This is a genomic window from Kitasatospora sp. NEAU-CNBT7, from assembly GCF_057220535.1.
Map to the genome: position 1 here is coordinate 1 of NZ_JBXQQB010000006.1, position 56640 is coordinate 56640.

Below are 56640 nucleotides of genomic sequence, written 5' to 3' on the forward strand. Positions count from 1 at the left end.
ACGCCGACCGCGTCGTCTTCCTCGCCGACGGCCGCACCGTCGACGAACTCCACCACCCCACCGCCGACACCGTCCTGGACCGGATGCGCCGCTTCGACGCCAAGGGCCGCACCAGCTGACCCCCGGCTGACCACCGGCACCCGTCCATCCCCATCCACCGACCCCAGGACACGGCAACCACCATGTACCGCACCGCACTGCGCAACGTGCTGGCCCACAAGGGCCGACTGCTGATGACCGCCCTCGCCATCATGCTCGGCACCGCCTTCGTCGCCGGCACCATGGTCTTCTCCGACACGCTCGGGCAGGCCATGAAGAACAGCTACGCCAAGAGCTACTCCGACGTGTCGGTGCTGGTGACCGACCGGACCACGGGCGGCCCGGTCCGCGGTGAGCGTGCCGCGGCGCCGCTCACCGACGCGACGGTGCAGGAGCTCGGCGCCCTGCCGGGCGTCGGGCAGGCCCGCGGCGTGGTGTCCGGGTTCACCGGGGTCGCGGACCGCAAGGGCGACCTGATCGGTCAGGCATGGTCGGCCCAGGGCGCCAACTTCGTGCCCGGCCCCTCGGGTCAGGACTCCCGCTACCCGATGGCCGAGGGCCGCGGACCGAAGGCGGCCGGGGAGATCGCGCTGGACCGGGGCACGGCCGAGGGGGCCGGCTTCAAGGTGGGCGACCGGGTCCGGATCGCCGGCAACGGCCCGGCCTCCACCGCCACCCTGACCGGGATCTTCACCACCGACGACCCGACGGTCACCTCCGGCGGCACGCTGACCCTGATGGACACCGCCACCGCCCGGCAACTGCTGGCGATGCCCGGCCGCTACAGCAGCGTGGTGCTGACCGCGCGCACCGGCACCGCGGAGTCCGTGCTGGCCGCCGCCGTCCGGGCGAAGCTGCCCCAGGAGGGCGGGTACGCGGTGGAGACCGGGCGGGAGCTGACCGACCGCCAGACCGAGACGATCGCCGAGTCGACCTCCGCGATGAAGAGCATGCTGCTGGTCTTCGCCGCCATCTCGCTCTTCGTCGGAATCTTCATCATCGCCAACACCTTCAGCATGCTGATCGCCCAGCGGGTCAAGGAGCTGGCGCTGCTGCGCGCGGTCGGCGCCGCCCGCGGCCAGGTCACCGGCTCGGTCCTGGCCGAGGCGCTGCTGATCGGCGCCGCCGCCTCGGCGGCCGGCCTGCTGGCGGGCATCGGCATCGGCGCCGGGATGCAGGCGCTGATCTCCTCGTTCAGCCCGGGCATGCCCACCGGTCCGCTGGTGATCGCGCCGGCCACGGTGGTGACCGCCCTGACGGTCGGGGTGCTGGTCACCGTGGTCTCCGCGGTGCTGCCCGCGATCCGGGCCTCGCGGATCCCGCCGGTCGCCGCGATGAGCAGCGGTGAGCTGCCCACCACCCAGAAGGGCCTGATCGTCCGCAACACGATCGGCTCGCTGGTGACCGCGGGCGGCCTGGCCCTGATCCTGGCCGGTGCGAACGCGTCCGGGTCCTCGGGCCGCGCCATGATCGAGGCCGGCGCGCCGGTGACGCTGATCGGCGTCTTCGTCCTGCTGCCGCTGCTGTCCCGCCCGGTGATCGCGGCGGCCGGTCCGCTGCTGGCCCGGCTGGCCGGCACCCCCGGCCGGCTGGCCCGGCGCAACGCGGTCCGCAACCCGCGCCGTACCGCCGCCACCGCCGCGGCCCTCACCATCGGCCTCACCCTGGTCAGCACCATGACCGTGCTCGGCGCCTCGGTGACCGACGCGGTCGCCAGGACCGTCACCGGCACCATGAAGGCCGACTTCAGCGTGGCCATGGCGGCCGGCGGCAACCTCTCCCCCGAGACCGTGGCGGCGGTCGCCGCGGCCCCCGGGGTGACGGCCGTCAGCCCGGTCACCGACGCCTTCTGGTCCGTCGGCGGCGAGGACCGACCGGTCAACGGCCTCGACCCCGCCACCTTCGGCAAGCTGGTCGCGCCGGAGCTGGTGAGCGGCTCGGCGGACGCCCTGGCGCAGGGCCGGATCCTGATCGACAGCAAGGTGGCCGCGAGCACCGGCGCGACGGTCGGCTCGACCCTCGCGGTCGGCTACGGGGACGGCGCGAGCGGCACCGTGACGGTCGGCGGGGTGTTCCGCCCCAGCGAGGTGCTGGCGCCGGTGGTGGTGGCCGGCACCGCGGTCGCCGAGCACTCCGGGCAGCCGTACATCCGGGAGATCCTGGTCAAGGGCGCGGACGGTCCGACCGCCGCGCTGCGGCAGTCGGTCAAGGACGCCACCGGCAGCAACCCGGTGATCGAGGTCCGCAGCAAGCAGGACATGCAGGACGAGTTCAGCCGGATCATCACCTTCGCGCTGAACATGATGTACGGCCTGCTGGCGATGTCGGTGCTGGTCGCGGTGCTGGGCGTGGTCAACACCCTGGCGATGTCGGTGTTCGAGCGCAAGCGGGAGATCGGCATGCTGCGGGCGATCGGGCTGGACCGGCGCGGGATCAAGCGGATGGTCCGGCTGGAGTCGATGGTGATCTCGCTGTTCGGTGCGGTGATCGGGGTGCTGCTCGGCTGCTTCCTGGCCTGGGCCACCAACCGCACCCTGGCCGTCGACCTGCCCGGGCTGGTCACGGTGGTCCCGTACGGCACGCTGCTGCTGTTCCTGGCACTGGCCGGGCTGGTCGGCATGGTGGCCGCGATCTGGCCGGCCCGCCGGGCGGCGAAGCTGGACATCCTCGCCAGCATCAAGACCGACTGACCGACGCACAGCAGAAGGCCCCTGCCGGAGGGTTCGGCAGGGGCCTTTCACGCTGCTGACTGCTGTACTTCTGTACTCCGCCCGGTCGCACTGCCGGCTGAGCACCACGGAGGTCGTGGTCCGGCGACACTGCCGGGCGGAGAGCCTCCGACTCGTACCCGGGCATCCAGCGCCCGGATCTGGTCGCTTACTTGCTGGCCGCGAGCTCCTTCTCGGCCGGGGCGGCCTGGGCCACGACCTTGGGGGCCGGCGCGGTGGCCTCCTGGAACGCCACGAACGGCTTCTCCATCTCGGCCAGGCCGACGGTCTCCCGCTTGAGGAACATCGCCAGCGTCCAGTCGGTGAAGACCCGGATCTTGCGGTTCATGGTCGGCACCCGGCTGCCGTGGTACAGGCGGTGGAACCACCAGGCCGGACGGCCCTTCAGCTTGTACTTGCCGAAGAGGATCGCCACGCCCTTGTGCAGGCCGAGACCGGCGACCGCACCGAGGTTCTTGTGCTTGTACTCGGCCTGCGGGAAGCCGCGCATGCCCGAGATGACGTTGTCACCGAGCACGATGGCCTGCCGGACGGCGTGCTGGGCGTTCGGCGGGCACCAGGCGCCCTCGCCGACGGCGAGGTCCGGCACCTGGGCGTTGTCGCCGGCCGACCAGACGTAGTCGAAGCCCTTGACCTGGAGGGTCGGGGCGGTGTCGACGTGGCCGCGCGGGCCCAGCGGCAGGCCGAAGTTGGCCAGCACCGGGTTCGGCTTCACGCCGGCCGTCCACACGATGGTGGAGGCGTCCGCCTCGACGCCGTTCTTCAGCACCACGTGCTGGTCGACGCAGGAGTCCATCGAGGTCTCGATGTAGATCTCGATGTTGCGCTCTTCGAGCTTCTCCTTGGTCCACAGACCGAGGTCCGGGCCCATCTCGGGGAGGATCCGGTTGGCCGCCTCGACGAGGATGAAACGCATGTCCTCGCGGCTGACGGTCTTGTAGATCTTCGCCGCGTCGCGCGCCATGTCCTCGACCTCGGCGATGGTCTCGACGCCGGCGAAGCCACCGCCGATCACCACGAAGGTCAGGGCCTTGCGGCGGACCGCCTCGTCCGTGGTGGACTCGGCCTTGTCCAGCTGCGCCATGACGTGGTTGCGGAGGCTGATCGCCTCCTCGACCGTCTTCATGCCGATGCCGTGCTCGGCGAGCCCGGGGATCGGGAAGGTGCGCGAGACCGAGCCGGTCGCGACGACCAGGTACTCGAAGGGCAGCTCGTAGGAGTCGCCGGCCGCGGGCTGGATGGTGGCGACCTTGCGGGCGTGGTCCACACCGGTGACCGCACCGGTGAGCACCTCCGCCTTCTTCAGGGCGCTGCGCAGCGGGGCGACGAGGTTGCGAGGCGCGACGTTGCCGCCGGCCGCCTCGGGAAGGAAGGGCAGGTACGTCATGTACGGCCGCGGGTCGACGACCGTGACGGTCGCTTCGCCGTAACGCATCTTCTTGAGGATGCGCATCGCGGCATACAGGCCGACGTAACCACCGCCGACAATGAGGATGCGAGGACGCTCCGTGGTGCTCATATCCGAAAGTATCCACCCCCGCCCCGAGCGCCCTTCGTGAGGCCCGTCACAACCCTCTGGACACCCTCTGCTACACTGCGCGGCCACAATCCGGGGGTCGGACCGGGCGCCCGTCGGCCCCGGCGGCACCCCGCCCGGGCCCGGGCCGAGAGTGCCCCGCTGAGCAGCAACGATCCCGGTACGCCCGAGGTTCCCGGGCTTCATTTCGATTCCATCGGCGATCCCGAGGCCTCGCCTGGGATCCACGGGGAGATCCGGCCGGACGGCCTTCGGTCCCGCATATCGGACAGAGCGGACGGGCGGGTGCATCGAAAGGGCGGATCGCCATGTGAAGAAATTCACGAACTTTCTCGCGACGCGCCGCCCACGACCCGGCCCCGGGACGGTCGAGGCCGTTCCGGGGCCGGTCGGGTAAGGGGTACGGCAGGTCAGGAGGCCGTACGCGGAGGGCGGTGCTCAGGGAGCGATGCTCCAGGCGATGCCGTCCAGGATGTCGTGCTCGCTGACCACCAGCTCGGCGGCGCCGGTCCGCTCCATGACCTCCAGCAGCACCAGCGCACCGGCCGCGATCACGTCGACCCGGCCCGGGTGCATCACCGGGATCGCCGCGCGCTCGGCGTGGGTGGCGCCGAGCAGCCGGGCCGAGACCTCCCGGACCTGCTCCAGGCCCAGCCGGCTGTGGTGGATCCGCTCCGAGTCGTAGGCGGGCAGGCCCAGCACGATCCCGGCCACCGTGGTGACGGTGCCGGCCACCCCGACCAGGGTCGCGGCGGCGTCCAGCGGGACCGTCTCGGCGGCCAGGTCCAGCGCGGCCCTGATGTCGACCCGGGCCCGGTCGATCTGGTCCGGGGTCGGGATCTCGCTCCCGCCGAAGTGCCGCTCGGTCATCCGCACGCAGCCGATGTTCACCGAACGGGCCGCCTGGACCTCCGCGGCGCCGAGCACGAACTCGGTGGAGCCGCCGCCCAGGTCGAACACCAGGTAGGGGGTGGGCAGGTCGGTGCCGGTGAGCTCCTTGGTGGCACCGAGGAAGGACAGGTGGGCCTCCTCCTCGCCGGTGATCACCTCGGGTTCGACGCCGAGGATCTCCTTGACCCCCGCGGTGAAGTCCCCGGCGTTCGCGGCGTCCCGGGAGGCGCTGGTGGCGGTCAGCCGGATCCGCTCGGGGCCGACACCGTGCGCCGCGATCAGGCCGGCGTACTCGCGGCAGGCCGCGAAGGTCCGCTCCAGCGCCTCGGGCGCCAGCCGGCCGGTGCGGTCGACGTCCTGGCCGAGCCGGTTGATCACCATCCGGCGGTCCAGGTCGGTGATCTCCCCGGTGGCCGGGTCGAGGTCGGCGATCAGCAGCCGGATGGAGTTGGTGCCGCAGTCGATCGCGGCGACCCTGGTGACGGTCACTGGCCCTCTTCCTCCGCCTGCGCCCGCTTGGCGGCCCGCTCGGCGGTCTTCTGCTCCTTGGCGGCGATCACGGCCGCGTGGTCCTCGGCGGCGGCCCGCTGCTCGGCGACCCGGGCGGCGCTGGCCTCGACCTCGGCCGGGGAGACGCACGGGCCCTTGGCCCACCAGTCCTCCAGCATCCCGATCGCCTCGTCGCCCAGCGGGTTGACGCCCGGACCCGCCGCCAGCGCGTGGCCGACCAGCACGTGCAGGCACTTCACCCGGTCCGGCATGCCGCCCGCGCTCGGGAAGCCCTCCAGCACCTCGATCGCGTCCCGGCGGGCGATGTAGTCCTCGTGCGCCTTCTGGTAGGCGGCGGCCAGCTCCGGGTCCTCGGCCAGCCGGGCGCTCTGCTCCTTCATCACCCCGTCGGCCTCCAGGGTGCCGATCAGCGAGGCGGCCTTGGGGCAGGTCAGGTAGTACAGCGTGGGGAACGGCGTACCGTCCGGCAGCCGCGGCGCCGTCTCCACGACGTCCGGGTTGCCGCAGGGGCAGCGGTGGGCTACCCCGCGCAGGCCGCGCGGCACGCGGCCGAGCTGGGCGGCGATGGCGGCGACGTCGGAATCGGCAACGGGGGTGTGCTCAGTGGTCATCAGCGGTCTGTCTTCGTGAGGGGCGGGGGTTCGGGGGGTGTGCTTCGGTGCTCCGGGCCGGTGGCCGGGTCAGCGGCCGGGGGCCGGCCCGGGTGCGGCTCCCGGTCCGGGTGCGGCTTCGGCTCCGGTCCGGGGTGAGGCCGCGTCGGCCAGGTCGACCGACTCCCAGAATCCGGCGTACCACGGCTTGAGGGCCTTCGCCTGGGCGGCGGGCGCCGCACCGGCCTGCGCGGACTTGACCGCCGCCGAGGGCGACGGGTCCACCGACACGAACGGCGTCTCGCCGGGCACCGCGTAGTGCAGCCGCTCCCGGGCCTGGGCCTTCACGTACTCGGGGTCCTGCCAGCGGGCCCGGTCCCGGGTGAGCTGCTCGACCTGCTGTCTGACCTGTTCGGCCCGGGCCCGCTGCTCCGCGAGCTCGGACCGCTGCGCGATGAACTGGCGGGCCGGGTAGGCGAGTATCGCCACCAGCGAGCACAGGACGAGCACCAGGATCGTGGCCCGGCTGGTGAACCGCGGCCGCGCCGGGAGCCCCGGGATCCTCCACCTGGCCATCTGGTACCCCTCCCCGTGGTGTGCGGGGCCTGCGCGCCGGTGCCCCGGCCTCCACCCTACGGGGTGAGGACCGGGGCACCGGTACAGCGGGCGACCGTGTTCACGGCGGCTGTGCTCGTCACGCGTGACCCAGCACTCCGCGGAGCGGCTGAGCCTGCTACTCCGCGGAGCGGCTGTGCTTGCTACTCCGCGGAGCGGCTGAGCCTGCTACTCCGCGGAGCGGCTGTGCTTGCTACTCCGCGGAGCGGCTGTGCTGATTACTCCGCAGAGCGGAAGCGGGGGAACGCGCCGCGGCCCGCGTACTCGGCGGCGTCGTCGAGGATCTCCTCGATGCGCAGCAGCTGGTTGTACTTGGCGACGCGCTCGGAGCGGGCCGGGGCGCCGGTCTTGATCTGGCCGCAGTTGGTGGCGACGGCGAGGTCGGCGATGGTGACGTCCTCGGTCTCGCCGGAGCGGTGCGACATCATGCAGCGGTAGCCGTTGCGCTGGGCCAGCTCGACGGCGTCCAGGGTCTCGGTGAGCGAGCCGATCTGGTTGACCTTCACCAGCAGCGCGTTGGCGGTGCCGGTCTCGATGCCGCGGCGCAGGCGCTCCGGGTTGGTGACGAACAGGTCGTCACCGACCAGCTGGACCTTGTCGCCCAGCTTCTCGGTCATGGCCTTCCAGCCGTCCCAGTCCGACTCGTCCAGCGGGTCCTCGATGGAGACCAGCGGGTACGCGGCGACCAGCTCGGCGTAGTAGTCGATGAGCTCGGCGGAGGAGATCGCCTTGCCCTCGAAGGTGTACGCGCCGTCGTTGTGGAACTCGGAGGAGGCGACGTCCAGGGCGAGCGCGACGTCCTTGCCCGGGGTGTAGCCGGCCTTCTTGATGGCCTCGACGATGAGGTCGAGCGCCTCGCGGTTGGAGTCCAGGTTCGGCGCGAAGCCGCCCTCGTCGCCGAGGCCGGTGGACAGGCCGCGCTCCTTCAGCACGCCCTTGAGGGTGTGGTAGACCTCGACGCCCCAGCGGACGGCCTCGGAGAAGGACTCCGCGCCGATCGGGGCGATCATGAACTCCTGGATGTCGACGTTGGAGTCCGCGTGCGACCCGCCGTTGAGGATGTTCATCATCGGAACGGGCAGCACGTGCGCGTTCGGACCGCCGAGGTAGCGGAACAGCGGCAGGTCGGAGGCCTCGGAGGCGGCGTGCGCCACGGCGAGGGAGACGCCGAGGATCGCGTTGGCGCCGAGCGAGGACTTGTCCGGGGTGGCGTCCAGGTCGAGCATGGCCTGGTCGATCAGGCGCTGCTCGGTGGCGTCGTAGCCGACCAGCTCCGGGCCGATCTGCTCGATGACGGCCAGGACGGCCTTCTCGACGCCCTTGCCGAAGTAGCGGTTCTTGTCGCCGTCCCGCAGCTCCAGCGCCTCGAAGGCACCGGTGGAGGCGCCGGACGGAACGGCGGCGCGGCCCGTGCTCCCGTCGTCGAGCCCGACCTCGACCTCGACCGTGGGGTTGCCGCGCGAGTCGAGAATCTCACGGGCTACGACGACATCAATGGACGGCACGAGGCATCTCCTTGCGGAAGCGGGATGTGTTGTCGTTACGACCAGAGCCTAACCGCACCCGGAGCCGGGGCCGCGCAGACCTCCGCACCGTCTCACCGTGTGGCCCGGCTACTCGCCGGTAGTTCACCTGAATGCCCGCAAACCAGGCCGTACCTGCCGATCCGTCGCCGGGACGGCCTGGCCGCGCCGGGCCCGGATCAGCCCAGTCGCAGGACCTGGCCGGGCTCGATCAGGTCCGGGTCGGCGCCGATCACGGCCCGGTTGGCGTGGTACAGCTGCTCCCAGCCGCCTGCCAGCCGCTGGGCCTCGGCGATGGCGGACAGGGTGTCACCGGGGCCGACGGTGTACTCGCCGCCCTGGCCGTCGGAGGTCTCGGCGGCCGGCTCGAAGGCGCGCTCGACCGGCGGGGCGGCGGCGCTGCGGGACGAGGGGTCGGCGTCCGCCTGCTGGTGCGGGCCGCCCTTGGCCAGTCCGGCCCGGCGGGAGCAGACCGGCCAGGCGCCGGGGCCCTGGGCGGCCAGCACCCGTTCGGCGACGGCGATCTGCTGGCTCTTGGTGGCCTGGTGGGCCTGGGCGGCGTACTTCGCGCCGCCGAACGAGCGCCAGGTGTCGGAGGTGAACTGCAGTCCGCCGTAGAAGCCGTTGCCGGTGTTGATGCTCCAGTTGCCGCCGCTCTCGCACTGGGCGACCTTCTCCCAGGTGGAGACGGGGGCGGCGGTCGCGCCATGGGCGGCGAGCAGCGGCAGTGCCAGGCCGGCCCCGGCCACGCCTGCTGCGGCGATGGCCTTCTCGGCCCGGTTCCAACGACGGTGACGGCCCGTACCGGTGAAGAGCATGGGGATTCCCTCTCCGCACGCCTGCGAGGTGAGCTGTCGGGTTCGGACCGGGAGGTGGTGGCCCGGCCGTCTCGGCGGGGCGGGAGCGAGTGCTCCTGCCCGCGTCGGCGGCTTCACCCCTAGCCGTCGGGGAGCGACGGCGCAAACCTGGGTCCCCCGCCCCTGTCCTGGGTCTGGTCGGCTTCCCGGAGCGCGGGGACAGGATTCGGCGTTCCGCGTCCGGGGCCCGCGACTGCGAGCTTCCCGGAGGTTAGGCAGACGTATGTGCCAATCACAAGCTCATATCGCCACCATCACGGAGAAATTATGAACCGTCAAAGATCGTCCACCAACCGTCCCTATATGTCCGAGTTGATGGTCATTCGGATCGCGGGAAAATCACCGCCCGACACGCGGACCGACACACCGTCAGGGGTGCGCCGAGAACGTCACCGGCAGCTCGCGCAGCCCCCGCATGATGAGTCCGCCGCGCCAGCGCAGGCTCTCCGGTTCGGCCGCCAGGGTGAGGTCGGGGAGCCTGGTCAGCAGGGTGGCGATGGCCAGCTGTCCTTCCAGCCGGGCCAGCGGCGCCCCGATGCAGTAGTGGATGCCGTGGCCGAAGCCCAGGTGGGGGTTGTCCTTGCGGGCCAGGTCCAGGGTGTTCTCGGCGGCGAAGCGGGCCGGGTCCCGGTCGGCGGCGGCCAGCACCACCAGCACCGGGTCGCCGACCGGGATGTCCACCCCGCCGATGGCCAGCGGCCGGGTCGCGAACCGCCAGGTGGCCAGCTCCACCGGTCCGTCGTAGCGGAGCAGTTCCTCCACCCCGGTGGCCAGCAGCTCCCGCTCGCCGCGCGCCACCGAGTCCTGCAGCAGGGTGCGCTGGGCGGGGTTGCGCAGCAGCGCGTACAGGCCGTTGCCGATCAGGTTGGCGGTGGTCTCGAAGCCGGCGAAGAGCAGGATGAAGGCCATCGCCGCGGCCTCGTTCTCGGTCAGGTGCTCGCCGTGGTCACTGGCCCTGATCAGCCCGGAGATCAGGTCGTCGCCGAGGTCGGCGCGCTTGCGGTGGATCAGTTCCAGCAGGTACGAGCGCATCTTCTTGACCGCCCGGGCCACTCCGCCGCGCGGGCCGCGGCCGTGCCGGATCATCATCCCGGCCCAGTCCCGGAAGTCGTCCTGGTCCTCGGGCGGGACGCCGAGCAGGTCGCAGATGGCGTAGATGGGGAGCGGGAAGGCGAACTCGTGGATCAGGTCGGCCGAGCCGCGGGCCGCGAAGTCGTCGATCAGCCGGTCGGTGAGGTGCTGCACCCGGGGCTCGAACTCGGCGACCCGGCGCGGGGTGAAGGCCTTGGAGACCAGGCGGCGCAGCCGGGTGTGGTCCGGCGGGTCGATGTTCAGCAGGTGGGTCATCAGGTCGGCCTGGCGCTCGCCCGGGATGCCGACCCGGCCGCTGCGGTGCGCCTGCCCGCTGTGGTGCGCCGGGTTCTTGGAGAGCCGGCTGTCCGCGAGCGCCTGCCGGGCGTCCGCGTAGCGCGTGACCAGCCAGGCGTCCACGCCGCTGGGGAGGGTGGTGCGGTGCACGGGGGCGTGCTCGCGCAGCCAGGCGTACGCGGGGTAGGGGTCGGCGGCGAACTCCCACGTGAAGAGCTCCGGCTGGGTGGACTCGACTGGTTCCGGCATGGCACGACCGTAACCTTTGCCTGCGCGGGCGTGAGTCTGGTCACCTGGCGGGTAATCCCTGTTGCGGAGGGTCGCCGCGTGTCTACGATCCTCCGACAGCCATGTGTGGGCCGCGGTGCGGTGCGGCCCGCGGCGGTTTCGCTCAAGGAGGAGCAGGCCATGCGAGTAGCCGGGGCAGTGGTGGTCATCGCGGTGCTCGGCGGAGGTTCGGGGGCGGGTCTCGCCCGCCGGTTCGCCGCCGCGGGTTCGGCCGGGCTGCTGATCGCGGATCTCCACCCCGGTGTCGCCGAGGACCTCGCCGCCGAGCTGGACCGGCCGGGCTGCCCGGTGGTCGGGGTGAGTGCGGACGTCCACCAGCCCAGCGACGTCGCCGCGCTGGTGGAGACCGCCCGCAAGCACCTGGGTCCGATCGACCTGTTCGCGGTGGCCGGACCGGACGGCGAGCGGATCGTGGCGCTCGCCGACCTGCCCGACCACCTCGACCCGCTGGCCGAGCTGCTCGCGCTGGTCGGCGAGGCGATCAGCGAGGTCGTGCCGGCCCAGCGTCGGGCGCCGGCTCCGACCGGGACTGCCGTGGCAGCGCCGGGGCGCTGAGCGGCAGGTACCGTTCGGGCTGCCCGGCCGGGTTCTCGCCCGGCTCCGGCCACAGCCGGACCAGCAGCACGTACAGCAGTGCCGCGGCGCCGAAGGAGACCGGCAGGCTGAGGTCGACGCCCGCGGTCAGGTCGGCCAGCGGGCCGACGTACAGCGGGTTGTTGACCCAGAGCACACCGAGCACCGCGCCGGTGAGGAAGGCCGCCGCCGCCCGGGGGTTGAGCCCCCGGGTGTACCAGTAGCGGCCCGCCGGCGCGTCGGCCGGGGCGAGCTCGGCCGGCCGGTAGCGGCCCCGGCGCAGCAGGTAGCCGGCCGTCAGCACGGCCGCCCACGGTGCCACCGCGGTGAGCAGCAGCGAGACGAACGCGGACATCGAGTCCATCGCGTCGTACACCACCGCACCGAGGTACAGGGCCAGGATCGAGGGCACCGCCACGGCGAGCGTGGCGGCGGCCCGTGAGGTCCGCCAGAACAGCGAGTTGACGGACAGCCCGGCCGCGTACAGGCACAGGCCGCCCTGCGGGAGGGTGCCGACCAGGCCGAACACCACGATCACCGGGACGCTCCAGCCCGGTACGGCGTCGGTCAGGCCCTGCAGCCAGAGCGGGTCGGTGGGGAAGAAGGTCGTCACGTACGCGCCGACCAGCAGGGCGGCGACGCAGGTGAGGAACATGCTGCCGCCGGCCCACCACAGCACCGGCCGGTCGCCGCGGCGCCCGGACATGTAGCGGCTGTAGTCGCCCTGGAAGGTGGCGTACGAGAGCGGTGCGGCCGCCGAGGAGGTGGCCGCCAGCAGCCAGGTGGTGTCCTGGCTGCCGAGGATCAGGTCGCCGCCGCCGTAGCCCGGGTCGAACCCGGGTGCCAGCACGACGACCAGGAACAGCAGCATCAGGCCGCCGAGCACCGCGGTGGCCTTGTAGGTGCGGACCAGGGCGTTGTGCCCGAGGGCGGCGACCAGGACCACCGCCACCGCGGCCGCGGGCATCGCCAGCGCCAGCGGGCCGCGCCCGACCGGGGTGCCGAGCAGTTCGTGGGCGGCGACCATGACGGCGGTGCCGCCGGTCCAGACCGAGATGGCGAAGAAGCCGATCGCCACCGCGATGGTGATCACGTTGCCCAGCGCCCGGCCGCGGACGCCGAAGTGCGCGCCGCTGGCCATCGGGTCGTTGAGGCCGGTCCGCAGGCCGAACCGGACCAGCGGGAGCACCATCAGGGTGCCGACCGCGACCCCGGCCAGGATCGCGGTGCAGGCGGCCCACCAGCCCAGGCCGTAGCTGACCGGCAGCGCGCCGAGCACGACGGTGCCGAAGCAGAACTGGGCGGAGGACCAGATCCAGCCGAACTCGCCGGGCCCGGAGGTCCGTTCGGACTCGGGTATGGCGTCGATGCCGTGCTGCTCGACCTGGGGGCCGCGGGTGGCGGCCCCCAGGTCGGACAGTTCACGGCGGTCCGCCGTCACCTCGCCCCGCCGGCCAGCGCGGCGGCCTCGTCGGTGCCGTCCGAGCCGTCCGCGACCACCGCGACCACCCTGAGCGGGTCGCAGGCCGGTCCGGCGGTGCGCCGGCCCGAGTCGAGGTCGAAGGTCGAGCTGTGCAGCGGGCAGCGGATGCGCAGGTTGCGCTCGTCCACGTAGCCGAACAGCAGCCGGCCCTTGCGGTGCGGGCAGGAGGCCTGGACCAGGACCCGGCGGCCGGACAGCTCCACCAGGACCAGTTCCTCGGTGACCTGCCGGATCCGGGTGGGGGTGTCGGTGCTCATCGCACCGCCCCCGCCCGGGCCAGCGTGATCGCGGCCTCGTTGGCCTCGGCGACGATCGCGCTGGTGAGCGTGACGCCGGCCCAGACCTTGGCGAGGTCGGCACCGGCCTCCTCGTCGTAGGCCTTGATCGCGCCGCGCATCTGGCGGCTGTGGTACTGGTCGATGTACAGGTGCTCGGTGAAGTACTGGTGGTGCTCGATGCCGAGCCGCTTGGCCGCCTGGGCGAAGCCCTGGAAGCCGTACAGCACGCTGGCCTCGAAGTAGGCGTAGGCGCCGAGGAAGTACTCCGGCGACTCGGCCCGTGCGGCCAGCCAGTGGAAGAGGTTGACGTAGGCGAGGCCGGCGGCTCCGGTCCCGTCGATGTAGTCGTCCAGGTCCAGGGACATCCCGAGCTCGGTGAGCAGGTCCCGGTACAGCTGGGAGTGGGCCTGGTCCTCGTTGCCGCAGCCGAGTTCGTCGATCAGCACCCGGAAGACGGCCATCCCCGCGCGGTACGGCAGCCGGGGCACCACCGGCAGCAGCGGCTGGGACTCGATCAGGCCGTCGACCGCGAACTGCCCGACCACCGCCTTGAACTCCTCCAGGGTGGCGGACAGCGCCAGGTAGTCCTGGCTGGCCGGGATGTCCGCCTGCTCGGCCGCGTGCAGTTCGCCGAGCGCCTTGACCAGGTCCGCCAGTGACCCGAACTCCGGCGCCGCGGCGACGTGTTCGGCGGCCAGCCGGCCGATCCAGGCGTCCTCGGCGGCCCGCATCCAGCCGTACTCCTCGGCGCTGGGCAGCCGGCGGTTGAGCCGGAACAGCCTGCGCTGGTCCCGGAGTCCGGCGTCGGCCTCGGTCTCCAGGGCGGCGGTCACCGCTCCGCCACCACGTCCGGGAAGGCGATGACCTCGCGGCGGTGCAGCTCCTCCTTGACGTAGCGGTACCAGTCGTCGCGGAAGATGCCGTAGCGCTCGCAGGCCTCGTCGACCTTCTTCTGCACGTCCGGCGCGGGGTCGACCAGGACCGCGTTGCACAGCGCGGGGTCCAGGTTGGCCAGCGGGCCGACCATGCCGGCGATGCCGGGGACGTCGGAGAGCAGGTTCTCCCAGCCCTCGAAGACCGGGATGGAGAGCGCGGCGGCCGCCTGCCGGGTGTACTCGGCGGAGCCGCTGGACTCCTTGATCCCGACGATGCCCGGGAGTTCGCAGATCCGCAGCAGGGTGGCCAGCTCGATCTTGTTCCCGGAGACCGCCTCCTCGTTGTAGAGGAAGAGCGGGATGTCCACCGCCTCGCGGATCCGCCGGTAGTGGAGGTAGATCTCCTCCTGGGTGATGTCCGAGCGGAACGGGGTGGTCACCACCGCGGTGGCGGCCCCGAGGGCGAGGGCGACCTTCGCCCGCTCGATCACCGCGTCGGTGTCGGGCAGGTGGATGCCGGCCAGCACCGGCAGGCCGTCCGCGTACCGGACCGCGTAGCCGACCATGTCACGCCACTGGGTCTCGGTCAGCTTCCAGCCCTCGCCGGAGCTCAGGGCCGGCATCAGCCCGGTGACCTCCGCCCGGATCGAGGCGATCAGCCGGGCCACGCTCGCCTCGTGGACCCGGCCCTCCGCGTCCACCGGGGTGACCAGCGGTGCGATGGTTCCGGTGTACGTCATGACGTCTCCTGGGGTCCGAAGGACGCCACCCGCAGGGCGAGCGAGTCCTGGTAGAGCGGCTCCAGCAGGCCGGGGAAGACCGGCTCCACGGCCGGCAGGGGCAGGGCGGTGACGGGCAGCCCGGTCCGGGCGAGGAGCTCCGGATCGGCCGTGACCAGGGTGCCCCCGCGGTTGGCGACCTGGCCGACCAGCAGCCGCTTGGTGAGCGGCAGGCCGGTGAGTGCGGGGTCGGCCGCCGCGGCCGCGAGGTCCTCCTCCGAGTAGCCGATCCGGTCGATCCGCATGTCGGTGTGGAGGTTGTCCATGAACGGGTAGTAGGCGTCCTGGACCTGCCGGGAGTACTGCCAGACCAGGTTGTCGCACCAGCCGACCTGCTCCAGGTTCAGCACCACCCGGTCGCTGAGCCGGCCGGCGAAGAACGCCTTGAAGCTCCGGCGGACGGCCTCGTCGCTGCTGTGCATCGCCATGAAGGCGGTGCCGTCGATGAAGGTCTCAGCTCTGCTCATGACGCTTCAGCACCTCACGCAGCCGCTCCATCGCCGAGGCGAACACCTTGGGCTCCCGGGCCAGCGCCAGGCGGATGAAGCGCTCGCCGCGGCTGGGCTCGTTCCAGTAGAAGAAGGTGCCGGGCAGCACGTACACCTCGGAGTCGTACAGCTCGGCCTGCAGGGCCGAGGCGGTGAGGTGCTCGGGCTTGATCCGGAACCAGGCGACGCTGGTGTTGACCACCGGCGTCTGGTACTCCAGCACCGCGCCGTCCAGTGCCCACTCGGCGGCCCGGCGGTTCTGGGTGATGATCTCGCGGACCGACTCGAAGCCGTCCTCGATGGAGTCCTCGATGTACTGGGTCACCATGTTGAGGACGAACGGCGAGACGTTCAGCAGGACGCTGGTGTGCAGGTTGTAGACGTCCTCGTGGATGTTGCGGCTGGCGGTGATCATCGCGCACTTGGCGTCCTGGATCGGCCAGGTCTTGCCGGTGTCCTCGATCACCATGTAGGTGACGCCCGAGTCCTCCAGCAGCTGGTAGACGTCCACCCGCCCGATCTCCGGGTCGCACAGGGCGAACGAGGCGAAGCAGAAGTCGATCATCAGCAGCTTGTCGTGGTCGACGCAGTAGCGGATGACCTCGCGGAAGCCGTCCAGGCCCTGCGCGAGCAGGGTGAAGCCGGTCGGGTTGTTCGGGTCCACCAGGTAGATGGCATCGGTCTCGACATTGGCGACCAGGCCGTCGTAGATGCCGGCCGTCTCGGCCAGGGTCTGCTCGGGGAGCGGCTTCAACGGGACCTGCATGTTGCGCAGCAGGTCGGTGAGGTTGTCGAAGCAGGGCTCGATGAGCGAGACCGTCATCTCCCGGCGCTTCAGGTACATCGCCGCGACCATGGTCGCCACGCTGGCCGAGTAGGAGAGCAGGGTCCGGCCCATCGCACGGGCGGTGGGCTGGCGGTGCAGGCGGAAGAAGGCGTCGACGAACTGCGCCTCGAAGTAGGCCTGCTGGTTCTGCTCCGACTCGTACCAGAGCTCCGGCAGCCGGCCCACGATCTTGTCCTGGCTCGCCGACTGGCGCTGGTGGGTGTGCGCATCGGCCAGGTTGAACCTGGTCTTCAGCGCTTCGATCTCGTGCTGGGTCAGGTCCACGAAGGAGCTGACGTCGGAGGTGCTCGTATTCGACATAGCAATATCCCCCTTGCTGCTGATCGAAATGCGGATGGCGAAGATTCGATCACTCGAGCGAGCCTCGAATCTTCGAGCTTCACCCTAGAGGAGGTCCACCGGGGCTGTGGGTAACAGAACGATAACTTTGAATTTACATTCAGCCGTCGAGATCGATTCGTGATTGATCGCTTCGGGCAGCACGAATAGGCACCCCGAGGATCCCGGGATGCCTATTCCTGGCAGGCTATGAAAATGCGTTCCGAGCGGGCTCGGATCAGACCGCGGCGGCGCGCTGGAGCAGGTCGTCGAAGGCCTTCGGGTCATCGCTCTCGATGACCGGCCAGCCGATGCCGTAACCGCCCTCCCAGCGCACCTTGATGCCGGGGTTGGCGTGGTCGGTGCCGTCCGGCAGGAACAGGTGCGGACTGCAGTTGACCTGGTCCGTCGCCGAGAGCGCCGCCTGCGCGGACAGCTCGGCGCGGGCCCGGCCGTCGTTCAGCGCCGCCTCCAGCTGGGCCACGTCGACCACCTCGGCCTCGCGGGCGGCCTCCAGGATCACCTTGCGGTTGCTGATGCAGCGGGACTCGGCCCAGAACGCCCGGCGCAGCGCCAGGTCCAGCTGCTCCGCGGCCCGGAAGCTCTGCGCCTTGGCGGCCTGGACCGCCTCCAGCGCCGGCAGCGTGGTCGAGGGGTACAGCCAGTCCTTCGCCTGCCACAGCTGCCAGCCGGCGCCCGGCTCCAGGCTCGCGTTGCGGGCCACCTCGCTGTCGGTGCCCGGGCGCGGGCTCGGGGCGTTGTTCAGCAGCTCCAGCGGGAAGGCCCGGTGGTCGAACCAGACCTTGCCGTCCAGGCCGAGCCGGGTGCGGGCGGTGTGCAGGCGGTGGACGGCGATGTGCGCGAACGAACACCAGATGTCGGAGAAGACCGTGATGACGCCGGGCGGCGGGGTCAGGTCGGCTTCGGGCATGGGGTGGCTCCTGTCGGATGGTGCGGATGGTGCACGTGCGGGTGCGGGAACGGAGGTGGGTACGGGTGCCGCCGGGGCGGCGCCGGCCTGCTGGTCCGTCCGGGATGCGCCGGGACGGCGGTGCGGGCCGGGGCTCATGACCGGGCCGGGGACCCGGCCTCGTGCGCGGCCAGCGCCGCGTCGAGGTCGAGGTCCGCGTCGGCGAGCCAGGCGGGGAGCGAGGGGATCTCGGACATCGCGGCGAACAGGTCGTCCACCCGGCCCTCGACCGTCGGGCCGTGGGCGCTGAGCAGCCTGGCCGGCCGCAGGCCGGCGATCTTCTTCAGCGCCGCCCGGAACTTCTCCTCGTCGGCCAGCGCCGTCCACGGCGCGATGGCCCGGTTGAGTATGGAGAATCCCGAGAAGAACTCGTCCTCCGGTATTTCCGAGAGGTGCTCGGCAGGCTCCGACACCACCGTTCCGAAACTGTCCGAGCTGTACAGGGTGCCGTCCGAATGATCGAACAGCGCGACGGTCCCCGGCGAATCGTAGGTCGGTGGACGATGGAAGCTGATCGTCCGGTCCGGGAGTTTCCAGGTGCCCCCCGGATTAACCGTGACCACACGGTCACCAGGAATGTGGAATTCCTCGCCGAGCCGCGTCAGCGATATCGGGTTGGTGACCAGCCGGGCCTGCGGCGCCGCCTCCAGGACGGCGGCCAGGCTGCCGGTGTGGTCGCGGTCGTCGTGGGTGACCACCAGCCAGCGCAGGTCGGCCGGGTCGATCAGCTCCCAGAGCGCCTTCTGGAAACCCTCCCGGTCCACCGGCATCCCGGTGTCGACCAGGAACGGCTCGGCTCCGTGCACCAGGAACGCGTTGACCGCCTGCAGGCCGAGGCCCGGGATCGGCAGGTCCGACGGGATCACCTGGATGCCGGGGCCGGCCCGGTAACTGTCTCTCATGGATGGGACCTCCGAGCTGGACGTCGACGGGACGGGCCGTCAGGACAACACCGGGCGGTTCAGGACAGCTGGATCGCCAGCGAGCCGCCGATCAGGCAGACCAGGCCGATCAGACGGGTGGAGTTCAGCGCCCGCTTCGGCAGCCGGAACAGGCCGTTGTGGTCGATCACGGCGGAGGTGAGCTGCTGGCCGGTCACGGTGAGCGCGACCGTCACGGCGGCGCCGATGCTGGGGATGAGCATGAAGGTGCCGGTCACGTACGCGGCCGCGCAGGCCCCGCCCAACCAGCCCCACCAGGGCATCTTCTTCAGCGGCGCGACCTTGGGCGCGGGCGTGCGGTTGGTGGCGCGCAGCGCGATCAGCACCACGGCGATGGTGACGGTGGCGACCGTGAAGCTGATCGCGGCGACGGTGATCGGCGCGTTCAGGTCGGCCCGCAGCTTGGCGTTGATCGCGCCCTGGATCGGCAGGACGCCGCCGGCCACGATGCCCAGCGCCAGCCAGCCCACCCGGGCCGCGCCGCTCAGCTGGGCGGCGCCCGGCGCGGCGCCGGCGGCCGCCCGCAACTGGCCGCGGACGATCACCACGATCCCGACCAGGACGGCGAGCGCACCGAGCACGATGCCCACGCCGAGCGGCTTCTTCTCCAGGCCGAACAGGCCGAGCAGGTCGATCCCGAGCGAGGCGAACATCTGCCCGGTGACGAAGAGTCCGACGCTCACCAGTGCGCCGAGGCGCGGGAAGAGCAGGATGCCGCTGGTGATGTAGAGCGGGCTGGCCAGGCCGCCCAGCAGGTGCCAGCCGTCGACATCCGAGAGCTTGCCCAACGCGCCCAGGGTGCCGAAGACGGCGGCGATGATGATCAAGATGCCGGTGGCGACGCTGAGCTGCACGGTGGAGGCGCCGTAGGGCGTCCCGACCGCGGAGTTCAGCTGGAGGTTCACCGACGCCTGGACGGCCAACAAGCAGCCGACCAGCAGGGCCACGGCAAGCAGCGCGCTGTGCATGACCTCGTCCTCTCCCAGTTAAACGGACAGTGTGTCCATTTACAGTACACCTGAAAGGGCTAAGTGGACAGTCGGCTCAGTTTCTTCTGCGCCTGGTAGTAAGCTCGAAAACATGCACAGCGGGCAGCACCGACGCGATCTGGCCATGACAACAGGCCTGCCGGTCCCCACTCCCCCGGCGCAGGCGAAGCCCCGTGAACGGGCCGATGCCGCGCGCAACCGTGCCCAGATCCTGGCCGCGGCCGAGGAGCTGTTCGCCACCAGAGACCCGGCCACCATCACCATGGACCAGCTCGCCAAGGCCGCCGGCGTCGGCCGCGCCACCCTCTACCGGCGCTTCCCCGACCCGGCCGCCGTCGCGGTCGCGCTGCTCGACGAGCACGAGTACCGGCTCCAGGAACAACTCCTCAGCGGCCCGCCCCCCTTGGGGCCCGGGGCGCCGCCCGGGGAGCGGCTCGCCGCGTTCTACGTCGCCGCGATCGACCTGCTGGAACGTCACCTGCCGCTCGCGCTCGGCGCGGAGACCGGGGCGGCCCGCTTCACCTCCGGCGCGTACGGCTTCTGGCGGATCCACATCCGCACCCTGCTGGTCGACGCGGACGTCCCCGACCCCGACGCCCACATCGACCTGCTGCTCGCGCCGCTGGCGCCCGAGCTCTACGACTTCCAGCGCAACCGGATGGGGCTCAGCAGCGAACGGATCATCGCGTGCGTGGCGGGGATGGCGCGACGCTTCATGCGCTGAGCCTCCGGCGGCCCTCCTACCCGGAGCGCGGAGCGCCCCTCAGGGGCGCGAGGAACTGCGCGAAGCGGAAGGCATCCCGGCTCGACGACGGCAACGCGCCGCCGACCCACCCGTGCGACGCCGGGTCCACCCCGGCGTCCTACCGTCCCTCGCGCACCTTCTCCCCCAGCGCAGCCCCCTCCGGGGGCGGGGGTCAGGCCGGGAGGCCTTCTGCGGTGCGGACGGCGGTGCGGTACTGGCGGGCCGCCGCCCGGAGGGCCGCGTCGACGTCGATGCCCGCGTCGTAGCCGCGTTGGGCGACGGCCAGCAGGAGGGCGCCGGCGCTCTCGTCGGTGAGGTCGGCGGACGGCAGGGTCCACGGCTGGTCGGGGACGCCGGTGAAGCCCGCCCGGCGGACGCGGGAGACCAGCTTGGCCGCGTAGGCGAGCGAGGGCAGTCCGGCCGGTACGCCGTCCAGGACGGACTCGCGCTGCTTCTCGGCGGCCTTCAGCTGCTCCCAGTTGGCCTCGACCTGGGCGGTCCCGGTGGCGTCGACGTCCCCGAAGACGTGCGGGTGCCGGTACATCAGCTTGTCGACGATGTCACCGGCGACGTCGTCGATGGAGAACGGGTCCTCGGGGTGCTCCTCGGCGATCCGGGAGTGGAAGAAGACCTGCAGCAGCACGTCGCCGAGCTCCTCGCGGAGCGTCTCGCGGTCGCCCTCCTCGATCGCCTCGACCAGCTCGAACGCCTCCTCCACCAGGTACTTCACCAGGCTGGCGTGGGTCTGTTCGGCGTCCCACGGGCAGCCGCCCGGCGAGCGCAGCCGGTCCATCACCGAGGCCAGGTCGAGCAGCCGCGCGCCGGGCAGGTCGTACGAGCCGGGCAGCAGCTCGATCTCGGGCACCGCGCCGGCCTCCTCCACGGCGATCCGGGCCAGCGCGTCGGTCAGCCCGGGGTCGCCGTCGGGGCTGCCCAGCCAGAGCGCCGGGGCGGCCTCGACCAGGCGGCGGGCGAGTGCGGGCGCGGTGCCGCGTTCGATCAGCTCGACCTCGACCCCGGCCTGTCGCAGGGCGGGCAGCTGGGGGTGGGCCGGGTCGGCGGCCAGCACCCGGCCGGCGGCGTGCAGGGCCTGCCAGGCGGGCCAGGAGAGCAGGCCGGGGGCGACCCGGTGGGTGGTGGTGAGCAGGGTCAGCTTCGGAGTGTCCACAGCTCCGAACCTACCCGTCCGGACGCCCGACCCCCGACCCCCTGGCGCCGGGCCCTTGGCGCCGGGCCCCGCCCCGGCCCGGCACCGGCCGTCCGTACGGGTCAGTACAGGGTGCTGTTGGTCGGCAGCCAGTCGTCGGCCGTGTCGGTCAGGCCGATCTGGGCCGGGTCCCAGTGCCCGTAGCGCGGGTTGACCTCGATCCGCAGGGCGGTGCCCGCGGTCACCAGGGCCTTGCGGATCGCCTCGTCGCCGCCGGCCGAGCGGGGGTCCTGGCCGTCGGCGCCGGCGAGCTTCTGCAGGCCGAGCTGCTGGCGGTAGAAGTCGTCGATGCCGGCGGCGGGCACGCCCTGCTTGCCGAGCAGTTCGGCGGCCAGCTGGTCGGGACCGCCGAGCAGTTGGGCGTCGGCCTGGCGGGCCTGCGCGACCTCGGTGGCGGAGACGGTGAGGCCGCGGTCGGCGAGGGCCTTGGCGAGCACCCGGTCGAGCACCAGCTCGGCGACGGTGCGGCGGGCGAGGCCGGCCTGTTCCGCGCGGGCCGCGCCGGGCCGGGCCGCGGACGCGTCCCGGACCGCGGCGACCTTCGCCTCGACGGTGGCCACGCTGATCCGTTCGTCACCGACCACCGCGGCGGCTCCCTGGTGGGCCGGGGTGTTCGCGCAGGCGGCGAGCAGGACGGCGAGGGAGAGGCCGGCCACCGCCTGGGCGGTGCGGCGGGCGGCGGAGCGGGTGCGGATCACGTGCGGCCTCCAGTTGTCCGGCTGTGGCTGGTGCGGTCTCCGGTGGTTCTCCTGACAGGGACAGACAATAGGGAGCCCGACCGCGCGGTGCCAGACCTTGGTCCGAACGGGTCACCCACCCGCGGCGCAGGGAGGCCCTGAACCTCGGGTACGGGCCCGCCGGGCGCGCACGGGTACGGGCCCGGAACGCCGCAGCGGCCCCGGGCGCCCGAGGGCCCGGGACCGCTGCGGCGTCCGCCGGCGGCGCTACTTCTTCGCCCCCGCCAGGTCGTCGAACATGGTGGTGAGGAACTCCCGGCTCCAGGCCAGCAGTTCCCGCCCGACCAGCGGCTTGCCGCCGATCCGGCCGCCGCTGCTCGGCCTCGGCACCAGCAGCTGGGCGGCGGCCGCCTTGACCTGGCTGCGCGGGTAGAGCCGGTTCAGCCGCAGCTGCTGGGACTCCCGCAGGTCGACCGGGCCGAACCGGACGAAGTTGCCCTGCAGCGTGATGTCGCCGATCCCGCAGCGCCGGGCGTACAGCCGCAGCGCCGCCACCAGCAGCAGGTTCTCCACCTGCTCGGGCAGCTTGCCGTACCGGTCGGTGAGCTCCTCGCGGACCTGGACGATGTCGTCCTCGGAGTTGACCGCGGCGATCGAGCGGTACGCCTGCAGGCGCAGCCGCTCGCCGGGGGCGTAGTCGTGCGGCACGTGGGCGTCGACCGGCAGCTCGATCTTCACCTCCAGCGGTTCCTCCTCCGGCTCGGCGCCGCCGCTCGCCAGCGAGTCCCGGAACTCGGCCACCGCCTCGCCGACCATCCGCATGTAGAGGTCGAAGCCGACGCCGGCGATGTGCCCGGACTGCTCGCCGCCGAGCAGGTTGCCCGCGCCGCGGATCTCCAGGTCCTTCATCGCCACGTACATGCCCGCGCCCATCTCGGTGTGCTGGGCGATGGTGGCGAGCCGCTCGTGCGCGGTCTCGGTGAGCGGCTTCTCCGGCGGGTACAGCATGTAGGCGTAGCCGCGCTCGCGGCCGCGGCCGACCCGGCCGCGCAGCTGGTGCAGCTGGGACAGGCCGAAGGTGTCGCCGCGTTCCACGATCAGGGTGTTGGCGTTGGAGATGTCGATGCCGGACTCCACGATGGTGGTGGAGACCAGTACGTCGAACTCCTTCTCCCAGAAGTCGACGACGACCTTCTCCAGCTGGGTCTCGCCCATCTGCCCGTGCGCGGTGGCGACCCGCGCCTCGGGCACCAGGTCCTTCAGCCGGGCCGCCGCCTTGTCGATCGACTCCACCCGGTTGTGGATGTAGAAGACCTGGCCCTCGCGCAGCAGTTCGCGCCGGATCGCGGCGGAGATCTGCTTCTCGTCGTACGGGCCGACGAAGGTCAGCACCGGGTGCCGCTCCTCCGGCGGGGTGGTGATGGTGGACATCTCCCGGATGCCGGTGACCGCCATCTCCAGGGTGCGCGGGATCGGGGTCGCCGACATGGTCAGCACGTCGACGTTGGCCCGCAGCTTCTTCAGCTGTTCCTTGTGCTCGACGCCGAAGCGCTGCTCCTCGTCGACGATGACCAGACCGAGGTCCTTGAAGCGGGTCTCCGAGGAGAACAGCCGGTGGGTGCCGATCACCACGTCCACCGAGCCCTCGAACAGGCCCTCCAGCACCGCCTTCGCCTCGGCGTCGGTCTGGAAGCGGCTGAGTGCCTTCACCACCACCGGGAAGTTGGCGTACCGCTCGGCGAAGGTGGAGAAGTGCTGCTGCACCAGCAGTGTGGTCGGCACCAGCACGGCCACCTGCTTGCCGTCCTGCACCGCCTTGAAGGCCGCCCGGACCGCGATCTCGGTCTTGCCGTAGCCGACGTCGCCGCAGATCAGCCGGTCCATCGGGACCGACTTCTCCATGTCGGCCTTCACCTCGGCGATGGTGGTCAGCTGGTCGGGGGTCTCCGCGTACGGGAAGGCGTCCTCGAGCTCGCGCTGCCAGGGGGTGTCCGGGCCGAAGGTGTGGCCGGGGGCGGCCATCCGGGCCGAGTACAGCTTGATCAGGTCGGCGGCGATCTCCTTGACCGCCTTCTTGGCCCGCTGCTTGGTCTTGGCCCAGTCCGCGCCGCCGAGCCGGTGCAGGGTCGGGGCCTCGCCGCCGACGTACTTGGTCACCTGGTCGAGCTGGTCGGTCGGCACGAACAGCCGGTCGCCGGGGTGGCCGCGCTTGGCGGGGGCGTACTCCAGCACCAGGTACTCGCGGGTGGCGCCCTGGACGGTGCGCTGCACCATCTCGACGTACCGGCCGACGCCGTGCGCCTCGTGCACCACGTAGTCGCCGGCGGCCAGCGCCAGCGGGTCGATGGCGTTGCGGCGCCGGGACGGCATCCGGCGCATGTCCTTGGTGGAGGAGCGCTGGCCGGACAGGTCGGTCTCGGTGATGACGGTCAGCTTCAGCGTCTCGTCGACGAAGCCGTGCTCGATCGAGCCGCAGGAGACGTACACGACGTCCCGGGTGGGCGCCTCGGCGAGGTCGGCGACCAGCCGGGCCGCGATGCCCTCGTTGCCGAGCACCTCCGCCAGCCGGGACGCCGGGCCGTGGCCCTCCGTCACCATGACGACCCGCCAGTCGGCGGCCAGCCGTTCCTTGGCGTCGGCGATGGCGCGGGCGGTGTCGCCGCGGTACGCCTCGACGGCGTGCATGCCGAGGGTGAGCGTGCCCGGGTCGAACTCCAGGATCCCGTCCAGTCCGGCGTCGCTGGTGGCGAACGGGCTGACCGACCACCAGGGCAGGCCGATCGCGGCGGCGTGCTCGCGCACGTCGGCCAGCGACCACAGCGAGGCGGCCGAGACGTCGATCTGCTCGATGTCGATCGGCCGGTCCGCGCCGGCCGCCGCCGCCACCCAGGACGCCTGCAGGAACTCCTGGCTGGTCGCCACCAGGTCGGCGGCCCGGGTGCGGACCCGCTCGGGGTCGCAGACCACCGCGATCGAACCCTGCGGCAGGACGTCGAGCAGCAGCTCCATGTCGTCCACCAGGACCGGCGCCAGCGACTCCATGCCCTCGACCGCGATCCCCTGGGCGATCCTGTCCAGGATCTCGGCCAGCTCCGGGTGGTCCGCGGCCAGCGCGGCGGCCCGGGCCCGCACCTGGTCGGTGAGCAGCAGCTCCCGGCAGGGCGGGGCCCACAGGCCGTGTTCGGCGATCTCCAGGGACCGCTGGTCGGCGACCTTGAAGTACCGGATCTCCTCGACGTCGTCGCCCCAGAACTCCACCCGCAGCGGGTGCTCCTCGGTCGGCGGGAAGACGTCCAGGATGCCGCCGCGGACCGCGAACTCGCCGCGCTTCTCGACCAGTTCGACCCGGGCGTAGGCGGCGGCCGCGAGCCCGCGGGCGACCTCCTCCAGGTCGTGCTGCTCGCCGCGCCGCAGCGCCACCGGCTCCAGCTCGGCCAGCCCCTTGACCTGCGGCTGCAGCACCGAGCGGACCGGTGCCACGACCACCTGGACCGGGCCCGCGGCGGGGTCGTCGGCCCGCGGGTGGACGATCCGGCGCAGCACCGCCAGGCGCCGGCCGACCGTGTCCGAGCGGGGTGAGAGCCGCTCGTGCGGCAGCGTCTCCCAGGCCGGGAACTCCGCCACCGCGTCGGCCGGCAGCAGCGAACGCAGGCTCGCCGCCAGGTCCTCCGCCTCCCGCCCGGTCGCGGTCACGGCCAGCACCGGCCGGCCGCGCTCCCCCGCGCCCCCGGCCAGCGAACGCGCCAGCGCGGCGATGGCGAACGGCCGGGCGGCGGGCGGTCCGACCAGGTCGAGGTGGTGCCGGCGGCCGCCGGCGGCCGCCTCGACCGCCTCGGCGAGGGCGGCGTCCCGTACGACGACATCGAGCAGTCCGGACAGGCTCATGAAGTCTCTTCTTCGCTCCGTGGCTGGAGTGCCCCGAGGCCGGAGAGCCCGGCCGGGCAACGCGAACAGCCCGGCACGCGGTGCGCCCCGGGGGTGTCCAGCCTACGCCGCGGCACCCGGCTCCACCCGACGCGAGGCCGGGCGGCCCGTGGACCGCAGGCCCGGTGGGTGGGCCACCAGAGATCATGAAGTCGACACACTCCTGTCACTACCCGTCCATGGTGGCCGCGCAGGATGGTCCACGTGCCCGCCGCACCCAACCGTGGGGGATGGCTGCAGCGGTGCCGTTCGTACTCCGATGGGGGTCGGGGTACGAGGCCGGGCGGCCCTGGGTGGGGGCGCCCGTGCCCCCACGCCGGGACCTCGGCGCCCTTTCCTGGAGGGCGCCGAGGGTCTCGGCCCGCTGCGTTCCGGCCCCGATCCGCTGCGCCCGGAAGTGTCCCGTCCGCCCGCTGTGCCCGCGTTTCCCCGAAGCCGCCCGCGCCGCCCCCGCGCTCCGTACCCTCGTGTGAAGGCGGTGTGGGGCAGCCCTGAACACGGTGTGGGCGTCACCGCGACGGAGGGGGTACTTCAGTCATGCGCGTGGTCATCGCAGGCCAGGGTTACGTCGGGCTGCCGCTGGCGGTCCGGGCCGCCGAAGTGGGGCACGACGTGATCGGCTACGACGTGGACGAGCGCCGGATCAAGCGGCTCGCGGTCGGCGAATCGTACGTGGAGGACATTCCGGCCGAGCGGCTGCGGCCGCTGCTGGACAGCGGGGCCTACCTGCCCACCGCGGAGGAGGGCGACGTGGCGGGCTTCGACATCGCCGTGATCACCGTCCCCACGCCGCTGCGGGACGGGGTGCCCGACCTGTCGTACATCGAGTCCTCGGCCCGGCTGCTCGCCTCCCACCTGCGGCCGGGCGCCACCGTGGTGCTGGAGTCCACCACCTACCCGGGCACCACCGAGGAGCTCCTCGCGCCGCTGCTGGAGGAGGGCTCCGGGCTGCGCGCCGGCGAGGACTTCCACGTCGGCTACAGCCCCGAGCGGATCGACCCGGGCAACCCGACCTGGAAGCTGGAGAACACCCCCAAGGTGGTCTCCGGCATCACGGCGGCCGCGCTCGCCGCCGTCGACGGCTTCTACGGCGAGCTGGTCGAGCGGACCGTGCCGGTCTCCTCCTGCAAGGAGGCCGAGCTCACCAAGCTGCTGGAGAACACCTTCCGGCACGTCAACATCGCCCTGGTCAACGAGCTGGCGATGTTCGCGCACGACCTCGGCATCGATGTCTGGGAGGCCATCGACGCCGCCTCCACCAAGCCGTTCGGCTTCCTGCGCTTCACCCCCGGTCCGGGCGTCGGCGGCCACTGCCTGCCGATCGACCCCTCGTACCTGTCCTGGCGGGTGGAGCGCGCCCTCGGCCAGTCCTTCCGCTTCGTCGAGCTGGCCAACGACGTCAACAGCCACATGCCCGACTACGTGGTGCGGCGGCTGGCGGAGGCGCTCAACCAGCGCCGGCGCGCGGTCAACGGCTCGCGGGTGCTGGTGCTGGGGCTCGCGTACAAGAAGAACACCGGTGACGCGCGGGAGACCCCGGCCGCCCGGGTGGTGGAACTGCTCACCAGGGCGGGCGCGGACGTCCGGGCCGCCGACCCGCACGTGGTGGCGGGCGTGCACGTCGCCGAGCCGCAGATTCCCGGGGCGCGCAGCGGCGGCCACGACGGCCACGACGGCGGGCCGCTGGCCGGCGTCCGCCGGGTCGAGGCCACCCCGGAGGAGCTCGCGGCCGCCGACGCCGTCGTGCTGCTGGCCGACCACGACGACTTCGACTACGACGCCGTCCTGGCCCACTCGCGCTACGTCCTGGACTGCCGCCGCCGCCTCACCGGCCCGGCGGTCGAGGTCCTCTGACCGGGATGGCGGATCCCCGCACCTGAAGCGGTACGGCCTCAAGGAGCGCTGTGGGTCCCCCGGCCGGAGGCCGGGGGACCCACGGGTTCAGCCGCGGCGGACCGCTCGGCCGGCGTCGTAGTCGGAGCCGTCGTCGATGATGACGATCTTCGGGATGATCTTCGTCTCGGGCTCCGGCCTGGCCTCCGGCGCCGCGTCCGGGGCGGGCGCCAGCGGGGCCTTGCGGGCCCACGGCGGGGTCTCCGCGGCCGGCAGCGCGCCGGGCGCCGGCACGGCCGGCGGCGCGTCCACCGGCGCGGCAGCCGTGGGGGCATCCGCGGGCACCGCGGCCGGCGGGGCGTCCGCCGGCGGGGCCGGCTCCAGGGCGGGCTGCGGTTCGGCCGCGCCGACCGCCGCCCCGGTCAGCGCCGCCAGGTGCGCCTTGATGTGGTCGAGGTGCTGCTGCACCACGTCGAGGCGCTCGGTGAACTCGCGCTGCTCGCGCTCGCTCGCGGTCTGGATCCGCTCGGCCTTCTCCCGGGCCGCGGCCAGGATCCGGTCCGACTCGGCCTGGGCGTCGCCCTCGATGCCGCGGATCTCGGCGAGCACCGCCTCCCGGTGCAGCTCGGCCTCCTTGAGGCGGCGCTCCGCGGTGCCGGAGATCTTGGCGTCCTCGCTGTCCGCCTCGGCCTCGGCCGCGGCGAACATCTCGTCGGACCGGCGCCGCAGTTCGGCCAGCTTGCCCTCGGCCCGCTCCCCCGCCTCGGCGGCCTCGACCCGGATCCGGGCCGCGTCGGCGGTGCCGCCGTCGCGGATGCCGCGGGCGTCGCGGTCGGCCTCCGCGCGGAGCCGTTCGGCCTCGGCCCGGGTGCGCTCGGCGGTGCGGCGGGCGGTCTCGTCGGCGTCCCGCCGGGTCGAGTCGGCGAACTCGTGCGCGGCCCGGTCGGCATCCTGGCCGGCCTCGTAGGCGGCGTCCCTGGCGTCCTCGGCGGCCCGCTCCGCGGCCGTGCGGACGGCGAGGGACTCCGCGTCGGCGATCGCCATCAGGGCGGCCGCCTGCTCGCTGAGCAGCCCGTAGTCGGGCTCCGGGGCGGCCTCGGCGGCCTGCACCACCTCGACCAGCCGGTTCTCCATCTCGCGCAGGCCCGCACCGAGGACGCTGAGCCGCTCCCAGGCCCGGTCGCGGTCGGCGCTCAGCGCTTCCAGCGTCCGGTCGACCTGCTCGGGTGCGTAGCCTCGCCGGGCAACGGTGAAGCCGGACGGGGAGATGGCATCGCTCATCGGCTCTTCCCTTCGTGCTCGCGGGCTGCGCAGCCCTCAGTTGTGTGATCGTCGAGGACATACTGCCGATCCTCTTGACCTATTTTGCGCAGATACGCTGGAAAGCCCAAGAAACCGCCCGAAGGGGCCGCACCACCGGGCGGCCCGGCCCCGACGGGTCCGGCGCACCGCCGCGGTTACATCAGGCCGTCCCAGAACTGCTCGACCAGCACCGCCCACCAGCTCTCCGGCGTGTAGAGCGCCGCCGGGTCGAGGGCGGTCAACTCGCCCTGCAGATCGGTGGTCCAGCGGCCGGCCTGCTCGGGCGTCAGACCGTGCCGCAGCCGCCACATCCGGCCGAGCGCGGCCAGGCTGCGGACGAACTCCGGCACCCCGCTGTTGACGAACCGGGGCGGCTCGGCGGGGTTCTCCAGGTCGACGGCGACCACGGCCGCGGTGCCGTACTGCACGCACAGCTGACGCCCGTAGTCGTTGCCCAGGACCAGGTAGCCGCCGAAGTCCGGACCGGCCGCCAGGCCGCGTTCGGCGGCCAGCTCGGCCAGCGTCGGGATCGGCCGGCCCTCCTGCGCCTGGGCCCAGAAGAACGGCGGGAACTCCCGCGGCAGCCCCGCCCACATCAGCGTCGCCGAGACCGGCTCGGGTACGCCCTGCCGGGAGACCGCGCGCTGCTCGAAGCGGAACACCCCCGGGCCGAAGGCCTGCGCCAGCTCGCCCGCGAGCTGCTGCGGCGCCAGCGGCGGCTGCTGCGGGATGACGCCGGGCGCCGGCAGCGGCACCCGGACCGGGCGCGGCCGCTGCGGCGCGGCGGCGAGCTGGTGCAGCTGGTCCAGGTGGTCGTTGAGCTGCGCCATCCCGGCCTGCCGGCCGCGCAGGTCGCGGCCGTACGGGACGGTGTGGCTGATCCGCACGTTCGGCCAGGAGGCCTTGACCATCCGGGCGCAGTAGCCGCCCGGCAGGTCGCACAGTTCCACGTCGGTGTGGAGTTCGAGCACCTGGTCCGGCGGGACGTTCAGCCGGCGCAGCTCCAGCATCGCCTTCCACTCCGGGTGCGGGGTGCCGGGCTCGCTGCGGTGCAGCAGGGTCTGCTCGGAGCCGTCCGGGCCGCGGTAGCTGACCACCGCCTGGGTGCCCGGGCCGATCGCGGGCACGCCCGGCGCGGCCGGGGCGGCGGGCGGCTGCGGGCCGCCCTGGGGGACGGCCGGCGGCGCCATCACCGGGGCGGGCGCGGGCACCGCCCCCGGCACCGGGTAGCCGTAGCCGACCGGCGGTGCGCCCGGGACCGGGACGGCGCCGGGCGGCGGCCCGCCGGCCGCCAGGTCGATCGCGGGCGCCAGCTGGGTGGCCTGGTAGGCGACCTGGGCGGCGGCCGGGCGCGGCGGTTCGGCCGCCGGCGGCGCGGGCGGTACGGGTGCGCCCGCGGCCGGGTGGCCGGGGCCGGCACCGCGCAGGTCCGCGGGGGCCGGCGGCGGGGGTGCGGTGGGGGTGGCCCGGCCGCCCGCGGCGTGGGCGGCCGGTCCGCCGGCGGGGCCGCCGAGCGAGGTCGGTGCGGGCGGCGGCGGAGCGGCGGGGCCGGAGCGGCCGAGACCGGCCGCGGGCGCACCGGGAGCGGGCGCGGCGGGTGCGCCGGGCAGGCCGAGCAGCCCGGGCGGGCCGTCGGTGGCCAGCATGGTCGGCGCGTACTCCATGGACGGCGCGGGCGCGGCGGGGGCCGCGGGCGGGGCGCCGACCGGCGGCGGGCCGTCCGGGGTGGCGAGCATGGTCGCGGCGTGCTCGATGGACGGCGCGGGCGCGGCGGGCGACACGGGCGCGGCGGGCGCCGGCGGCGGGAAGCCGGGGGGCGGCGGGCCGTCCGGGGTGGCGAGCATCGTCGCGGCGTGCTCGATGGGCGACACGGCGGCGGCGGGCGCCGGCGGCGGGAAGCCGGGGGGCGGCGGCAGCTGGACCGGCGGTGCGCCCGGCGGGGGCGGCGGGGCGGCGGCCGGGTCCGGCCCGCCGTCCAGGAAGCCCGCGGGCATCGGCATGGTCGGGTCGGCCGGGACGGGGGCCGGGACGGGCGGCTGCGCCGTGGCGGGCAGCGCGACGGTCAGTCCTTCGGAGCCCGCGCCCGGGGCGGCGGCCGCCGCGGCCAGCCCGTAGCCGGCCGGCATCGGCATGGTGAGTCCCTCGGAACCGGGCGGCGCCGGGACGGCCGGGGCCGGGCCGGCGGGCGGCGGCGCGAGCATGGTGGGCGCGTCGCCGGCCGGCCGGTCGGAGACCGGCGGGGTGGTCAGCACCGCCGGGTCCGCGGCGGCGGGGGCGGCCGGGGGCGCGGCGGCGGGCGCCGCGGCTGCGGCCTCCCGGGCCAGCTCGGCGGCCTCCGCGGCCAGCGCGTCGGCGCCGGCCTGCTGGAACCACTGCGGGGGGCTGAGCAGGAAGGAGGTCGCCTCGACCGAGTTGGGCACCGGCTTGGCCGCGCCCGCCGGGTTGGGCTCGCTCCGGCTGCCGTACAGCTCCTCGAACCGCCGGACCACCTCGTTCACCGGCAGCGGCGGCCAGAGCGTGCTGGCACCGCTGTCCCGGGTGATCACCAGCCGGGCGTCGCCGCCCCGGGCCGGGGTGCCGTCCGCGTGGTCCTCGGCCCAGCAGACGAAGCCCAGGTCGAACTCGCGCACCCGGACCTCGCGCTGCTGGGAGCGCGGCACCCCCGCGTTGATCCACTCCTCGGCGATCTCCTGAGCCTGCGCGTAGGTCGTCACCACGCCCCGTTCCCCTCTTCCTTGCCGGCCACCGTGTGCCCCCGCATCAGTTCACCGGGACGGCGCGGGCGAACCCGCCGTCCACCATCAGTGCCGCGACCGTCTCCAGCTCCGGCGGGCTGCCCGCCAGCCGCAGCAGGAAGGCGTCGAAGTCCTCCCCGCAGGGCAGCAGCAGCCGGGCGACCCGCTCCTCGGGCGGCTCGGGCGCGGCCGAGTCCCGGGCGTCGTCGTACGGGCAGAACCAGACCGAGCCGGTCTGCTCGCCGCGGACCTTGACCGCCAGCAGGCCGCCCTGGACGTAGGCGACGGCGAGGTAGTCCTTGGTCAGGTGGTCGCGCAGGCACTTGTTGGCGTACACCAGGTCGTGCGCGCCGTACTCGTCGCTCAGCGTCAGGAACGGCTGGTCCAGCAGCACCCCGTACTCGACGTCCAGGGCCACCCCCGCGGGGGCGCGGCCGCCCGCCAGCTTGAGGAAGCTGCGGTAGGCGGCGGGCAGCGGGTGGCCGAGCCGCTGCTCGGCGTGCTGCACCTGGTCCTCGGTGACGGCCAGCGGGTCGCCGCCGTCCCGGGCGAGCGACAGGTGGGCCGGCCGGTGCTCCTGCAGCGGGCGGGTGCCGCGGCGGGCGTGGTCGGCGGTGGAACGGGCGAGGCCGCCGTGGTGCCGCAGCAGCGCCTTGACCTCGACCGGGATCAGCTCCATCCGGCGCAGCCCCGGGGCGGCCCGGCCGACCACGTGGTGCCAGGTCCAGCCGGCCGGGGTGGCGACCGCGGTCTCCAGGTCGGCCCACAGCTGGTGGCCCTGGGTGTAGAGCGCCGCGTTGGCCGAGACGTAGTCGGTGAGCCGCAGCTCGTCCACGCCGAAGCCGGCCGGCGGGTCGGCCACCTCGGCGGCGGCCGCCGCGTAGGCGCTGAAGTCCGGGTATCCGTACTCGTCCACCCGCACCCCGGCGGGGTGCGCGGCGGCCCGGACCGGATCCGGGAACTGCACCACCTGACCCGCGTACGCCGAGTTGGGCGCGGCGGCGGTGGCGGGCCGACCTGTCGTCATCTGGGTGCCCCCACACTGGCTGAAGCAGATTTGCTGGGCACCAGCGTAGGGGGTGCGGGCGGGGGCTCGTCCCCCCGCCCGCGGGGTGGGGCGGCCGGTCAGATCCGGGTCAGTGCCTTGGCCAGGATCTCGGCCACCCGCTCCTGCTGACCCTCCGTGATCTGGGGGTACAGCGGGATGGTCAGGATCCGGGCGGCGGCCCGCTCGGCGACCGGGAACGACCCCTCGGCGTACCCCAGGTGGTGGAAGGCGGGCTGCAGGTGGACCGGCACCGGGTAGTGCACGCCGGCGCCGATCCCGGCGGCCTGCAGCTCGGCCAGGACGGTGTCGCGGCCGCGCTCGACGCGCACCGCGTACAGGTGCCAGACGTGCTCGTTGCCGGGCAGGGTCCGGGGGGTGGTGAGACCGTCCAGGCCGGCCAGCAGGGTGTCGTAACGGGCGGCGGCGGCCCGGCGGGCCTCGTTCCAGGCGGGCAGCCGGCGGAGCTTGGCGCGCAGCACCACCGCCTGCAGGGTGTCCATCCGGGAGTTGAAGCCGAATCGCTCGTGCACGTACTTGCGGCCGGAGCCGTGGTCGCCGATCAGCCGCACGGCCGCCGCGAGGCCGGCGTCGTCGGTGACCACCGCACCGGCGTCGCCGTACGCGCCGAGGTTCTTGCCCGGGTAGAAGCTGGTGGCCGAGATCCGGCCCCAGGAGCCGGAGAGCCGGCCGTCCTGCCGGGCGCCCTGGGACTGCGCGCCGTCCTCGACCACCGGACGGTCCCCGGCCAGCTCCAGCAGCGGGCGCATCGGGGCGAGCTGGCCGTTGAGGTGCACCGGGATCACGGCGGCGGCCTGCGGCAGCACGTCGGCGACGGCGGCCGGGTCGATCAGCAGGTGCTCGGGGTCGACGTCCACCAGCACCGGCCGCAGCCCGGCCCGGATCACCGCCTCGGCGGTGGCCACGAAGGTGTTGGCGGGCAGCACCACGCCGGCGCCGGCCGGCAGCTCCAGCGCCCGCAGCGCCAGCTCCAGCGCGTCGGTGCCGTTGGCGACGCCGACCGCGTGGGCCACCCCGGAGAACGCCGCGTACTCCGACTCGAAGGCGGCCACGTCCGGGCCCTTGATGTACGCGCCGCTGAGCAGGACCCGGTCGAAACCCTCCCGGACCTCCTCGGCGATCTCGGCGTGCGCGGCTTGCAGGTCGACGAGCGGGATGTCGGTCACCCGGGGCTCCTCAGCTGGTTGTCCGGCCCTCGGGCCGGGATGGTGGGTCGTCCTTGGACTGCTCGGCCGGCTCGACGAGCAGCGGGAGCGCGCCGCCGGACAGACAGGCCCCGGTGGCCGCGTCCCACTTCCAGTGGTGGCGCGGGCACTCGACCAGTCCGTCGGCGATCACGGCGTGGCTCAGGTCCTCACCCGCGTGCGGGCAGTACCGCTGCAGCCGCAGGCCGTCCCGCTCGATGGTCTCCGCCCTGGTCCGCTCGCGCACCAACTGCCTGGTCTGGGCGGGGTGGTGGCCGTAGCGGAGCAGGCTCAGCAGGGTGAGGTCGAAGACGTCCGGGTCGCGGTGCAGGCTGAGGCGCATCGACAGCAGCGCCTCCTCCCAGCCGGTGCGGCCGTCCAGCAGCGCCCGCAGCGCACGGGCCGGCACCCGGATCACGTACGAGGGGTCGACCGGCTCGTCCTCCAGCTCCACCCGGTCGGCCAGGTCGCCGAGCGCCAGGCCCCAGGCGGCGCCCTCGGCCTCCAGCCGCAGCCCGGCCCGGTAGTCGCTGAGCAGCGGCCGGTTGAGCCGCTGGAGGCGGTCGAAGTACGCCGCCACCTCGGCGGCGGCGACCGGCCGGGCCTCGCCCTGGTGGTAGGCCTCCCACTCGGCGCGGCGGCGCTCCCGGTAGTCGGCCAGGTAGCCGTCGGGGTCGGTGTGCCAGCGCCCGGGCGGGGCCGGGTCGGTGACCAGGTCGCCGGGGGCGGTGCGGATCACCTCGGTGGCCGGGCAGGCCTCGGCGAACCGGGCGGCGACGTCCTCCCAGTGCGGGAAGATGGTCCGCTCGCGGTCGTTGAACCGGTCCAGCGCCGGGTCGAGGAAGCAGGCCGGGCCGGCCGACGGCAGGTAGGCCCGGGCCCCGGTCAGCCGGACCTTGCGGACCAGGGTGTCCAGCAGGTCGCCGCGGACCGCGGCGGTCTTCGCGGCCATCCGCTCCGGCGGGTAGTCGTAGGCGTTCGGGTACCACATCGCGCCGGAGTACTGGGCGGCCAGCAGGTCGACGCCGCCGGGGAGTTCGGACAGCGGGGTGTTGCAGTCGTTGAGGTCCAGGAAGCGGAAGCCGCCGAGGTCCAGCAGCAGGCCGCTGTCCTCCTTGTGGCTGGTGTCGAGCAGCATGGTGGCGGTGCAGTCCGGACCGAGCCGGTACTCCTCGCGGTGGCCCAGCCGGACCTGCTCGCCGAAGCCGAGCGCGGCGAGCCGCCGGGCCAGCTCGCCGGTGCGGAAGCGCGGCACCAGGACGGTGGTCTCCCGGGAGAGCTGGGCCAGCGTCCGCTCGTCGAGGTGGTCCTCGTGGGTGTGCGAGACGTACAGGTAGTCGTACCGGCCCGCGACCGTGCCCGGCAGCAGCTCGCGGTTGTCCGGGTACGGGAACCAGGCCTCCAGGAAGGCCGGGTGGAACCAGGGGTCGATCAGGATGCGCAGCCCCGCGTGCTCGACCACGAACCCGGCGTGCCCGAGGTGCCGGATCGACGTCCCGGCCGGCAGCGAGGCCCGGACCGGTGCTCTCACCCGATGGCCTCGCGGAGCGCGGCGACCACCCGGTCCTGCTGGGCCTCGGTCAGGGTGTGGAACAGCGGCAGGATCAGCGAGCGCCCGGTGATCAGCTCGGTGGCCGGCAGCGGCACCCGGGCGGTCCCCTTGTACGGGGTCTCCAGGTGGGCCGCCATGATGCCGCGCCGGGCCGAGACGCCGGCCGCGGCCAGCCGGGCCAGCACCTCGGTGCGGTCCGGCGCGCCCTCGGGCAGCAGCAGCCAGCAGGACTGGAAGTTGCCGGTGCCGTGCGCCGGGTCCGCCACCAGGCCGGCGGCCAGCGGGCCGAGCAGCTCGCGGTAGCGGGCGGCCAGGGCGCGGCGGCGCTCGACCGTCGCGGGCAGCTTGGCCAGCTGGACCAGGCCGACGGCGGCCTGGATGTCGGTCATCCGGTGGTTGAAGCCGATCTCGTCGTACGTCTCCACCACCACGCCGCCGCCCGCGGCGTGCCGGTCGGCCGCCGAGACGCTCATGCCGTGCTCGCGCAGCCGCCGCAGCCGGGCGGCGAGGTCGCCGTCCTGGCAGGTGACCATGCCGCCCTCACCGGTGGTGAGCAGCTTGCGCGGGTGGAAGGAGTACGCGGCGATCTGCGCGGTGGCGCCGGCCGGGCGGCCGCGGTAGACCGAGCCGGCCGCGCAGGCGGCGTCCTCGACCACGGTGATCCCGCGCGGCTCGGCCAGCGCCCGGACCGCGTCCAGGTCGACCGGCACGCCGCCCTGGTCGACCACCACCACCGCGCGGGTGCGGTCGGTGAGCGCGGCGGCGACGGTGTCGGCGGTGAGGTTGCCGTCGGCCGGGTCGACGTCGGCGAAGACCGGCACCGCCCCGACGTAGGTGACGGCGTTGGCGGTGGCGATGAAGGACAGCGAGGGCACCACCACCTCGTCGCCGGGCCCGACGCCCGCGCCGATCAGCGCCAGGTGCAGCGCGGTGGTGCAGGAGGAGACCGCGACGGCGTGCGGGACGCCGAGGTGGTCGGCGAAGGCCCGCTCGAAGGCGGCGACCCGGGGGCCCTGGGCGACCCAGCCCGAGCGCACCGCCTCGGCGGCGGCCTCGGCCTCCTCCTCGCCGAGCCAGGGGATCATCACGGGGATCTGGGGCGAGGCGGCGGTCTGGGGCGGCACGGGATTGCTGGTGGACACGACAGTGCTCCGAAGGACGGTACGGGAAGGACGGGTTACTGCTCGCGCCACCAGGCGACCAGTTGGCGCAGGCCCTCGTCCAGCGCCAGTTCGGGCTTCCAGCCGAGGTCGCGTTCGGCCGCCGAGATGTCGGCCAGGCGCCGGACCACGCCGCCGGCGGTGCCGCGGGCCGGTCCGTGCTCGACGTCCAGGTCGGTGCGGTCCATCGCGGCGAGCAGGGCGTCGGCCAGGCCCCGCAGCGAGACCTCGGTGGAGCTGGCGATGTTGTAGACCCGGTCGGTGACGGGGGCGGCGGCGGCCAGCAGGTTGGCCCGGGCGATGTCCTCGGTGTGGACGAAGTCCATGGTCTGGGCACCGTCGCCGAAGATCAGCGGGGGCTGGTCGCCGGCGATCCGCTCCATCCAGCGGATGAACACCTCGGTGTAGCGGCCGTGCACGTCCATCCGCGGGCCGTAGACGTTGAAGTAGCGCAGCGCGACGTAGTCCAGCCCGTACATGGCGTGGAAGCTGCGCAGCAGGCCCTCGTTGAAGACCTTGGCGGCGCCGTACAGGGTGTCGTTGTGGTACGGGTGCTGGGTCTCGGGGGTGGGGAAGGTGTCGGCCAGGCCGTACACCGAGGCGGTGGAGGAGGCGATGACCTTCTTCACGCCCTTCTCGGCGGCGGCCTCGACCACGTCGAAGGTGCCGTCGACCATGATCTCCAGGGCCAGGCGCGGTTCGGCGGCGCACTGGGTGATCCGGATCGCGGCGAGGTGGAAGAGCAGGTCGGTGTCGTCGCCGAGCAGGTCGCGCAGCAGCGCGCGGTCGCGGATGTCGCCGTCCACCACCCGCAGCTGTCCGGGGGCGGCGGCGGCCTCGGCGTGCGCGAGGTTCTCCATCCGGCCGCGGACGAAGTTGTCCAGCACGATCACCTCGCGGGCCCCGCCCTGGATCAGCTGGTCGACGACGGTGGAGCCGATGGTGCCGGCCCCGCCCGTGACCAGGCAGCGGGAGCCCTCAATGGCGACTGCGTTCATCGGGCGGCAGCCCTTTCCTGAGCGGTGATCAGTTCGATGTCGTCGGCGCCGCCGACCGGGACGGTGGCCCCGCCGAGCTCCAGGCTCCGCGAGGCGGCGTGCAGCAGTTGCAGCACCCGCAGGCCGGAGCGGCCGTCGGTGAGCGGGGCGCGGCCCTCGGTGATGGCCGCGGCGAACTCGCCCATCACGTTGCGCAGGGCCTCCTGCTCGACCAGCGCCGGGGCGACCATGTCGCCGACCCGGTACGAGATCAGGGCCCGGTGCCGGATGGCGTCGGTCAGCTCGTCGGGCGGGGTGAGGTCGACGCCGCGGTCGTGGATCGCCAGCCGGGCCTGCGGGTTGAGGTCGTCCCAGACCAGGGTGCGGCGGGAGCCGCCGATCAGGGTGGTCCTGACCTTGGTCGGGGAGAGCCAGTTGACGTGGCAGTGGGCGAGCGCGCCGTTGCTGAGCCGGACCGTCAGGTACGCCACGCAGGCCCGGCCGGCCCCGATCGGGTCGGCGCCCTGGGCGCTCACGCCGACCGGCTCGACGCCGGGCGGCAGCACGAAGTCCAGGATCGACAGGTCGTGCGGGGCGAGGTCCCACAGCACGTCCACGTCGGGCTGGACCAGTCCGAGGTTGATCCGCACCGAGTCGAAGAACTGGATGTCGCCGATCTCGCCGCCGTGCACCAGCTCCCGGATCCGCCGCACCACCGGGGTGTAGCAGAAGGTGTGGTCGCACATCAGGACCAGGCCGCGTTCCTCGGCGAGCTCGACCAGTTCGGCGGCGTCGGCCACCGTGGTGGTGATCGGCTTCTCCACCAGGACGTGCTTGCCGGCCTCCAGGGCCGCCCTGACCAGCTTGTAGTGCGCCGCGGCCGGGGTGGCGATCGCCACCGCCCGGACCCGCTCGTCGGCCAGCACCTCGTCGAAGGAGGTGGTGGTGTCGACCGTGCTGTACTCGCCGAGCACCCGCCGGGAGCGCTCCTCGTCCAGGTCGCACAGCCAGTGCAGCCGCAGCCCGGCCGTCTGCTGCGCGTTGCGGACCAGGTTCGGCCCCCAGTACCCGGCGCCGACCACCGCCAGGCCGATCCGCTCGACCGGCTGCGGCTCCGCCACACCCGGGGTCGGCACATGCTCGCCAGGCGCCTCGTGCGCCACGTCCTTGGACCCGCTCGCCACCGCAAGACCCCCCTTGCCACGGCCCCGGAAGCGCCCTCGCCCCGGCTGCCTCTGCCTGCCCCGCGCGGCCCGGGCACAGGCCGCTCTCCCCACGGCCCGACCCCTCTGACCTCGCAGTGGAACGGTACCGGGCACCGCAGTCGAAAATGGCCCGAATCCGGAAACCCGGCGCGGCCGCGGGACGGCGCGGCAGCCTGGAGCACACGCTCCGTACACCGCCGCCGACCGGCGGCGCAGCGCCCGCCGCCGGACCCCGGGGCGCCGGGTGTCGGAGGGGTTTGGCAGGCTGGTCCCACCATCCGCGCGCGGGCGCCGTGCGACCCTGGTGGTCACCGTCCGTCAGCAGACCCCCGGCAGCGGAGAACTGCCGATGCGCCGAGCACAGCCGAGGAGCAGCCATGGAACACCCGGAGCCCGAGAGCGGCGCACCGGCGCCGGTGCTGCGCCACCACCGGGACAGCCTGCTGCCGGCCGTCGCCGCCGCGCTGTCGCTGCGCGACGGTACGGTGCACACGCTGGCCGGCGACAAGGGCGGCCGCGCGCCGCTGCTGCACCCGCTGGTCGCCGACTTCCTGGCCGCGCTGCCGCTGGAGCACCGCGAGCGCTTCCTCGGGCACTGCCCGGAGCCGGCGCTGCTCTCGCAGTTCCTCGCGGGCGTGGACGCCGGCCGGTCCAAGCGGGCGGCCCGCAAGCCGCTCGCCCTGGCGGAGGCCCGGAAGGCGCTCAAGGGCGCCCGGCTGACCACGGTGCGGATCCGCGAGGAGGGCGATCCCGCGCACGGCACGCACGCGCCGCCGTGCCGTTCCTGCGTCCCGTTGCTGGAGTATCTGAACGTCACGAGCGTCGCCGTCGGGCCCACCCCCCGCTGAGCCGCGCCCCTCCTGTCCCCCAGTCACCGGAGCACACCCTGAACCCGACCGCCCTGCGCACCCAGCCCCGCTTCCCCGCCGACGTCGCCGCCGCCCTCAAGCAGGCCGGCTGGCACCCCGGCCGCTGGGAGATCCGCCAGGCCGAGGAGTGGGCCGACGAACTGTCCGCCCACGACCGGCCGCCGCAGGCCGGGCACGCCGTCTTCCCGGCCGCCGTCGAGGCCTGGGCCGAGTTCGGCGGGCTGTCCTTCGACCTGTCCGGGGCCGGCCGGGAGCAGGCCAGGACCCCCTTCCGGCTGGACCCGCGGTGCGGGCTGCACCAGCCCCGGACCCTGGCCGACCTCGGCCGCGCGCTGGGGACCAGGCTCGCCCCGCTCGGCGAGGAGGCGTACGGCCGGGCGCTGCTGGCCATCGACGAGGCCGGCCGGGTCTACAGCCTGGACCACGCCGGCGAGTGGTTCCTCGGCCACTCCATCGACGCGGCGGTCAGCACCCTGGTGCTGGGCCTGCGCCAGGAGCGCCTGCGCACGGCGGACTGACGCGCCGTCCGGCCCGGATCCGGCCGCGGCCGGATCCGCCGTCCCGGGCGCGCGACGGGCCCCGCGCGCCCCCCGATGCCTCGATTCCCGCCGATTCCCTCCCGCCGGACGGCCGTTGCCGCCACACTGTGCCGCAGCTTGTGTGGAGCTTGTGAGGGGACCACCGGGAGGAATCGCGATGAGCGCACCGACGGCCGCCGCGACCAGGACGGCGGCCCCGCCCGCGCCCCGGCCGGAACGTCAGCCGCTGTTCGACAACGCCAAGTTCGCCGCGGTCGCGCTGGTGGTCTGCGCGCACACCTGGATGCCGCTGCTGGCCGCCGACCGGACGGTCGCGGCCGCGGTGCTCACCATCGCGGCCTTCTCGATGCCGGTCTTCATCACCCTGTGCGGCTACTTCGCCCGCCCGAGACCCGGCCGGCCGACGGTGGACGGCGGCCGGCTGATCTCCCAACTGGCCATCCCCTACCTGGTCTTCCAGGTGCTCTACAACCTGGTCGGGATGGCGCTGGAGCAGCGGCTCGCCCCGATCGGGCTGCTGGAGCCGCGCTGGCTGACCTGGTTCCTGCTCTCGCTGCTGCTCTGGCGGCTCAGCGTGCCGCTGTGGACGGCGCTGCGCCACCCGCTGCCGGTGGCGGTGCTGGTCGCGGCCGGCTCCGGCGCGATGGCCGCCTTCCCGGAGGAGCTGGCGCTCGGCCGCACCCTGGGCTTCCTGCCGTGGTTCGTGCTCGGCCTGGTGCTGCGGCCCGGGCACCTCGCCGTGCTGCGCCGCCGGCCGGTGCGCCGCGCGGCGCCGTACGCGCTGGCGGCGGTGTTCGCCGCGGTCTGGCTGGCCGCGCCGAAGCTGCTGAACCCGGGCTGGGTGGAGTACACCCAGAGCGCCGCCGAACTGCACGTCGGCTACCCGGTCTGGGTGGCCGTGCGGTGTGCGCTGGGCGCGCTGTCGCTGGTGGCCGGCGCCGCGTTCCTGGCGCTGCTGCCCGAGCGCCGCACCCGGTGGACGGCGCTGGGCGGCGCCTCGCTGTACGTCTACCTGCTGCACGGGCTGCCGCTCAAGCTGGTGCAGGCCTCCGGGATCTACCACGCCCGCGCGCTGCACCACTGGTACACCGCGCTGCCGCTGCTCGGGGCCTGCGCGCTCACCCTGGCGGTGCTGCTGGCCACCGGTGCGTCGGTCCGCTTCTTCGGGCCGCTGGTGCAGCCGCGGCTCGGATGGCTGCTGCGGCCGGGCGGAACGGTCCCGGCCGGTCCGCTGCCCACCGGTCCGCTGCCCGCCGGGCCGGGCTCAGGCCAGCCGGTCGGCGCGGACGGCCAGGCGTGAGGGCAGCACCGCCTCGACCCGGAAGCCGCCGTCCTCGGCCGTGCCCGCGCTGAAGCTGCCGCCGAGCGCGACCACCCGCTCGCGCATGCCGACCAGGCCGTTGCCGCCGCTGGGCAGCGCGACCTCGGCGCCGTCGCCGTCGGCCGGGGCGTTGACCACCGCGACCCGCACGCCGTTCGGCCGGTAGGCGAGCTGCACGGTCACCCGGGCGCCGCCGGCGTGCTTGTGCGCGTTGGTCAGCCCCTCCTGCACCAGCCGGTACGCGGTCCGCTCGGCCTGCCCGGTGTACGGGCAGCTCTCGCCGCTGACCGTCAGGCTGACCAGCATCCCGGCGGCCCGGGACTGGTCCACCAGCCGCGGCAGCCCGGCCAGGCTGTCCGGGCGGTCGGCCTGCGCGGCGGCCGGCTCGGCCATCCGCAGCACGCCGAGGATCTCGCGCAGCTCGTCCAGCGCCTGCCGGCCCACTTCGCCCATCAGCTTCGCGCTCTGCTGGGCGCGCTCGGGGTCGCGCGGGATGGTCCGCTCCAGGGCGGCGGCGTGCACCACCATCAGGCTGACCCGGTGGGCCACCACGTCGTGCATCTCGCGGGCGATCCGGGTGCGCTCCTCCAGCCGGGCCCGCCGGGCGCGCTCCCTGGCCTGCTCGGCCAGCAGGTCGAGTTCGGCCTCCAGGCCGTGGGCCCGGTCCTTGAGCGACTCCACCAGCCGGCGCCGGGCGCCCACGTACAGGCCGGTGACCACCGGCGGGACGGTCAGCCCGACCGCGACCAGCGCGGCCAGCAGCACGAAGACCCAGGCCGGCGGCAGCGGGGCGGCCGGGTCGGCCTGCTCCCCCGGCGCGAAGATCGCGAACAGCACCATGCCGAAGGTCTCCACCAGCGCCAGCGCGGACAGCGCCACCACCCGGCGCCGCCGCGACGGCCACTCCCAGGTGGCGGCCAGCGTGTAGAGCGAGACGACCAGCAGGATCATCCCGAACAGACCCGGCACGAACACCAGCGCCACCAGCACCGGCACCGCCGGCCAGCGGCGCCGCACCACCAGGGTCGCCCCCGCCAGCGCCCCGGGGATCGCCGCGGCCACCGCGATCCCGGTCCCCAGGTGCAGGCGGTCCTGCACCACCCCGTACGCGCCGAAGGCGCACTCGAGTCCGGCCAGTGCGGCCAGCACGATGTCCAGCAGCGCGCTGCGGCGCCGATCCCACCACCACAGCGGGTGGGCCGGGCCGCCCCCGTCAGGCGACTTGCTCATGGGGGACAGCCTACGGGCGGTGCCCGGCCCGCCCCCAGGCAGTTCCCGGCCGTGGCCCGCCACCGCCCCGCGGCACGCCCCGGTGTCCGGCATCCGGCCACTTCTCGGACGCGGCATGCGCTCCCACCTATGCTGGTCCGCGACGGACAGCGCGGTCCGCACCCCTCTCCCGGCACACCGGCGGCGCACCCCCGGCGGCCGGCCCGCGGGAGGGAGAGCCGTTGCCCGAACCCCACCACCACAGGGAGCCAGCCGTGACCGCTCCGGTCCCCACCTCGGCCGACAGCCCGTCCCCGCCCGGACACGACCCGGTCGCGGCCAACGCCGCGCTCCGCGCCGACATCCGCCGCCTCGGCGACCTGCTCGGCGAGACCCTGGTCCGGCAGGAGGGCCCCGAACTGCTCGGCCTGGTCGAGCAGGTCAGACTGCTCAGCCGCACCGACGGCGAGGCCACCGCGCAACTGCTCGCCGAGATCGACCTGGAGACCGCCGGCAAGCTGGTCCGCGCCTTCTCCACCTACTTCCACCTGGCGAACGTCACCGAGCAGGTGCACCGCGGCCGCGAGTTCGCCACCCGCCGGGCCCGCGAGGGCTCGCTGCTGGCGCAGACCGCCGACCAGCTCGCCGACGCCGACCCCAAGCACCTCCAGGACACCCTGGCGCACCTGGCGGTCCGTCCGGTCTTCACCGCGCACCCGACCGAGGCCGCCCGCCGCAGCGTGCTCAACAAGCTCCGCCGGGTCGGCGAGCTGCTGGAGCGGATCCACCGCGAGCACGTCGCCTCCGGCCTGTCCACCTCCGACCCGGTGCGGCACTCCTCCGCCAAGCGGCAGGCCGACCGCCGGCTCGCCGAGGTGATCGACCTGCTCTGGCAGACCGACGAGCTGCGGATCGCCCGCCCGGAGCCCACCGACGAGGCCCGCAACGCCGTCTACTACCTGGACGAGCTGTACCGCGAGGCCGTCCCCGAGGTGCTGGAGGAGCTGCACGAGGAGCTGGCCCGGGTCGGCCTGACGCTGCCCGAGGGCGTGCGCCCGCTGACCTTCGGCACCTGGATCGGCGGCGACCGGGACGGCAACCCGAACGTCACCCCGGCCGTCACCTGGGACGTGCTCAACCTCCAGCACGAGTACGGCATCAAGGACGCGCTGGCCGCCGTGGACGACCTGCGGGCCGCGCTGTCCACCTCGGTCCGGCTGGCCGGCGCCTCCGCCGAGCTGCTGGAGTCGCTGGACGCCGACCTCGCGGTGCTGCCCGAGCTGAGCCCGCGCTACAAGCGGATGAACGCCGAGGAGCCGTACCGGCTGAAGGCCACCTGCGTGCGGCTGAAGCTGGAGAACACCCGCGAGCGCCTCGCCGCCGGCACCCCGCACGTCCCGGGCCGGGACTACGTCGGCACCCGCGAGCTGGTCGCCGACCTCAAGCTGATCCAGGACTCGCTGCGCGGCCACCGCGGCCAGCTGATCGCCGACGGCCGGCTCGCCCGGGCGATCCGCACCATCGAGGCGTTCGGCCTGCAGCTGGCCACCATGGACGTGCGCGAGCACGCCGAGGCCCACCACCACGCGCTCGGCCAGCTCTTCGACCGGCTCGGCGAGGAGGCCTGGCGCTACACCGACATGCCGCGCGAGTACCGCCAGCGGCTGCTCTCCAAGGAGCTGCGCTCGCGCCGCCCGCTGGCGCCGACCCCGGCCCCGCTGGACGCGGCGGGCACCAAGACGCTCGGCGTCTTCAACACCATCCGCGAGGGCTTCGACCGCTTCGGCGACGAGATCGTCGAGAGCTACATCATCTCGATGTGCCAGGGCGCCGACGACGTCTTCGCCGCCGCCGTGCTGGCCCGCGAGGCCGGTCTGATCGACCTGCACGCGGGCATCGCCAAGATCGGCATCGTGCCGCTGCTGGAGACCACCGACGAGCTCCAGGAGGCCGACCGGATCCTGGACGAGATGCTCTCCGACCCGTCCTACCGCCTGCTGGTCTCGCTGCGCGGGGACATCCAGGAGGTCATGCTCGGCTACTCGGACTCCTCCAAGTTCGGCGGCATCACCACCTCCCAGTGGGAGATCCACCGGGCCCAGCGCCGGCTGCGCGACGTCGCCCACCGGTACGGCATCCGGCTGCGGCTGTTCCACGGCCGCGGCGGCACCGTCGGCCGCGGCGGCGGCCCCTCGCACGAGGCGATCCTGGCCCAGCCCTGGGGCACCCTGGAGGGCGAGATCAAGGTCACCGAGCAGGGCGAGGTGATCTCCGACAAGTACCTGCTGCCCTCGCTGGCCCGGGAGAACCTGGAACTCACCATCTCGGCCACGCTGGCCGCCTCCGCGCTGCACACCGCACCGCGCCAGGCGCCCGAGGAGCTGGCCCGCTGGGACGCCGCGATGGACCAGGTCTCCGAGGCCGCGCACACCGCGTACCGGACCCTGGTGGAGCAGGAGGACCTGCCGAAGTACTTCTTCGCGGCCACCCCGGTCGACCAGCTGGCCTCGCTGCACCTGGGCTCGCGCCCGTCCCGCCGCCCCGACTCGGGCGCCGGCCTGGACGGCCTGCGGGCCATCCCGTGGGTGTTCGGCTGGACCCAGTCCCGGCAGATCGTGCCCGGCTGGTACGGGGTCGGCTCGGGCCTGGCCGCCGCCCGCGCGGCGGGCCTCGGCGACGTGCTGGACGAGATGCACGGCCAGTGGCACTTCTTCCAGAACTTCCTGTCCAACGTCGCCATGACGCTGGCCAAGACCGACCTGAGGATCGCCCGCCACTACGTCGAGCAGCTGGTCCCGGCCGAGCTGCACCACATCTTCGACCAGATCGTGGCCGAGCACGAGCTGACCCTGCGCGAGGTGCTCCGGCTGACCGGCGAGAGCGAGCTGCTCGAGCACAACCCGGTGCTCAAGCAGACCTTCACCGTCCGGGACGCCTACCTCGACCCGATCTCCTACCTCCAGGTCGCGCTGCTGCGCCGGCAGCGCGAGATGGCCGAGCAGAACCGGGCGGACGACCCGCTGCGGGCCCGCGCCCTGCTGCTGACGGTCAACGGCATCGCGGCCGGCCTGCGCAACACCGGCTGACGCCGGACGGGCGGTGACGCGGAGAGGGACCGGCCCCGCGGGGCCGGTCCCTCTCCGGGTGCCGGGGCTTCGCGCGCCCGGTCAGAACGTGGTCGGCCGGCCCGCCCGGCGGCGGCGCAGCCAGGTCGCGGCCCCGCCGGCCGCCACCACCAGGCCGCCGCCGACCGCGTACAGGCCGGCGGAGCCGCCGACCGAGCCGGTGGCGGGCGGGATCAGCTGGGCGGCCGCGGGCTCCGCGGCCGTCGAGGGCACGTCGGTCGACTCGGCCGCGTGTGCGGACTGGCCGGCCAGTCCGCAGGCGGCCAGGCACAGCACCGCCCCGCCGGCAGCGCGCCCCACTCGGACACCCCGTGAGCGAACCACAGCCTTTACCCCCAGAATCGGCCTCTCAACCCCTTCGTACAGAGCTGACCGTATCGAAGGGCCGGGCGCCGCTGACCCGGTTTCAGCTTCCGTCCCCCAAAGCGTTGCACGACCGTTGTGTACCGTGCGTCGCGCGAGCCCAAGGGAACTGACTGGCCATCAGGAGTTGTAGGTGCTCTGTGCGCGCTCCAGGCCCTCCGAGAGCAGCGCCTCCACCGCGTCGGCCGCCCGGTCCACGAACCAGTCCAGGTCCTTGCGCTCGGTGGCGGAGAAGTCCTTGAGCACGAAGTCCGCGACCTCCATCCGGCCCGGCGGGCGGCCGATGCCGCAGCGCACCCGGTGGTAGTCGGGGCCGAGCGACTTGGTGAGCGACTTCAGCCCGTTGTGCCCGTTGTCGCCGCCGCCGGTCTTCAGCCGCAGCGCCGCGTAGTCGAGGTCCAGTTCGTCGTGGACGGCGACGATGCCGGCGGTGGGCACCTTGTAGAAGTCGCGCAGCGCGGTGGTCGGCCCGCCGGAGAGGTTCATGAAGGTCATCGGCTTGGCCAGGACGACCCGCTTCCCGGCCAGCCGGCCCTCGGCGACCTGGGCCCGGCTCTTGTGCGCCTTGAACCGGGCGCCGATCCGCTCGGCCAGCAGGTCGGCCACCATGAAGCCGATGTTGTGCCGGTTGCGGGCGTAGCCGTCGCCGGGGTTGCCCAGCCCGACCACCAGCCAGGGGCCCGTGTACTCGTCCGCCACCGCGCTCATGCTGCCGCTCTCCACTCGCTGTCGATCTGCTCGCCGTCGGTCCGCCGGTCGCCGTCAGGCTGCCGGGCCCCCATTATCCGCGACCGCCGTGCGCCGGGGGCCGGCCGCTCGGGGGCGGACACGCCGCTGCCCCGGCCGCCCCGCGAGGGGGCGGACCGGGGCAGCGGTCGGTCGCGTTCAGCGCGAGGCTCAGGCCTCGGCGCCGGCCTCGGCGGCCTCGCCCTCGGCGGCCTCGTCCTCGGTCACCTCGGCGGCCTGGGCGCCGATGACCTGCAGCACGACGGCGTCGGCCTCGACGGCCAGGGTGGCGCCCTTGGGGAGCTCGATGTCACCGGCGGTGATCGAGGCACCGGCCTCCAGGCCCTCGACCGAGACGGTCACGGACTCGGGCAGGTGGGTGGCCTCGGCCTCGATCGGCAGCGCGTTCAGCACGTGCTCGAGCAGGTTGCCGCCGGGGGCCAGCTCGCCCTCGGTCAGGACCGGGATCTCGACGGTGACCTTCTCGCCGCGCTTGACCAGCAGCAGGTCGACGTGCTCGATGGTGCGCTTGATGGCCTCACGCTGGACGGCCTTCGGCAGCACGAACTCGTCCTTGCCCTCGATCGGCACGACCAGCAGCGCGTTGGGGGTCTTCAGCGCCATCATCAGGTCGTGGCTCGGCAGGTTCAGGTGGACCGGGGCGTGGCCGTGGCCGTAGACGACACCGGGGACGAAACCGGCACGACGGGCGCGACGGGCGGCACCCTTGCCGAACTCGGTGCGGGTCTCGGCGGCAAGGCGGATCTCGGACACGACTGCACTCCTCGTAAAAGCTGGCGACGGGTGCAGGCGACAACAGAAAACCGCCGGGCCACACCCTCAAGTACGTTCGGGGGGACGCTCGGCGGCGGATGACGGGAGGTCACGACCGGACTGCGGTCGGACCGGCGCGTCGATCACGGATGCGGCACCCGCACGGGCACACGGCATCCCTCGCCGAGCAGTCTCACGAGTCTAACCGCAGTGCACGTCAACCATGAAATCGGCCCCCGGCGCGGACCGCGCCGGGGGCCGCTCGACGGCACCGGGGGTCAGTGCACGCCCTCGAACAGCGAGGTGACCGAGCCGTCCTCGAAGACCTCGCGGATCGCCGCGGCGATCGACGGGGCGATGGAGAGCGTGGTGACCTTGTCCAGCTGGAGCTGGGCCGGGGTCGGCAGGGTGTTGGTGAAGACGAACTCGCTGACCCGCGAGTTCTTCAGGCGGTCCGCGGCCGGGCCGGAGAGCACGCCGTGGGTGGCGGCGACGATCACGTCGGCGGCGCCGTTCTCGAACAGCGCGTCGGCGGCGGCGCAGATGGTGCCGGCGGTGTCGATCATGTCGTCGACCAGGACGCAGACCCGGCCCTTGACGTCACCGACCACCTCGGCGGACAGGATGGTGTTGGCCTGGCTCATGTCGCGGCGCTTGTGGATGATCGCCAGCGGGGCGCCGAGGCGGTCCGACCACTGGTCGGCGACCTTCACCCGGCCGGCGTCCGGCGAGACGATGGTCAGCTTGGAGCGGTCGACCTTCTCGCCGAGGTAGTCGCAGAGCACCGGCAGCGCGAACAGGTGGTCCACCGGGCCGGAGAAGAAGCCCTGGATCTGCGCGGTGTGCAGGTCCACCGCCATGATCCGGTCGGCGCCGGCCTGGGCCAGCAGGTCGGCGATCAGCCGGGCCGAGATGGGCTCGCGGCCGAGGTGCTTCTTGTCCTGCCGGGCGTAGCCGTAGAACGGCAGGATCGCGGTGATGCTCCGGGCGGAGGCCCGCTTCAGAGCATCGATCATGATCAGCTGTTCCATGATCCACTGGTTGATGGGAGCCGTGTGGCTCTGCATCACAAAGCAGTCCGCGCCGCGCGCGGACTCCAGGAAGCGGACGTAGATCTCGCCGTTGGCGAAGTCCAGGGCCTTGGTCGGGACGAGCTCCGTCCCGAGTTCCGCTGCCACCTCCGCCGCCAGCTCAGGGTGGGCACGGCCGGAGAAGAGCTTGAGCTTCTTCTCACCCGACGTCGTGATCCCGCTCACTGCACCGTCTCCTCGCGTTGCTGCCGCACATGGACCCGCCCGGGCGCACCCGGGCAGGACCCGGGCGGGCAGGTGGGCGGGGGATTGGGAGTACGCCGAGGCGCGGACAGAAGCCCAGTGGCGCACGTATGTACTCCAGGTTACGCGCCCCGCCGGAAAGCGTCCGCCCCGGGACCACTCCGCAAGATCGGCACCCGCCCGCCCTAGGCCTGGCCCGCCTCACCCGTCCCGGGCGTCCCGGCGGCCTCGGCAGCCTGGGCGGAGGCCGTGCCGGGGCGCTTGCGGGCCACCCAGCCGGCGATGTTGCGCTGCTGCGCCCGGGCCACGCCGAGGGCGCCGGCCGGGACGTCGTTGGTCACCACGGAGCCGGCCGCGGTGTAAGCGCCGTCACCCACCGTCACCGGGGCGATGAACATGTTGTCCGAGCCGGTGCGGCAGTGCGCCCCGATCACCGTGCGGTGCTTGTTCACCCCGTCGTAGTTGACCGTGACGGAGGCCGCGCCGATGTTGCTGCCCTCACCGATGGTGGCGTCGCCGATGTACGACAGGTGCGGCACCTTGGCGCCCTCGCCGAGCTCGGAGTTCTTGATCTCGACGTAGGTGCCGGCCTTCGCCTTGCGGGCCAGCCTGGTGCCCGGGCGCAGGTACGCGTACGGGCCGACCGAGGCCAGCTCGCCGATCTCGGCGCCGACGGCCGTGGTGTTGCTCACACGGGCGCCCGCGCCGACCAGGGTGTCGGTCAGCGTGGTGTTGGGGCCGACCTCGCAGCCCTCGCCCAGGTGGGTGGCGCCGTGCAGCTGGGTGCCGGGCAGCACCACGGCGTCCGGCTCGTAGCCGACCTGGACGTCGATCCAGGTGGAGGCGGGGTCGACCACGGTGACGCCGGCCCGCATCGCGCGCTCCAGCAGCCGGTCGTTGAGCATCCGGCGGGCCTCGGCCAGCTGGACCCGGTCGTTGATGCCGACGATGTCCCGGTGGTCGGCGGCGACCACGGCGCCGACCCGGTGGCCGGCGGTGCGCAGGATCGCCAGGGTGTCGGTGAGGTACTCCTCGCCCTGCACGTTGTCGGTGCCGAGCCGGCCGAGCGCCTCGGCGAGCAGCTTGGCGTCGAAGGCGAAGACACCGGAGTTGATCTCGGCGATGGCGCGCTGCTCGTCGGTGGCGTCCTTGTGCTCGACGATCGCGGCCACCTGGCCGTCCGCCTCGCGCAGGATCCGGCCGTAGCCGGCGGCGTCCGGCACCACGGCGGTGAGCACGGTGACGCCGTTGCCCTGGGCGGTGTGCGCCGCGGCCAGGGCGGCCAGGGTGGCGCCGGTCAGCAGCGGGGCGTCGCCGGTGGTGACGATCACCGTGCCGTCCAGCTGCACGCCGTCGGCGGCCAGCGCCTCCAGCGCGGTACGCACCGCGTGGCCGGTGCCGTTCTGCTCGGCCTGGACGGCGGTGCGCACGCCCGGGTACTCGTCCGCGAGGTGCTGCTGGACCAGCTCGCGCAGGTGGCCGACCACGACCACCAGCTGCTCGGGGGTCAGTTCCTGCGCCGCGCTGACCGCGTGACCGACCAGGGTCCGGCCGCAGATCGGGTGCAGCACCTTGGGCAGGGCCTTGGACTTCATCCGAGTTCCGCCACCGGCGGCGAGCACGATCACGGCGGCGGTCTGGTTGGCACTCACGCTGGAGGCTCCTCGGTCGGTCACGGTGAGGGAGGGAGGGCAGCCGGACGTGGCCCGCACGGCCTCGTTCGGCAGCTCAGAGGATATCCGGGTGTCGGGGGACACCGGCCCGGGGGCGAAGCGCCGCGGGGGAGGGCGAAGGGGCTCCCCGGGCAGGAATCGAACCTGCGAAGACCAGATTCAAAGTCTGGGCGCCCGTGCCAGCAGAGCAACCGGGGATGGCAAGCACACCCTACGGGTTCCACGCCCTCAGCTCCACCACTATGGCGGTTGTCCGCCGGTGGCCCGGGGCGGCTGCGACACGTCTTCCCTTCGGCGGCGGCAGAACCTACGATGCCGTAAGTTACGGCTACGTAGGTACCGGCTTCGCCCCCCAAGGACCGTCATGACCATTCAGGCCGACGAAGCGCGCCCGCAGGCCGCGGACCCCGCCGTCGTACCGCTGACCGCGACCATGAGCGGGGACCGGCAGGGCCTCGTCGAGCGCGTCACCATAGGGATCTTCATCGCCGTCCCGTTCCTCGCCGTGGTCGCCGCCGTGCCGGTCGCCTGGGGCTGGGGGCTGGGCTGGCTGGATCTGACCATCGCCACGGCGATGTACTTCCTCACCTGCCACGGCATCACCATCGGCTACCACCGCTACTTCACCCACGGCTCGTTCAAGGCCAACCGGGCGCTGCGGATCGCCGTCGCCGTCGCGGGCAGCCTGGCCGTCGAGGGCCCGCTGGTGCGCTGGGTGGCCGACCACCGCAAGCACCACCGGTTCAGCGACAAGGAGGGCGACCCGCACTCGCCGTGGCGCTACGGCGAGAGCGTGCCCGCGCTGCTCAAGGGCCTGTGGTGGGCGCACATGGGATGGCTCTTCGACGAGGAGCAGACCCCGCAGCACAGGTACGCCCCCGACCTGGTCAACGACCCGGACATCCGGCGGATCTCGCGGCTGTTCTGGCTCTTCACGCTGGTCTCGATGCTGCTGCCGCCGCTGGTCGGCGGGCTGGCCACGATGAGCTGGCACGGCGCGCTGACCGCGTTCTTCTGGGGCACCCTGGTGCGGATCGCGGTGCTGCACCACGTCACCTGGTCGATCAACTCGATCTGCCACGCGATCGGCGCCCGCCCGTTCAAGTCCCGGGACCGGTCCGGCAACGTGTGGTGGCTGGCCGTGCTCTCCTGCGGCGAGTCCTGGCACAACCTGCACCACGCGGACCCGACCTCGGCCCGGCACGGCGTGCTGCGCGGGCAGATCGACTCCTCGGCCCGGCTGATCCGCTGGTTCGAGAAGGCGGGCTGGGCGAAGGACGTCCGCTGGCCCAGTACGGAGCGGATCGCCGCCCGCCGCACCGCATGAGGCGTGCGCTGCAGCATGATGTAGGGGTGAACGGGAGCAACGGAGACAGCGCGGCCGGCCATCGCACCTCGCGGACGCAGGACGGTGGCCCGGCACCCGCCCGCACCCGCTCCACCGCGCCGGCCCGGGCCGGCAAGAGCCGCGCGCGGGTGCGGATGACCGGGAAGCAGCGGCGCGAGCAGCTGCTGGAGATCGGCCGCTCGGTCTTCGCCGAGCGGGGCTACGAGGGCACCTCGGTGGAGGAGATCGCCGAGCGGGCCGGGGTGTCCAAGCCGGTGGTGTACGAGCACTTCGGCGGCAAGGAGGGGCTGTACGCGGTCGTGGTCGACCGTGAGATGCAGCTGCTGCTGGACATGGTCACCGGGGCGCTCACCGGCGGGCACTCGCGCGAACTGCTGGAGCAGGCCGCGTTCGCCCTGATGGACTACATCGACACCTCCACCGACGGTTTCAAGATCCTCGTCCGGGACTCCCCGGTGGCCCAGTCCACCGGCAGTTTCGCGTCGCTGATCAGCGACATCGCGGTCCAGGTGGAGGACATCCTGGGGCTGGAGTTCAAGTCCCGGGGCTTCGACGCCCGGCTCGCGCCGATGTACTCGCAGATGCTGGTCGGCATGGTGGCGCTCACCGGCCAGTGGTGGCTCGAGGTGCGCAAGCCGCAGAAGGCGGAGGTCGCCGCCCACCTGGTCAACCTCGCCTGGCACGGCCTGGAGGGCCTGGAGCGGCACCCCAAGCTGGTCGGCGACCGGAAGGGCTGAACGGCCCTGAGGAGATGGTGACCCTTTGCTGGTCTTCCTCCTGGCGATCGGCGCCGCCTGCTGCCTGGGGCTCGGATTCGTGCTCCAGCAGCACGCCGCCCAGCGCGCCCCGCGCGACGACCTGCTGCACTGGCGGCTGCTGCTCGACCTGGTGAAGATGCCGGACTGGCTGCTCGGCATCGCCTTCATGGTGGGCGGGCAGGTGCTCAGCGCGCTGGCGCTGGACCACGGCGAGGTCTCGCTGGTGGAGCCGCTGCTGGCGACCAGCCTGGTCTTCGCGATGCTGCTGGCCCGGGTGCTCACCGGGCAGTCGCTGGGCCGCTCCGGCTGGGGCGGCGTGGCGCTGATCGCCGCCGGGGTGACGACCTTCATCGCCGCGGGCCGCCCCCAGGGCGGTGAGCCGCCCGACAGCCAGCTGCGCTACTGGCTGGTCTTCGGGATCGTCACGGGCCTGGCCCTGCTGCTGGTCGGGGTGGCCCGGCGGCTGCCGCTGCTGGAGGAGGCCACCCTGCTGGCGCTGGCCGCCGGCCTGCTGTACGGGCTGCAGGACGCCCTGACCCGCTCGATCGCCCAGGACCTGGACACGGTCGGGCTGGGAGGGGTGCTGGTCACCTGGCAGCCGTACACGGTGCTGGCGATCGGGGTGTTCGGGCTGCTGCTGGTGCAGTCGGCCTTCGAGGCGGCGCCGCTGCGGATGTCGCTGCCCGCGCTGACCGCCGCGCAGCCGCTGACCGGGATCGCCTGCGCGGTGGGGTTCCTGGGCGACCAGGTCCGGGTCACCCCGGCGGCGCTGGTCGGGCAGGCGGCGGGCCTGGTGGCGATCGTGGTCGGCGTGGTGCTGCTCGGCCGGCACCCGGCGATGCCGGGCTCCTCCTGACCCCGCCGCTCCCGTACGGGCGGCTCAGCGGCGCACGCCGACCGCGAAGATCCGGCGGAACGGGAAGACCGTGCCGCCCTCCCCCGCCGGGTAGGCCTCGCGCAGCAGCGCGGCGTACTCGGCCAGGAACTCCCCCCGCTGCGCGGGGTCGGTGAGCAGGCCGAGGACCGGGCGCAGCGCGGTGCCCTTGGTCCACTCCAGCACCGGGTCCGGGCCCTGGAGCACGGTCAGGTAGGTGGTCTCCCAGACGTCGGCGGTGCAGCCGGCCGCGAGCAGTGCGCGCAGGTACGCGTCGGGCTCGGGGACGCCGGCCCGGGTGCGGTCGGCGCCGAGCGCGGAGCGCCAGCGGGGGCTGCGGCGCAGTTCGGCGAGCAGGGTGTGGCTGGGGGCGTCGAAGTTGCCCGGCACCTGGAGGGCGATCACCCCGCCGGGCCGCAGGGCGCCGGCCCAGCGCGGCAGCAGGGCCAGGTGGCCGGGGATCCACTGCAGGGTGGCGTTGCTGGCGATCAGGTCGGGGGCGGCGGGCGCGGGGTCGTAGGCGGCCGCGTCGGCGAGCAGGTAGGCGGCGCTCGGCTCGCCCTCGGCGCGGGCGGCGGCGAGCATCTCGGCGGAGTTGTCGACGCCGGTGAGGTCGGCGTCGGGCCAGCGTTCGCGCAGCACGGCGGTGGAGTTGCCCGGGCCGCAGCCGATGTCCAGCACGGTGGGGGCGGCGGGGAGCGCGGGCACCCGGCCGAGCAGCTCGTACAGGGGGCGGGTGCGCTGGTCGGCGTAGCGCAGGTACTGGTCCGGGTCCCAGGTGGTCATGGCGGCCTCGCAAAGTATCTCGACATCAAGATATCTACCCCAGGCTGCCTTTTGTTATCTCTTGATGTCAAGAGACTTCACATCGACACAACCACCGATACACTGATCGTCATGGAGGACGAGGTCGACCGGCTGGTCGCAGCATGGCGCCGAGAGCGCCCCGACCTCGACGTCGAACCGCTCGAGGTGCTCAGCCGTGTCAGCCGGCTCGCCCGCCACCTCGACCGGGCCCGGCGGATCGCGTTCGCCGAGCACGGCCTGGAGCCCTGGGAGTTCGACGTCCTGACGGCGCTGCGCCGGGCCGGCTCGCCCTACCAGCTCTCCCCCGGCCAGCTGCTCACCCAGACCCTGGTCACCTCCGGCACCATGACCAACCGGATCGACCGCTTGACCGGCAAGGGCCTGGTCAAGCGGCTGCCCGACCCGGACGACCGGCGCGGCGTGCTGGTCCGCCTCACCGACGACGGCCGCGACAAGGCCGACCAGGCACTGGCCGGCCTGCTCGCCCACGAGCGCGAGATCCTCGCCCAGCTCAGCGCGGGGCGGCAGAGCGAGCTCGCCGCCCTGCTCCGCCAGCTCACCGCCCCCTTCGACCAGGCCGGCTGAGACCCCCGGCCGGCCGGGGGCCCGCCGGACGCCCCCTGCGGGGCCCGGTCAGAAGCCGTCCGGGTACGGCGTGCTCAACGCCGGCACCGGAGCGGCCTCCGGGGTCCGGTAGCCGGGCAGCAGTTCGGCCAGCAACGCCCGGACCTGGGAGTCGGAGTTGTCGGCCGCCGCCTCGTACAGCCCGGTCAGGCCGCCGGCCAGGTCCTCCGGGACGGCGGAGTGCTCCGCCACCGTCGCGTAGATCCGGCTGTGCACGGTGGGCAGCCGCTCCTCGCGCTCGGAGAACAGCGCCTCGTTCAGCTTCTCCCCCGCCCGCAGACCGGTGTAGCGGATCTCCACCTCCTCCGCCTCCATCTGCACCTGGCGGGCGAAGTTGTGCACCAGGTCGACGATCCGCACCGGCTCGCCCATGTCCAGCACGAACACCTCGCCGCCCTCGGCCATCCGGCCGGCCTCCAGGACCAGCCCGACCGCCTCCTCGATGGTCATGAAGAAGCGGGTGACGTCCGGGTGGGTGACGGTGACCGGCCCGCCGCTGCGGAACTGCTCGGCCAGCACCGACAGCAGCGACCCCCGCGAGCCGAGCACGTTGCCGAACCGGACGGCGGTGAACACCCCGGTGCCCAGGTTGCGCGCGTCCCGGGCGTTGGCCTGGACGATCAGCTCGGCCAGCCGCTTGCTGGCACCCAGCACCGAGGTCGGGTCGGCGGCCTTGTCGGTGGAGATCAGCACGAACCGCTCCACCCCGGTCGCGAGCGCCGCCTCGACCAGGTTGTCGGTCCCCAGCACATTGGACTTGACCGCCTCGGAGGGATGGCGCTCCAGCAGCGGCAGGTGCTTGTGGGCGGCCGCGTGGAACACCACCTCGGGCTTGAGGTCACGGAAGATCTGCTGGATCCGCCGCCGGTCGCGGATGTCCGCGATCACCAGCGACTCGTCGGTCAGCAGCGCCTCGCCCCAGATCTCCAGCTGCAGCCGGTGCAGGTTGGACTCGTCGTGGTCGAGCATGTACAGCTCCGACGGCCCGAACGCGTTGACCTGCCGGCACAGTTCACTGCCGATCGAGCCGCCGGCCCCGGTCACCAGGACCCGGCGGCCCTCGATCACCGCCCGGACGTCCGGCGAGACCACGTGCACCTCGGCGCGGCCGATCAGCTTGTTCACGTCCAGGCTGCGCAGGTCGGAGCCGACCACCTCGCGGCGCAGCGCGGCCAGGAACGACGGCAGGTAGCGGACCGCGACCCCGGCCGCCGCGGCGGCGGTGGCGAGCGCGCGGACCATCCGGTGCGGCAGGCCGGGGATGGCGAGCACCACCACCTGCGCCCGGTGCTCCACCGCCA

Annotated in this window: 47 protein-coding genes, 1 tRNA gene, 1 pseudogene and 1 riboswitch (1 of these 50 only partly in view); of the genes and pseudogenes, 13 read left to right on the forward strand and 36 right to left on the reverse strand. The window is 73.5% G+C overall.

From position 1 onward, the window contains the following. Positions 1 to 119, forward strand: a pseudogene (locus AC2TEW_RS10010) (ABC transporter ATP-binding protein); the annotation flags it as partial. Between the two features lie 63 nt (positions 120 to 182). Further along, a complete protein-coding gene (locus tag AC2TEW_RS10015) occupies positions 183 to 2729 on the forward strand; it encodes an ABC transporter permease (RefSeq protein WP_484623021.1) in 2547 nt (848 codons plus the stop codon). Positions 2730 to 2916: 187 nt separating this feature from the next. Here AC2TEW_RS10015 and AC2TEW_RS10020 read toward each other — a convergent pair whose 3' ends face one another. The 7 genes from AC2TEW_RS10020 to AC2TEW_RS10050 form a co-directional block, all read right to left on the reverse strand. After that, positions 2917 to 4287, reverse strand: coding sequence for an NAD(P)/FAD-dependent oxidoreductase (locus AC2TEW_RS10020; protein WP_484623022.1), 1371 nt, complete (start codon positions 4285 to 4287; stop codon positions 2917 to 2919). Positions 4288 to 4743: 456 nt separating this feature from the next. Next, positions 4744 to 5685: a Ppx/GppA phosphatase family protein gene (locus AC2TEW_RS10025; RefSeq protein WP_484623023.1), complete on the reverse strand. Its 942-nt coding sequence runs from the start codon at positions 5683 to 5685 to the stop codon at positions 4744 to 4746. After that, positions 5682 to 6317, reverse strand: coding sequence for a DUF501 domain-containing protein (locus tag AC2TEW_RS10030; RefSeq protein WP_484623024.1), 636 nt, complete (start codon positions 6315 to 6317; stop codon positions 5682 to 5684). Before AC2TEW_RS10030 ends, AC2TEW_RS10025 begins: the two co-directional genes overlap by 4 nt. Positions 6318 to 6386: 69 nt before the next feature. Next, positions 6387 to 6872 carry an FtsB family cell division protein gene (locus tag AC2TEW_RS10035; protein WP_484623025.1) on the reverse strand — a complete coding sequence of 162 codons (486 nt, stop codon included), beginning with the start codon at positions 6870 to 6872 and terminating at the stop codon, positions 6387 to 6389. Between the two features lie 257 nt (positions 6873 to 7129). Continuing rightward, on the reverse strand, positions 7130 to 8416 hold the full coding sequence (gene eno / locus AC2TEW_RS10040) for a phosphopyruvate hydratase (protein ID WP_484623026.1): 1287 nt from the start codon (positions 8414 to 8416) through the stop codon (positions 7130 to 7132). Between the two features lie 197 nt (positions 8417 to 8613). Further along, entirely contained in the window at positions 8614 to 9252 is a 639-nt protein-coding gene (locus AC2TEW_RS10045; RefSeq protein WP_484623027.1) for a transglycosylase family protein, read from the reverse strand. Between the two features lie 4 nt (positions 9253 to 9256). Further along, positions 9257 to 9442, reverse strand: a riboswitch (cyclic di-AMP (ydaO/yuaA leader). 218 nt (positions 9443 to 9660) lie between these two features. Then, the gene (locus tag AC2TEW_RS10050; RefSeq protein ID WP_484623028.1) at positions 9661 to 10908 is read right to left on the reverse strand and encodes a cytochrome P450 family protein; all 1248 of its coding nucleotides are present in this window, start codon (positions 10906 to 10908) and stop codon (positions 9661 to 9663) included. 159 nt (positions 10909 to 11067) lie between these two features. Between AC2TEW_RS10050 and AC2TEW_RS10055 the strand changes: the two genes are divergently transcribed. Continuing rightward, positions 11068 to 11502 (forward strand): SDR family NAD(P)-dependent oxidoreductase, encoded by a 435-nt coding sequence (locus AC2TEW_RS10055; RefSeq protein ID WP_484623029.1) that lies wholly within the window; start codon positions 11068 to 11070, stop codon positions 11500 to 11502. On the opposite strand, the gene AC2TEW_RS10060 is transcribed toward AC2TEW_RS10055, so the two are convergent. From AC2TEW_RS10060 to AC2TEW_RS10100, 9 genes are all read right to left on the reverse strand, one after another. Beyond that, complete coding sequence (locus AC2TEW_RS10060; protein ID WP_484623030.1) at positions 11429 to 12961, reverse strand: purine-cytosine permease family protein; 1533 nt, start codon at positions 12959 to 12961, stop codon at positions 11429 to 11431. The two genes, AC2TEW_RS10055 and AC2TEW_RS10060, sit on opposite strands and share 74 nt — an antisense overlap. Next, positions 12958 to 13260 (reverse strand): Rieske (2Fe-2S) protein, encoded by a 303-nt coding sequence (locus tag AC2TEW_RS10065; RefSeq protein ID WP_051813851.1) that lies wholly within the window; start codon positions 13258 to 13260, stop codon positions 12958 to 12960. Before AC2TEW_RS10065 ends, AC2TEW_RS10060 begins: the two co-directional genes overlap by 4 nt. Beyond that, a complete protein-coding gene (locus AC2TEW_RS10070; RefSeq protein WP_484623031.1) occupies positions 13257 to 14114 on the reverse strand; it encodes an iron-containing redox enzyme family protein in 858 nt (285 codons plus the stop codon). Before AC2TEW_RS10070 ends, AC2TEW_RS10065 begins: the two co-directional genes overlap by 4 nt. After that, on the reverse strand, positions 14111 to 14896 hold the full coding sequence (locus AC2TEW_RS10075; protein ID WP_484623032.1) for a dihydrodipicolinate synthase family protein: 786 nt from the start codon (positions 14894 to 14896) through the stop codon (positions 14111 to 14113). The genes AC2TEW_RS10070 and AC2TEW_RS10075 overlap by 4 nt, the downstream gene beginning before the upstream one ends. Next, positions 14893 to 15402 (reverse strand): DUF6190 family protein, encoded by a 510-nt coding sequence (locus AC2TEW_RS10080; RefSeq protein WP_484623033.1) that lies wholly within the window; start codon positions 15400 to 15402, stop codon positions 14893 to 14895. The genes AC2TEW_RS10075 and AC2TEW_RS10080 overlap by 4 nt, the downstream gene beginning before the upstream one ends. Continuing rightward, the gene (locus AC2TEW_RS10085; RefSeq protein WP_033823771.1) at positions 15389 to 16570 is read right to left on the reverse strand and encodes an aminotransferase class I/II-fold pyridoxal phosphate-dependent enzyme; all 1182 of its coding nucleotides are present in this window, start codon (positions 16568 to 16570) and stop codon (positions 15389 to 15391) included. The genes AC2TEW_RS10080 and AC2TEW_RS10085 overlap by 14 nt, the downstream gene beginning before the upstream one ends. Positions 16571 to 16826: 256 nt before the next feature. Continuing rightward, positions 16827 to 17519, reverse strand: coding sequence for a DsbA family oxidoreductase (locus tag AC2TEW_RS10090; RefSeq protein WP_484623034.1), 693 nt, complete (start codon positions 17517 to 17519; stop codon positions 16827 to 16829). Between the two features lie 134 nt (positions 17520 to 17653). Next, entirely contained in the window at positions 17654 to 18460 is an 807-nt protein-coding gene (locus tag AC2TEW_RS10095; RefSeq protein ID WP_484623035.1) for an MBL fold metallo-hydrolase, read from the reverse strand. Between the two features lie 59 nt (positions 18461 to 18519). Continuing rightward, the gene (locus tag AC2TEW_RS10100) at positions 18520 to 19467 is read right to left on the reverse strand and encodes a DMT family transporter (RefSeq protein ID WP_484623036.1); all 948 of its coding nucleotides are present in this window, start codon (positions 19465 to 19467) and stop codon (positions 18520 to 18522) included. A gap of 145 nt (positions 19468 to 19612) precedes the next feature. Between AC2TEW_RS10100 and AC2TEW_RS10105 the strand changes: the two genes are divergently transcribed. Then, a complete protein-coding gene (locus tag AC2TEW_RS10105) occupies positions 19613 to 20212 on the forward strand; it encodes a TetR/AcrR family transcriptional regulator (RefSeq protein WP_033823774.1) in 600 nt (199 codons plus the stop codon). Positions 20213 to 20405: 193 nt separating this feature from the next. Here AC2TEW_RS10105 and AC2TEW_RS10110 read toward each other — a convergent pair whose 3' ends face one another. The 3 genes from AC2TEW_RS10110 to mfd form a co-directional block, all read right to left on the reverse strand. Continuing rightward, entirely contained in the window at positions 20406 to 21401 is a 996-nt protein-coding gene (locus tag AC2TEW_RS10110; protein ID WP_484623037.1) for a nucleoside triphosphate pyrophosphohydrolase, read from the reverse strand. 101 nt (positions 21402 to 21502) lie between these two features. Next, positions 21503 to 22138 (reverse strand): SurA N-terminal domain-containing protein, encoded by a 636-nt coding sequence (locus AC2TEW_RS10115; RefSeq protein ID WP_484623038.1) that lies wholly within the window; start codon positions 22136 to 22138, stop codon positions 21503 to 21505. 246 nt (positions 22139 to 22384) lie between these two features. Next, positions 22385 to 26002 (reverse strand): transcription-repair coupling factor, encoded by a 3618-nt coding sequence (mfd, locus tag AC2TEW_RS10120; RefSeq protein ID WP_484623039.1) that lies wholly within the window; start codon positions 26000 to 26002, stop codon positions 22385 to 22387. Between the two features lie 576 nt (positions 26003 to 26578). On the opposite strand from mfd, the gene AC2TEW_RS10125 reads away from it, so the two are divergent. Then, positions 26579 to 27895: a nucleotide sugar dehydrogenase gene (locus AC2TEW_RS10125; RefSeq protein WP_484623040.1), complete on the forward strand. Its 1317-nt coding sequence runs from the start codon at positions 26579 to 26581 to the stop codon at positions 27893 to 27895. An 87-nt stretch (positions 27896 to 27982) separates the two neighbouring features. Here the strand turns inward: AC2TEW_RS10125 and AC2TEW_RS10130 are convergent, their stop codons facing one another. The 8 genes from AC2TEW_RS10130 to AC2TEW_RS10165 form a co-directional block, all read right to left on the reverse strand. Beyond that, entirely contained in the window at positions 27983 to 29155 is a 1173-nt protein-coding gene (locus AC2TEW_RS10130) for a hypothetical protein (protein WP_484623041.1), read from the reverse strand. Positions 29156 to 29331: 176 nt separating this feature from the next. Next, positions 29332 to 31893, reverse strand: a complete 2562-nt coding sequence (locus AC2TEW_RS10135) for an SUKH-4 family immunity protein (RefSeq protein WP_484623042.1) — start codon at positions 31891 to 31893, stop codon at positions 29332 to 29334. Between the two features lie 43 nt (positions 31894 to 31936). Next, complete coding sequence (locus AC2TEW_RS10140; RefSeq protein WP_033822768.1) at positions 31937 to 32938, reverse strand: SMI1/KNR4 family protein; 1002 nt, start codon at positions 32936 to 32938, stop codon at positions 31937 to 31939. 98 nt (positions 32939 to 33036) lie between these two features. Continuing rightward, entirely contained in the window at positions 33037 to 34143 is a 1107-nt protein-coding gene (locus AC2TEW_RS10145) for a DegT/DnrJ/EryC1/StrS family aminotransferase (RefSeq protein ID WP_484623043.1), read from the reverse strand. A 10-nt stretch (positions 34144 to 34153) separates the two neighbouring features. After that, positions 34154 to 35692, reverse strand: a complete 1539-nt coding sequence (locus tag AC2TEW_RS10150; RefSeq protein WP_484623044.1) for an MBL fold metallo-hydrolase — start codon at positions 35690 to 35692, stop codon at positions 34154 to 34156. After that, entirely contained in the window at positions 35689 to 36855 is a 1167-nt protein-coding gene (locus tag AC2TEW_RS10155; RefSeq protein ID WP_484623045.1) for a DegT/DnrJ/EryC1/StrS family aminotransferase, read from the reverse strand. Before AC2TEW_RS10155 ends, AC2TEW_RS10150 begins: the two co-directional genes overlap by 4 nt. A 35-nt stretch (positions 36856 to 36890) precedes the next feature. Further along, on the reverse strand, positions 36891 to 37871 hold the full coding sequence (locus tag AC2TEW_RS10160; RefSeq protein WP_484623046.1) for an NAD-dependent epimerase/dehydratase family protein: 981 nt from the start codon (positions 37869 to 37871) through the stop codon (positions 36891 to 36893). Further along, the gene (locus AC2TEW_RS10165; protein WP_484623047.1) at positions 37868 to 39034 is read right to left on the reverse strand and encodes a Gfo/Idh/MocA family protein; all 1167 of its coding nucleotides are present in this window, start codon (positions 39032 to 39034) and stop codon (positions 37868 to 37870) included. The genes AC2TEW_RS10160 and AC2TEW_RS10165 overlap by 4 nt, the downstream gene beginning before the upstream one ends. A 398-nt stretch (positions 39035 to 39432) precedes the next feature. Between AC2TEW_RS10165 and AC2TEW_RS10170 the strand changes: the two genes are divergently transcribed. From AC2TEW_RS10170 to AC2TEW_RS10180, 3 genes are all read left to right on the forward strand, one after another. Further along, positions 39433 to 39903 (forward strand): YwqJ-related putative deaminase, encoded by a 471-nt coding sequence (locus tag AC2TEW_RS10170; protein WP_484623048.1) that lies wholly within the window; start codon positions 39433 to 39435, stop codon positions 39901 to 39903. Positions 39904 to 39941: 38 nt separating this feature from the next. Continuing rightward, the gene (locus AC2TEW_RS10175; protein WP_484623299.1) at positions 39942 to 40442 is read left to right on the forward strand and encodes an SUKH-3 domain-containing protein; all 501 of its coding nucleotides are present in this window, start codon (positions 39942 to 39944) and stop codon (positions 40440 to 40442) included. Positions 40443 to 40620: 178 nt separating this feature from the next. Beyond that, positions 40621 to 41763 (forward strand): acyltransferase family protein, encoded by a 1143-nt coding sequence (locus AC2TEW_RS10180; RefSeq protein WP_484623049.1) that lies wholly within the window; start codon positions 40621 to 40623, stop codon positions 41761 to 41763. Here AC2TEW_RS10180 and AC2TEW_RS10185 read toward each other — a convergent pair. After that, positions 41728 to 43014: a sensor histidine kinase gene (locus AC2TEW_RS10185; protein WP_484623050.1), complete on the reverse strand. Its 1287-nt coding sequence runs from the start codon at positions 43012 to 43014 to the stop codon at positions 41728 to 41730. The genes AC2TEW_RS10180 and AC2TEW_RS10185 overlap by 36 nt on opposite strands. Before the next feature lie 254 nt (positions 43015 to 43268). Between AC2TEW_RS10185 and ppc the strand changes: the two genes are divergently transcribed. Then, positions 43269 to 46079 (forward strand): phosphoenolpyruvate carboxylase, encoded by a 2811-nt coding sequence (gene ppc / locus AC2TEW_RS10190; protein WP_484623051.1) that lies wholly within the window; start codon positions 43269 to 43271, stop codon positions 46077 to 46079. 81 nt (positions 46080 to 46160) lie between these two features. Here ppc and AC2TEW_RS10195 read toward each other — a convergent pair whose 3' ends face one another. From AC2TEW_RS10195 to AC2TEW_RS10220, 6 genes are all read right to left on the reverse strand, one after another. Then, positions 46161 to 46418 (reverse strand): hypothetical protein, encoded by a 258-nt coding sequence (locus AC2TEW_RS10195; protein ID WP_484623052.1) that lies wholly within the window; start codon positions 46416 to 46418, stop codon positions 46161 to 46163. 183 nt (positions 46419 to 46601) lie between these two features. Next, complete coding sequence (gene pth / locus AC2TEW_RS10200; protein ID WP_484623053.1) at positions 46602 to 47189, reverse strand: aminoacyl-tRNA hydrolase; 588 nt, start codon at positions 47187 to 47189, stop codon at positions 46602 to 46604. Between the two features lie 189 nt (positions 47190 to 47378). After that, positions 47379 to 47981, reverse strand: coding sequence for a 50S ribosomal protein L25/general stress protein Ctc (locus AC2TEW_RS10205; RefSeq protein WP_484623054.1), 603 nt, complete (start codon positions 47979 to 47981; stop codon positions 47379 to 47381). A gap of 278 nt (positions 47982 to 48259) precedes the next feature. Further along, positions 48260 to 49237, reverse strand: a complete 978-nt coding sequence (locus tag AC2TEW_RS10210; protein WP_484623055.1) for a ribose-phosphate diphosphokinase — start codon at positions 49235 to 49237, stop codon at positions 48260 to 48262. Between the two features lie 203 nt (positions 49238 to 49440). Then, positions 49441 to 50907, reverse strand: a complete 1467-nt coding sequence (gene glmU / locus AC2TEW_RS10215) for a bifunctional UDP-N-acetylglucosamine diphosphorylase/glucosamine-1-phosphate N-acetyltransferase GlmU (RefSeq protein ID WP_484623056.1) — start codon at positions 50905 to 50907, stop codon at positions 49441 to 49443. Between the two features lie 144 nt (positions 50908 to 51051). Beyond that, a tRNA-Gln gene (locus AC2TEW_RS10220) sits at positions 51052 to 51126 on the reverse strand. Positions 51127 to 51292: 166 nt separating this feature from the next. Here AC2TEW_RS10220 and AC2TEW_RS10225 point away from each other — a divergent pair. From AC2TEW_RS10225 to AC2TEW_RS10235, 3 genes are read left to right on the forward strand one after another with little or no spacing between them, the layout of a single operon-like run. Continuing rightward, complete coding sequence (locus tag AC2TEW_RS10225) at positions 51293 to 52255, forward strand: acyl-CoA desaturase (protein WP_484623057.1); 963 nt, start codon at positions 51293 to 51295, stop codon at positions 52253 to 52255. A gap of 26 nt (positions 52256 to 52281) precedes the next feature. Further along, positions 52282 to 53013, forward strand: coding sequence for a TetR/AcrR family transcriptional regulator (locus AC2TEW_RS10230; RefSeq protein WP_484623058.1), 732 nt, complete (start codon positions 52282 to 52284; stop codon positions 53011 to 53013). A gap of 25 nt (positions 53014 to 53038) precedes the next feature. Beyond that, complete coding sequence (locus AC2TEW_RS10235) at positions 53039 to 53890, forward strand: DMT family transporter (RefSeq protein ID WP_484623059.1); 852 nt, start codon at positions 53039 to 53041, stop codon at positions 53888 to 53890. Between the two features lie 24 nt (positions 53891 to 53914). Here AC2TEW_RS10235 and AC2TEW_RS10240 read toward each other — a convergent pair whose 3' ends face one another. After that, entirely contained in the window at positions 53915 to 54694 is a 780-nt protein-coding gene (locus AC2TEW_RS10240) for a methyltransferase domain-containing protein (protein ID WP_484623060.1), read from the reverse strand. A 111-nt stretch (positions 54695 to 54805) separates the two neighbouring features. On the opposite strand from AC2TEW_RS10240, the gene AC2TEW_RS10245 reads away from it, so the two are divergent. Further along, positions 54806 to 55300: a MarR family winged helix-turn-helix transcriptional regulator gene (locus tag AC2TEW_RS10245; protein WP_484623061.1), complete on the forward strand. Its 495-nt coding sequence runs from the start codon at positions 54806 to 54808 to the stop codon at positions 55298 to 55300. A 48-nt stretch (positions 55301 to 55348) separates the two neighbouring features. Here the strand turns inward: AC2TEW_RS10245 and AC2TEW_RS10250 are convergent, their stop codons facing one another. Beyond that, positions 55349 to 56640, reverse strand: partial view of a polysaccharide biosynthesis protein gene (locus AC2TEW_RS10250; protein WP_484623062.1) — the 3' portion only. The gene runs 211 nt beyond the window's last position; only the last 1292 of its 1503 coding nucleotides appear in the window; its start codon lies off the right edge, out of view; its stop codon occupies positions 55349 to 55351.

Bases quoted from the DNA above. Each gene is read 5' to 3' on its own strand.
- AC2TEW_RS10020 (WP_484623022.1), bottom strand. From the start codon at position 4,287: ATGAGCACCACGGAGCGTCCTCGCATCCTCATTGTCGGCGGTGGTTAC.
- AC2TEW_RS10015 (WP_484623021.1), top strand. From the start codon at position 183: ATGTACCGCACCGCACTGCGCAACGTGCTGGCCCACAAGGGCCGACTG.
- AC2TEW_RS10125 (WP_484623040.1), top strand. From the start codon at position 26,579: ATGCGCGTGGTCATCGCAGGCCAGGGTTACGTCGGGCTGCCGCTGGCG.
- AC2TEW_RS10030 (WP_484623024.1), bottom strand. From the start codon at position 6,317: ATGACCACTGAGCACACCCCCGTTGCCGATTCCGACGTCGCCGCCATC.
- AC2TEW_RS10080 (WP_484623033.1), bottom strand. From the start codon at position 15,402: ATGAGCAGAGCTGAGACCTTCATCGACGGCACCGCCTTCATGGCGATG.
- AC2TEW_RS10100 (WP_484623036.1), bottom strand. From the start codon at position 19,467: ATGCACAGCGCGCTGCTTGCCGTGGCCCTGCTGGTCGGCTGCTTGTTG.
- AC2TEW_RS10140 (WP_033822768.1), bottom strand. From the start codon at position 32,938: ATGACGACAGGTCGGCCCGCCACCGCCGCCGCGCCCAACTCGGCGTAC.
- AC2TEW_RS10090 (WP_484623034.1), bottom strand. From the start codon at position 17,519: ATGCCCGAAGCCGACCTGACCCCGCCGCCCGGCGTCATCACGGTCTTC.
- AC2TEW_RS10130 (WP_484623041.1), bottom strand. From the start codon at position 29,155: ATGAGCGATGCCATCTCCCCGTCCGGCTTCACCGTTGCCCGGCGAGGC.
- AC2TEW_RS10105 (WP_033823774.1), top strand. From the start codon at position 19,613: ATGACAACAGGCCTGCCGGTCCCCACTCCCCCGGCGCAGGCGAAGCCC.
- AC2TEW_RS10050 (WP_484623028.1), bottom strand. From the start codon at position 10,908: ATGCCGGAACCAGTCGAGTCCACCCAGCCGGAGCTCTTCACGTGGGAG.
- pth (WP_484623053.1), bottom strand. From the start codon at position 47,189: ATGAGCGCGGTGGCGGACGAGTACACGGGCCCCTGGCTGGTGGTCGGG.
- AC2TEW_RS10075 (WP_484623032.1), bottom strand. From the start codon at position 14,896: ATGACGTACACCGGAACCATCGCACCGCTGGTCACCCCGGTGGACGCG.
- AC2TEW_RS10085 (WP_033823771.1), bottom strand. From the start codon at position 16,570: ATGTCGAATACGAGCACCTCCGACGTCAGCTCCTTCGTGGACCTGACC.
- AC2TEW_RS10160 (WP_484623046.1), bottom strand. From the start codon at position 37,871: ATGAACGCAGTCGCCATTGAGGGCTCCCGCTGCCTGGTCACGGGCGGG.
- AC2TEW_RS10240 (WP_484623060.1), bottom strand. From the start codon at position 54,694: ATGACCACCTGGGACCCGGACCAGTACCTGCGCTACGCCGACCAGCGC.
- AC2TEW_RS10095 (WP_484623035.1), bottom strand. From the start codon at position 18,460: ATGAGAGACAGTTACCGGGCCGGCCCCGGCATCCAGGTGATCCCGTCG.
- AC2TEW_RS10055 (WP_484623029.1), top strand. From the start codon at position 11,068: ATGCGAGTAGCCGGGGCAGTGGTGGTCATCGCGGTGCTCGGCGGAGGT.
- AC2TEW_RS10225 (WP_484623057.1), top strand. From the start codon at position 51,293: ATGACCATTCAGGCCGACGAAGCGCGCCCGCAGGCCGCGGACCCCGCC.
- AC2TEW_RS10180 (WP_484623049.1), top strand. From the start codon at position 40,621: ATGAGCGCACCGACGGCCGCCGCGACCAGGACGGCGGCCCCGCCCGCG.
- AC2TEW_RS10035 (WP_484623025.1), bottom strand. From the start codon at position 6,872: ATGGCCAGGTGGAGGATCCCGGGGCTCCCGGCGCGGCCGCGGTTCACC.
- AC2TEW_RS10065 (WP_051813851.1), bottom strand. From the start codon at position 13,260: ATGAGCACCGACACCCCCACCCGGATCCGGCAGGTCACCGAGGAACTG.
- AC2TEW_RS10245 (WP_484623061.1), top strand. From the start codon at position 54,806: ATGGAGGACGAGGTCGACCGGCTGGTCGCAGCATGGCGCCGAGAGCGC.
- AC2TEW_RS10045 (WP_484623027.1), bottom strand. From the start codon at position 9,252: ATGCTCTTCACCGGTACGGGCCGTCACCGTCGTTGGAACCGGGCCGAG.
- AC2TEW_RS10170 (WP_484623048.1), top strand. From the start codon at position 39,433: ATGGAACACCCGGAGCCCGAGAGCGGCGCACCGGCGCCGGTGCTGCGC.
- mfd (WP_484623039.1), bottom strand. From the start codon at position 26,002: ATGAGCCTGTCCGGACTGCTCGATGTCGTCGTACGGGACGCCGCCCTC.
- AC2TEW_RS10185 (WP_484623050.1), bottom strand. From the start codon at position 43,014: ATGAGCAAGTCGCCTGACGGGGGCGGCCCGGCCCACCCGCTGTGGTGG.